Origin of the sequence: Exiguobacterium sp. s168 (assembly GCF_018619035.1) — a bacterium.
In the GTDB taxonomy this organism is placed as follows: Bacteria; Bacillota; Bacilli; order Exiguobacteriales; family Exiguobacteriaceae; genus Exiguobacterium_A; species Exiguobacterium_A acetylicum.
This window is the reverse complement of record NZ_JACSNE010000015.1, coordinates 1-57,671: the sequence shown is the minus strand read 5'-3', so window position 1 is coordinate 57,671 and position 57,671 is coordinate 1. Positions and strand designations below refer to the sequence as shown.

Here is a 57,671-nt window from a genome sequence, read left to right as displayed (position 1 = left end):
TGCCATCGGTGTCCGTTCGACCTGCATTTTCAGCATGGCATCTTGAAGCGGAGAATACTCGGATACAATTGGCAAGTTATGAATGTAATAGCTTAACGCTTTTCCTTTGTTAGCCATATGATCCGTAAATAATTGTTTCGCATTGATGAAGCCAAGGATTTTATCCTTATCTCCTTCTTCTGCTACTGGGTAACGTGTGAACTGATACTCTTCAACGAGGCGAATGATGTCCTCCATCGATGCATCGTTCGAGATCGTGATTAAGTCCGTCCGCGGCAACATGATGTCTTTCGCGATCCGCTCATCGAACGAGAAGATGTTCTGCATGTAGGAAAGCTCAGTCTGGTTGATCTCTCCACTCTTATAACTCTGTGTCATGATGATCTTAATCTCTTCTTCAGAATGAACTTCTTCGTGCCCTACCGGCTCAACACCAAACAAACGAAGAATAATCCGTGCTGATCCATTCAATGTCCAGATGAAAGGTTTCATGATTTTACCGAACCAATAAAGTGGTGGCGCGAGTAGCATCGTGATGGCTTCCGTTTTTTGAATCGCCAAAGATTTTGGAGCAAGTTCTCCGAGCACGACATGGAGAAACGTTACAATCGAGAATGCAAGAACAAACGAAATGATCGTCGAGACGGAGTTCGGAATATCAATTTCTTCGAACAACATACCGAGAATCGCACCTACCGTTGATTCTCCTAACCACCCGAGACCAAGCGCTGTCACGGTAATCCCGAGTTGACAGGCCGATAAATAATAATCCAAATTCTCAAGTAGCCGCTTCGCCACTTTCGCAGTCTTACTTCCTTCTGTAATCAACTGATCGATTCGAGACATTCGCATTTTGACGACCGAAAATTCGGCAGCTACAAAAAAAGCGGTTAAGACGATGAGTAGTGCAATGACGAGTAGTCGAATGATGATCGTCGTCGTATCGAATGTCTCCATTGAGTGTGTACTGTCCAATCGTTTCCCCGAAGAAAGGGGATTCACCTCCATTAATATAAAGCCAGATGCCGAGGCATCTGGTGGTTTACAGCAAAAAGAAGCTTCAAACTTTCAAAGCTTCCCTACTTTTTCATATTCATACTATAACGGAACTTTCATAAAATGTGTACTTGAAGACATCATTTCAAATCGTCAGACGACATAGAGAATAAAGATTACAATCATGAGTAACATCGCGATTCCCTTTAACAAGGCACTTGATAAGATACCAAGGACTGTTCCAATCCCGACTGAAACCGAGGTTTGCCATGTCTTTTTACTAATGATTTTTTCCGTCAAGATGGCAAAGACGAACGGGAAAATTAATAATCCGATTCCTGGCAAAATAAATGGTCCCGCAATCAATCCAACTGTCGTTGCAATCTTAGCTGCTTGTGAGCCTCCCCGTCGATCGACGGTGTACGCACTGACGAGGTAGTCGAGTGTAAATAAGAGAATGATGAAAATCGCTTGAATCACCCAAAAACTAATCGATAACTCAGAGAACCCGAATCCAAATCCATAAATCAAGAAGCCCACAACTAAAATCGGTGCACTTGGGATGATCGGATATACGAGGCCTGCAAAAGCGACGAGAAAACACACGACGATCAGACTCCATAACAAAATGGTCACTTTCTATCCCTCCCTTCCTTTTTGAATCTCTTGCCATTATTACGTCGAAGATGAGACAAAGGTTTCATTCAACACTCGATCTATTTGTTTTTGTAAAAAATCACGATCCCAGTCGTTCATTTTTTCAAAACGTACTTCCGAACAAATATAGGGGATGAATCGTTGAATGGTTTCATAGTGAGCAGGTAGAGCTTGCCGCTTCATCGTTCCAAGCGATTCGAGCATCGTTGCAAGAACTGATACGTCTTCCTCTCCATAATGCCTTAATTGGTAAAATGTTTTATACAGCAGTTCCTGAAATGTAATCCGTTCTGTTATATGCCGGTGGTGCTCACCAGATAGCAATGCTCCGTCTGGCAAAACAGCATAACACCGCATCAAATCCCCGATGATCCGGATAGCCTGACGTGCCGTATTCGGATCGTTGATTCCGGGTGAAATGGCGCGTAATGCGACTTCACTTAGTTTTTCGATGACGAATGAAAAATCCTGTTCCGATGACTTCGTTGGTCCAATCAACATGTATTTTCCCATGCCTTTCCCGGTTGACCACCCTACTACCTGACCTTCCGTCACGAACGATCCGATACATGTTGAAATATATACAACTTCTTCATTCGAGATTCCCTCATAGTCAATTGCTTGGACATATCCCGTACAAGATGCTTGAATCGGGATCGGATAAGTAGGTTTTGACTGTTCTACTAAAATCACATGTTCTCCTGTCTCAATATGATCGATTTGTCGTTTTAATAGTTCGTTCCCTTCTTCGTGTAGTCGATCCAGTAATGTCGTTACGCGGATCGACTGGCTGACGATATGAATGAATGCAACGAATGCCACAATCGACAGCAACACGACGAGAACGGCTACTGCCGAAGCAACGACACTCGTTTTTAGAGCCGGACGAAGGAAAAAGAGCATCGTCATCGAGTAACTGACTGCTCCAATGAAGATGCCGAAGATGTGTTGCACCTGTCGATTCTCGATGAAGTTAGGCAGTGTCCGTGGTGAGAATTGTGAGGAATATGTCGTCAATACGACAAGAATGGTCGAGAATGTAAAAGTCATCATGGCGAGCAGTCCGGTAAAGACTGAACTATGGATCGTCTGCGCTAAACCGAGTGTCGTTTGCCACTCTTTCGGAAACCAGTCTGATACATATACATCTAACCACGTTACAATCCCCGTCAACCCGATACCAATGAGACCATATAATAACGGCCACCACCAATTGATTTCTTGTGACAGGACTTTCAGCCTCTTCAAAATAAAATTCCTCCTTTTTATAGTACTATATTGATTAAATTCCTGATTTGAAGCGCTTTAAAACCCTGTTTCTTGCATGAGTTTGAGCAATATGTTTGGTCGAAGTGCACGGATGTGTTTTACTTCTTTTCATAACGTGAATAACTTAATTGTTATGAAAACGAATGGGAGATGAAATGATATGGCTCAACAAAACGAAGCTACATTGCATACAGATTTCACGAAAATTTATATTGACGGTCAGTGGCGCACAGGCGCAAGTGACAGCAACATGACGAACACGAATCCATTCACAGGTGAAGAACTCTTCACGATCTCTGCCGCGAACCAACAGGACTTAGATGATGCGTATGAAGCGGCTCAAGTTGCTCAAAAAGATTGGGCAAAAGTGCCTGCCTTAAAACGCCAAGGTCTCATCGAAAACTTCTTGAAAGTCTTATACGAAGAAAAAGAAACGATCATCGAATGGTTGATCAAGGAGTCCGGAAGCACACGAATCAAAGCAGAAGGTGAATTCCTCGCTTCAGTTTTGATCGTCAAGGAAGCTGCTACATTCCCACTACGGATGCATGGTGAAATTCGTCCATCGGTCGTACCAGGTAAAGAAAACCGAATCTACCGTAAAGCACTTGGCGTCATCGGCGTCATCAGTCCATGGAACTTCCCGTTCCACTTAGCTGTACGTTCGATCGCTACTGCTATCGCAATTGGGAACGCAGTCGTTGTTAAACCGGCTACGGACACACCTGTCTCAGGCGGTTTGATTTTTGCAAGCCTGTTCGAAAAAGCCGGATTACCTAAGGGTGTCTTAAATGTCATCGTCGGTCGCGGATCAGAAATCGGCGACGCTATTGTCGAACATCCTGTACCACGCTTGATTTCATTCACAGGATCAACTGAAGTCGGTCGCCATATCGGTGAACTTGCTGGTAAACACCTGAAGAAAACAGCGCTTGAGCTTGGCGGAAACAACGTCTTCGTCGTACTGGATGATGCTGATCTCGATCGTGCGGTCGAATCTGCTGTCTACAGCAAGTTCTATCACCAAGGTCAGATTTGTATGTCAACGAACCGGATCCTCGTCGCTTCTTCGATTCATGATGAATTCGTCGAGAAATATGTTGCTCGTGTAAAAGAGCTACAATACGGTGATCCATCACACGATCGGACACAGGTCGGACCGCTCATCAACCAATCACAAGTTGAACGGATTCTTGAAGATCTCGAGAAAACAAAAGCTGCGGGTGCAACCGTTCGGGTCGGTGGAGAAGCAAAAGATAATGTCATCGCACCAACTGTCGTCACTGGTGTTACGAACGATATGCCGCTTGCTAAAAATGAAATCTTTGGACCGGTCGCTGTTATCATCCCGTTCGATACAGATGAAGAGGCACTCGAAATCGCAAACTCGCTTCCATACGGATTGAGTGGCGCTGTTCACGGTTCTTCTATCGAACGTGCGACTGCTTTTGCACTTGAAGTCGAGACTGGTATGATTCACATCAATGACCAATCAGTCAATGATGAGCCGCATATGCCATTCGGTGGTGAAAAAGATTCAGGACTTGGTCGCTTCAATGGTGAGTGGGTACTCGAAGAATTCTCTACTGTCCAATGGTTGTCTGTCATGCATGATCGTCGTCAATACAAACCATTCTTCGAATAAAAAAAGAGTAGGGTTCTTCCCTACTTTACATACTTTTGTTAAGGAGTGATTTCATATGCCGTTATTACGATTCGACGTCATTGAAGGACGTTCAGAAGAAGAGTTAAAAACATTACTCGACACTGCACACGATGCGATGGTCGAAGCCTTCGATGTTCCGGAGCGTGATCGCTATCAGATCGTGCACACGCACAAAGCGCATGAGATGGTCATTCAGGATACAGGACTTGGTTTTGAACGAAGTAAAGATATCGTCCTCATCAGTGTGACGAGTAAAACGCGGACAGAAGAGAAGAAACAACGCCTCTACCAATTGCTCGCAGAACGATTAGAAGCAAACTGTGGACTTGCACCGACTGATTTGATGGTGTCGATCGTCGAAAACGATGTTGCAGACTGGAGCTTTGGTCTTGGCGAAGCACAATTTTTGACAGGGAAACTATGATTGCTGATAAATAGAACGAAAAAAGGAAGGGTGTTACCGATAAGTTTCGGTAGTACACTTCCTTTTTTTGCTCACACTTCATTGAATGAGCAATGAACATCTATATGACTCATTCCTCAGTCTTTTCCACCTTCTCACGTGGATTTTCCCGTTGCAACGGTGCTTTCCAACTAAACTGATCAGGTTCTGGGACGAAGTCAAGCCCTCCTGGATGAAATGGTTGGCAACGAAGCAGGCGACGCGTCGTCAAATAACTGCCTTTTACTGCACCATGACGTTCAATCGCCTCCATCCCGTAATGGGAACACGTTGGATAAAATCGACAAGTGGCTGGTTTCATGGGAGAGATGACTTTTTGATAAAAACGAATTCCTCCCATTAAGACACGTTTCATACTGTCCCTTCTTTCGTCTTTTTTTTAAGTGTAACGCATCTGTCCATCATTTTCAGATGTTCTGTCTTATACTAAAAGCAGAATTAGAAGAAGGATGTGTTGAAATGAAGGCATTAACATTCCATGAATTCGGAACGTCCGATGTACTACGGTTCGAAGATCTGCCAACACCAACAATCACTGAACATGAAGTTCTGATTGAAATGAAAGCGATTGGTCTGAATTTTGCAGATATCTATCGTCGAAAAGGAAACTATCATTTAGAAGGTCAGCCTCCTTATATATTAGGTTACGAAGGGGCAGGTATCATCACAGCGGTCGGTACAGCTGTTTCGACGTTCCACGTAGGCCAACGGGTTGCGTTTGCAGATGTCCCGCTTGCGAACGCTCAGTACGTAGCAGCACCTATCGATAAATTGATCCCCCTTCCTGACGGTATAACTTATGAAACAGCCGCATCCGTCTTATTACAAGGGTTGACGGCGCATTATTTGACTCGCGATAGTTATCGTATCCAACCAGGAGACACCGTCTTAGTTCATGCTGCTGCCGGTGGCGTGGGGCAATTACTGACACAACTTATTCGTTTACTTGGCGCAACCCCGATTGGATTAACTTCTTCCCCTAACAAGGCACAGATCGCAAAAACTGCCGGCTGTGAGTCTGTCTATTTGTACTCAGAGGACTGGATTGACCACGTGCTCGCGCAAACTTCTGGTAGAGGGGTCGATGTCGTCTATGAATCCATTGGTTCTACCTTAATGGATAGTTTTCATGTAACGAAAGTTCATGGAACTGTCGTCTTCTATGGTATGGCAGGCGGTGATCCCGTACCTGTCGATCCCCGCTTTTTAATGGATACATCTAAAACATTAACAGGTGGCGACCTTTGGAATGTGTTAACGTCTTCTGAAGAACGCATCCGTAGATCGGGTGAGCTGTTTGATTGGATTCTGTCTGGTCACCTTACTCTGTCTTCCCCGACAACGTTTGCTTTATCTGATGGAAAAGCAGCGCATGATTTTTTAGAAAGCCGACGCAGTACAGGAAAGTTACTGTTGCTTCCCTAATTATTTTTTAAAGACGACTCCCCTCGAGTCGTCTTTTTTATGTGAAATTGGAATTATCGATTGCTTTTTTATAAGGAAGAGAGTAAAGTAAATTTCATCAAAACCTAAAACTTAAATTAGTTTTGAGTTTTAGAAAGGGGATTTGTATTTATGTTTCGCTCAGAATGGAAGAAATTGAAGAGTCCGATGATGATTGTCGTCATTCTCGCCCTCATCCTCGTACCGTTTCTTTACAACTCCATCTTCTTATCTGCATTCTGGGACCCATACGGTCAAACAGAAGATATCAAGGTCGCTATCGTCAACGAAGACAAGGCGACGAAGTTTAAAGGAGAGAAAGTCGACATCGGGGATCAATTCGTTGACAAACTCAAAAAAAATGATGATTTTGATTGGCAGTTCTTATCTAAGGACAAAGCCGAAAAAGAACTACGTGACGGTAAAATCTATATGACGGTCGTCATCCCGAAGAACTTCTCTAAAAATGCAACAACACTACTCGATGATCATCCGAAGAAGATTGAGTTGGAGTATTACTTGAATCCAGCCAAAAACTACTCGGGGACACAAATTTCGAGTACGGCTGCAAAACAATTAAACGAAAAGATTCGAAAATCCGTGACGAAACAATACAGTAGTGCGATCTTCGGTGCGTTGAAGAAAATCGCAAACGGTATGGAAAAGGCATCGGACGGTTCTTCTAAACTAGAAGATGGCAACCATAAAACAGCGGATGGTGCCAAAACACTGGCAACGAATCTTGGAAAGCTCGCAGACGGCAGTCTGACACTGTCCGAAAAACTCGGAGAAGCAAATCAAGGTTCTAAAAAACTCAGTGACGGGGCAACGACACTCGACGAAAAAACTGCCCTCTTCGCTCAAAAAACGGGTGAGTTATCTTCTGGGTTGAACACACTTGATGAAAACGGCGGAAAATTACAGGCAGGTGCCGCGCAACTAGAAGACGGGGCAACAAAACTCAGCGGTGGCTCCACACAGGTACGCCAAGGGGCAGAACAACTCGCTGCAGGTACGGCTCAGCTCAACGAAAAAATCCCTCAATTGACGGACGGATTAAATCAACTGGATGAAAAAGCACAAGCTGCGAACGCTTTTTTAACACAACTCAATCAAGATGCTGAAAAGGCGAAACAGGACTTACGCGCCCGTCGCGAAGCTCTTGAGGCGAACGTCGCTCAACTAAAAGAAGTCATCTCTACTTCTGAACAGTTATCAGACGAAGAAAAACAAACATTGCTCGGCTCTATCAGTTCATTAGAAGAAAATGTCCAAAATCTTGCTGCCCAAGAAGGCGCGATTGATCAAAGTCTTGCTCAAGCAACGGACGCGACGAAGAAGATTGGTCAACTCGCTGCAGGGGGTCAACAAGTCGAGTCAGCTGTCTCGCAACTGAACGCTGGACAATTGAAGCTCGTCGATGGTGCGAAACAAGTTGAGTCTGGCGCACAACAATTAGCAAGCGGTCAACAGACATTCAATGAAAAACTCGGTCAGTACACTGCCGGTGTGCACAAAGCCGCAACCGGTGGCGCCCAACTAGCTGACGGTGCGAACCAACTGTCAGATGGCACACATCAACTTCAAGCTGGGGCTAGCGCGTTGACTAGCGGGTTAGGACAATTGGCATCTGGTTCAACTACGATTACAGATGGAATCGGCAAAACGACCGATGGGGCTTCAAAAATCGCGGATGCCAATACCAAACTTGAAGACGGGGCTAAAACATTGAAGGACGAGCTCAGTAAAGGGGCTAAGGATGCAACCGTCAAGCCGACGAAAGAGCGGGATAATATGCTAGCAGAACCCGTTGTCTTAAAAGAACATGACTATTCGACGGTCAACAACTACGGTTCTGGTTTATCAGCTTATATCCTTAGTATCGCCTTATTCGCAGGTGCCTTGATGTTCTCGTCTGTCTATCAGATCCGTCCGGAACATGGTGAAAGTCTGACATGGCGCTTCCTTGTCGGTAAATTATCACTCATCTTACCGATTGGAGCGTTACAAGGTGTCGCAGCGGCTACAGCCATCGTTTATGTCCTCGATGCTGATGTCGCGAGTGTTCCTGCGCTCTACGGATTTGCTGCCTTAACAGGTATGACGTTCATTACGATTCTGTTCACGCTCGCGATGCTACTCGGTCGCGTCGGACAATTCCTTGCCTTCCTACTACTTCTGCTTCAAATCGGTGGTAGTGGTGGTACGTTCCCAGTCGAGATGACGCCAAGCTTCTTCCAAGCCATCCATACGTTCTTACCAATGACGTATTCAGTCGGCGGATTCCGTGAAGCTCTTGGACTTGGTGTGACAGACGCCCTCATCTCAAACAGTCAAGTCCTTGCGACTATCTTAGTCGTCGCGTTGATCATCAGCTTCGTTGGAGGGCTCGGAGCCAAACGGATTCTACTCTCAACGAAAGTGAGACGAAAACAACATGACACAGTCTGATAAAGAAACACTGATACTAGACTCAGCGATGGCTTGCTTTTCTGAACTTGGTTATAAAGGTACGACGATTGAGCGTGTCGCCCGGCGCGCTCACGTCGGAAAACCGACTGTCTACCAACTGTTTGAAAGTAAGCTCAACCTGTTCGAATCGCTCGTAACACGTGTGCTGCAAGAAATGAAAGAAGAAGCAGAACGCGCTTACGTCGAACATGCGACGGTAGAAGAAAATAAACAAGCAATGATCGACGCCATCGTCTATCATCAGCAACAACATTTGTTCATTCTTCAAATCATCGAAGAAACACGCAACTTAAAATTACAAGAGATGCAGGAACTACGGACACGTATCGAACGACATGTCGTCGAATATCTTAAAACGCTACTTGAGACTCGCCTTGGACAAGATGATCGTGATGTACCAGTCGATGTCACAGCCTTTCTGATTTTCCGGACGTACATTGCGCTAATTGCCGAATGGCCATTGATTGCTCGACCTTTAGAATTAGATACGATTCGTCGTGCCATGCTACGCATTTTGTGAATTGAAAAACCGCCGGTCAGCTGATCGACGGTTTTTCATATTCTCGATTCTTTTCTAAATTTCGTGCTGTTTGACTAGAAGTAACTGTTTTTTCATCCTTCAAAGTGCCAAACAACCAATCTCCCACCGGATTGGATACACCAAACCAATAGTGTTCATTTTTGAAATGATGTAATAGATGCGTCTTTTTCATCCATTTTCCAAAACGTGTTCTCGGTTTCAGTGGAACGTGTGCCACGTAATGTTTCCACTCGTAAACGAGTAACATGACGATCAATCCACTTGCAGCTGCGGCTGTCGAGACGACCGATTGCGTCAGAAGATAGGTCAGAGCCGCAAAGAAACTAAGATTCGGCAAGGAATACCAGACGGGCAAAAACAACAGATGCAGTTCATTCGGATGCGCATGATGATCGTAGTGAAGTCGCTTCAACAGCTTTCGTCCGAACGCATTCTTAGGTGGTGGTAAATGAAACAAAAAGCGATGGGTCAGGTATTCACTGAAACTAAAGATGATCAGTCCAAGACAAAAGAACAGTAAAATCGACCAATGAAATGGCTGAGCAAAGACATAACTACTGATCGCAATCAGTAATACGAGCATGATCAAAATATCCGGAAACAGAAAAAACGACGATAGATATTTGACATAGGTGCCTTCCCCTTCCTCTTTCGTTACAGCATATCATCGTACGTTCATCGATTCGTCACGTTTTTTACTTCAAGTCGTATAATCATTCTCGCTCCCTCCTTTATACTAAATAGAGAATGGAGTGATGATTACTTTGAGTTTATCGACCGGAATCATCTTTGTGTTGCTCGCTTATACACTCATGTCGCTTTACGACATGTGGCAGGTATACCGGATAACGAGCAAACTTTGGATATTTGTATTATTTCTTGCAACATTAATTAGTCTCATCGTTGCCTTTTTTGTGGCCCCTGTCCTTGCGCTATTCTTTTACTGGTCACGCCATCCATTGAAACGAAACATTGGTATCGTGTTACTGATTGTCGTGTGTCTTATCTCGGTCATGACAAAACTATCGTCTTGATTGAATTCCTTCATGAACATTTCATGAAGGTTTTTTCATGTCCTACTACCGAAGAAGAGGCGGCGCATCAACTCACGTTCCGGCATTTCCGTCGTATTGAGCACATCTAGAAATGGTCGATCATCATATGAAATCTTCAGGATTTCTGAACGGACTTGGTCCTTCTCCCAATCGATAATTGCTACTGGAGCAACAGCTGTTTCCTGACATCCAAGTGCACCTGGATTAATAAAGAGCGTTTGCTCTGTCTTGACTTGTTGCGCTGGATGATGATGACCGAAACCAATGATCCGTGCCTCACTTCCAGCAAACAGGACGGATAAGCTTTCTTTCGTTCCATCCACTGCTTGCTTTAATGGCTCTTCACCAATCTTCTTCGTCTGGTCGGCGTAAGCATAGTGCGTCAGGTGCATCGTTTGTTCCTGATGCGTAACATTTAAGATACGTGGTAAGTGCTCCAAATACTTTTGATTCTCTTGCGTCAACGTATCCGCGATCCATTGATGGTGCTCTTTAGCATGTCGGTAACTATCGGGATAGGTCTCCCCATGGATTAAAGCAAGGACACATTCATCATGATTTCCAGAAATCGTCTGGATATCAGACCGTTGTCTTAATAAATCGATGACCTCATTATGCTCTGGTCCAATACCGACAAGATCACCGAGACAATAAGCGGCATCGATATCTGTTTGTTGATCAAGATGGGACAATACAGCACGCAAAGCTGATGTATTGCCGTGAATATCTGTAAAAAGCATAACTTTCATGTAAACGCCTCCATTGTTGGTACATTAGGATTTCCCGATGATATCGTGAATTCCTGTCAGATTTCAGGAAAAATAAATTGTCAGAAAATATTGATTATTGACCAAGAGCATGTTAGGCTTAGAAAAATTCACAGAGAGGGGCACGATCGAATGATTCCGACGCAACAGCCATTTAACCAAGCCGGACGACTGATTATTCTATACATGAGGGACTGAAAACTTTTCCGATGATGAAGCGGAAATGATTTTTGGGCCCTTCTTTCGATGCATCGAATGAGGCGCCCGCACAGAATGAGTGGCGCCTATCCCAAAAACGGATAGGCTTTTTTCATGGCAAAAAATAGAGATAGATAGAGAGAGGATGACAACGTTGAAAGAATATGCGATGGATCGAATGGTAAAAGTATCAGCTGGAATGGCAAATGCCGTTCTTGTAACACTTGGTGTCGGACTTCTGATTGAGACACTCGGAAATCTTCTACATATCCAAATGTTACTGACGATTGGTGGTGTCGCAAAAGTACTACTCGCTCCCGCGCTTGGTGCCGGTATTGCCTTTCAGCTCGGAGGAAACACACTTGTGCTGTTCAGCGCGATGATCGCAGCGACGATCGGTGGTGCCGCCCTTCAATCGACTGCTTCTGGACTCGTTCTTGTACCTGGTCAGCCGATCAGTGCATTACTCGCGGCTGCTGTCGCTGTATACGTCGGAAAACGCATGACTGGAAAAACGAAATTTGACATGATGGTCATCCCAATGAGCGCTGTCCTTGCTGGCGGTGTGACCGGAATCGGTGCTGCTGCCGTCACGACACCACTCCTTACAAAATTCAGTGCCATGATCACAGCTTCAGTCGAGTCTTCTCCTATTGCTACATCTCTTGTTATTGCACTCATCTTTAGTGTCTTATTGATGTCTCCTGCTTCGTCCGCTGCACTCGCTATCGCTTTGCAACTTGATCCTGTAGCGAGTGCCGCTGCACTCATTGGCTGTTCCGCTCAATTCGTCGGCTTTACGTTGATGGCATATCGTCAGACGGATCCAGGTGGTTTGATTGCTTCATTCTTTGTAACACCTAAAGTACAATTCCCGAATATCGTTAAAAATCCACGTCTTGTCGTTGCACCGTTTCTCGCAGCGATGATTTCAGCTCCTGTCGCGACGCTTCTTCTCTCTTTGAAAGTACCGTATGAACTCGCAGGACTTGGACTCAATTCGATGATTGCCCCACTCAATATCTTCGTCAATCAAGGTCCTCAAGCGTTCCTTGTCTTCTTCTTGACTGGTGTCGTTCTACCTGGTGTCTTAACGCTCGTCTTCTATCGATTGACGACTGTCGCAGGGTGGACGAAGCGCGGAGATCTTCATCTCGAAATTCAATAAAACATTTTACCACCCTTCCAACTATTCCTGATTGATTTCGGGAATAGTTTTTTTAACGCAAAAAAATCGTTCCTTCGAAAAGGAACGATTTCGGTATGATTCTGACTGGGCTCGAACCAGCGACCTCTACCCTGTCAAGGTAGCGCTCTCCCAGCTGAGCTACAGAATCATGCTGTGTTGTTACTGGGTATGTTTTTATTATAGCAGCATATCGAAAAGTGTAAAGCCTTTTTAACAAAAAAAATTATCTTTTTTCAAAATGATCTTTTTAAATAAAAACAGTTTTAAAGTTGCGGGTTCTATGAGTGTCCTCTACTATGTAAATAAGCACATATAAAAAGAAAGGAGCGTTCATATGAACTTCTTAACCCGATTTAGTTTGAAGAACTCGGTTGCTGTCTTCATCATTGCAATCCTATTGATTTTAGGAGGCGTCTATTCCTTCTCACAATTAAAAGTTGATCAGTTCCCGGAAATCGAGTTTCCTCAGATTTCAATCGAAGCGGTTTACCCTGGTGCATCACCTGACGATGTCGATAAACAAGTCGTCTCAAAGCTTGAAACTTCCCTTAAAGGAATTGAAGGGGCTACCAAGCTAACGAGTTCTTCTTATGAAAGTATCGGTATCTTAAACATCGAATTCCCGTTCGATACCGATATGGATAAGGTGGAACAACAAATCGATGCTGCCATCCAAGATGCGAATCTACCGGAGGAAGCAACGACGAAATTAAATCGTCTGTCCTTTGGATCGTTCCCGATCTATAATATCTCCTTCTTTAGCAAGGATGGTAAAGACATCGAGAAAATTCTAAAGGAAGATATCGAACCTGAACTTAATAAGATTCCAGGCATCAACAGCGTGTCGGTTGGTGGCTATAAGGATGATCTCGTTCAAATCACCGTCGATAAGGAAAAAGCGACGGAAGCGGGTCTCTCGCTCTCAAGCATCAAGGAACAAATTAATGGAAAGTATGTCTCGTTCCCATCAGGTCAGCTATCAGAAAACGATTCGAAAATTCCGATTCGCGTTGAAGAAAAACTAGAAAATCTAGATAAACTAAAAAATCTCCAATTGACACCTGCTGCAGGTGCGGCTAGTTCAGCAAATAACGGTCAGTCATCTGCAGGCGGTCCACCACAAGATGCAACACAAGGACCACCAAGTACAACAGGTGGAGCAGCTGTAGATCAGACGGCTGAACCTGCAGAGCCGATTCGCCTAGAGGATATTGCAAAAATCGAAGCAGTCTCGCAACAAAGTGAAAAAACACGTTACGACTTAAAAGATTCCTTATCGATGGCAATCACGAAAAAACAAGATGCCAATACGGTCGAAATCGCAGATGAAGTCACGAAGATCCTCAATAAATATGATGATCAAGTCGACTATACGATTGGGATTGATTCAGCGAAGGATATCGAGGAATCCGTTGCGACACTCGTCAAAGAAGGATTACTGGGTGCACTCTTCGCATCACTCGCTGTACTCTTATTCTTACGGAACCTCCGTGCGACGATCATCGCCATCGTCTCGATTCCATTATCATTACTCATCGCAGCGATCTTCTTGAACTGGCAAGATATCTCCCTGAACATCATGACACTTGGTGGGATGGCTGTTGCAGTCGGTCGTGTCGTCGATGATAGTATCGTTGTCATCGAGAACATCTTCCGGCGCGTCCGAAAATCCGAATCCGGTATGACGGATGAGATCATCGAACAATCGACAAAAGAGATTTTAAAAGCAATCACGTCATCGACGCTGACGACCGTCGTCGTCTTCCTACCGATTGGATTTGTCGGTGGGATTACTGGTAAGTTCTTCTTACCGTTCGCTTTGACGATTATTTTCTCATTACTTGCTTCACTACTTGTGGCAATCACGATCGTACCGATTCTCGCGAAGTTTGCATTCAAGAAGGTACCAGCGGAAGAAAAAGAAGGTGCTCTTCAACGTTGGTATGGCAAGCTGATTGAAAAATCACTCTCGCACAAGGCAATCATCTTGGTCGTATCGTTTGTCCTTCTCGGTGGTTCTTTGGCGATCGTACCGCGTCTCGGCTTTACGTTCATTCCGAACGAAGCATCGAAGACCTTGACGGCATCGCTTGAACTTCCTGCTGCTACATCACTTGAAAAAACAAGTGACGTTTCGTTTGAGATGGAAAAAATGTTCGACAAAGAACAAGCCATTGCTGACGTGACGACTTCTGTTGGAGCGCGTGACTTCACGACAGGCTTACGTCTCGATAATAAAGCAAGTTATTTCTTGAATCTAAAAGACGGCGTAAACGTCGAGAAAACGATCAAATCACTTGAGACACAGATGGAAGACATCGCTCAAGATGAAAACGTCGATGTTAAAATCAGTGTGGCTGAACTATCAACAGGTGGTCCTCCATCGAATAACAACGTCGATGTCGACTTGTTCTCGAACGACCTCGAAGCTCTTCAAGAGGCGGCAAAACTCGTCGAGGATAACATGTCGAAAAATAATGATTTGAAATATATCACGAACAACTTCAGCGAAAAACAAAAGCAGTATCTCGTAGAAATCGATCCTGAGAAAGCAAGTGATCGCGGACTATCTGGTTTCCAGATTCTTGGTACCGTCAACGATCAAACGAAGCCTGTCACGGTTGGAACACTCAATCTCGACAATAAGGATCAAGACGTACAATTATCTTATGAAGAAGGTCTCGTCTCGAAAGAAGATCTCGAAGATGTCCAACTCTTCTCAGCAAACGGTCCTGTCGCTTTGAAAGATGTCGCGAACGTCAATGAAGTCGAGACATTCACATCGATTCAGAAGCTCGATGGAAAAGTATATGCTCGCGTATCTGGACAGGTTAAAGGAGACGACGTTCAAAACGTTTCGAACGCTGTAAAAGCTGACGTCGAAAAAATCGATTTACCAGACGGTGTCTCACTGACAAGTGGTGGTGGAAATGATGATACGGTCGAAATCTTCCAATCACTCGGAATCGCAATCGTCGTTGCGATCGGACTTGTGTACCTGACAATGTTGATTACGTTCGGAAAAGCTCGGATTCCGTTCATCATCTTGTCATCTCTGATCTTTGTTCCGATTGGTTCACTCGTCACACTTTTCCTTGCGAATGAACCATTGTCTGTTAGTGTCATGATCGGCTTCCTGATGTTGATCGGAATCGTCACCACGAACGCAATCGTTCTCGTCGACCGCATCGGTCAAAACGTCGGACGCGGTATGCCGATTCGCGAATCATTGATTGAAGCTGGTAAAACGCGATTACGTCCAATCCTGATGACCGCATTTGCAACAATCATGGCATTGGTACCACTCACATTAACGACTTCTTCCGGAACATTGATCTCAAAAGGTCTTGCCTTGACGGTCATTGGTGGATTAACGACCTCTACGTTGTTAACACTTATCATCGTTCCTGTCGTCTATGAATTGTTCTTCTTTAAAAAAGCAAAAAAAGAACGTACGACTAAGTAAATGAACATGAAAGGAGCCTATCGCGATCAAAGCGATAGGCTCCTTTTCATTCTATAAGACCTTACGACTCTAACTGTTCATCCGTTCGTTCCAAAGTACCATCATGTTGCGCCACTAATCCATCGAGGACGGATGGTTCAAACTCTTCACCAATCGCGATGATTCCTGTTTGTCCAGGTGGAATGACACCGAGTGTCCGTTTGAATGTCTCTTGGATTTCTTGATTTTCCTTCATGTCTTTCGATCCACCGATCAGCATACCCGTCATCGAACCAAGCAAGATGCCGAACGGTCCACCTAAGATACCAACGGCCATTCCGATCAATGAACCTTTGACGGCTCGATTCGATCCACTTAGGTCTACAGCATCTTCAAACGAAAAAGCACCATTTTCATTTCGCTTGATGACAGCAATCTGTTCGAAATCGACTTGACCTCGCGCATGATACTTTTTCAATTCACTGAACACTTGATAGGATGTCGCTTCTTCTTCGAACGTAAACGTCATGATGTGATGTTTCGCATCTTTTTTGCCATTCGTTCCACCTCTTTCACCTGAGACGAATAACCGACTAAGTCAACATCCTCTATTTACCATATTTTTAAGAAGTCGAAACCTTTACTGGTTTCCATGGTGCGAGATGGAAATACTCTTCCATTGTTAGTCCACTGACTTTTAGGCGAGCGGCAAGCGTTGCTCCGACATACCGATAGTGCCAGCTCTCATACGTATAACCCGTCCAAGATTCTTTGCCCGATGGATAGCGGAGATGGAAGCCATAGCGGTGAGCATTCGCAAACAACCATTTTGCCTCTTTTGTTTTTGAAAAGCTAAACGTGGCGTATTTTGTTGAATCAGCGCCTCCGATATCAAACGCAAGACCAGTCTGGTGTTCACTTTTTCCAGGTTCCGCACTATACGTACTCGCCTTCTCATATCCATCACGCGCAACATATTTATCAAATAACGTTTTTTGATAGGCATAAGAGCGATATGTACTAAATGCAACGAGCGTAATTCCTTCTTTTTTAGCCGCTATACGCATTTTCTCAAACGCTGCTCTTGCTTGTTGATTCTCACCAGGAGCGTACGTCGAGCGGAGCGCTAAGTTCTTATTCGCGATGAGGGTCTTACCAATCCGTTTTCCACCGATTTGTTCATCCGTCAGTAGATACTTCGTACTCGCATACCCAATCTTCGTACCATATTGTACTTTTGACCACGTACCGACTTTCGACAGTTCCGTCACATAGATCCCCGTCGGAATGACGGCAAGACTCGGTTGATCAATCGATGCTCCTTTACGCAAATGAAGGGATGTCTTTGCTTGTCGATAAGTAGAAGTCGATGCTTCGACCGTTGGTATATACACTGATGTACAGACCGCTGTTAATGTCAACGTCGTGATGAGTGTCGTGATGTATTTCATGAATCATTTATCTCCTTTATGCATGTTCTAATCTGCATCCATATTTTAGATTAGAATACCATTCTTTTTTTCAAACAGGGTTCTTTCGGAATGCTTGTCATGAAAATGAAGTATTTCTGAAGTTTTCTAAATGTAGCTTAAGGACGAATTACAATGGGTAAATAATGATGTATGCGTTTTCGAAACATGATTCTGATGTAGAAAGGAGTAGCGTACGTGTCACTTTGGGAATGGATTTTCAGTATTGGTAGTATCTGCTGGATTGGTGAGATGATTCGTTTCCAGAATCGCTCCGAGTCTAAGTCAGGCGCAGCAGAACAAGTTAGTTTTTATTTGATTTTCCTTGTCCTAAGCGGAACGATCGTCTGCGCTTTCCTCTTTGCGAATGAAACCGTTTCTTCTGTCATGCGCATCTCTTCATGCATTTTGTTATGGTGTGGTGTTTCCTTACGTCTATGGGGAATTCTCCACTTAAAGCAACAGTTCACTCGCCATGTCATCGTGGCGTCTGGTGATCAGCTCGTCAGTAGCGGTCCCTATCGCTTTTTACGTCACCCGTTATATAGTGGATTGTTGTTGATTACGATGAGCTTCCCCCTGTTCACCGGTCAGTTCGGACTTTTCATTCTCTCTGGACTTCTGATGTTCATTTTCTTGCTCTACCGGATTCGAATCGAGGAAGCGATGTTAACGAAAGGTTTTGGACCTGCCTATACGGTATGGGCTGCGAAACGAAAACGATTGATTCCATTCATCTACTAAAGGAGAAGTGATTCATTTGAAGAAACGCGCAATTGTCATTGGAGCAGGTCTTGCTGGTATGTCTGCCGCCATTCGTTTGGCTGGAGATGGTTATGCAGTCACGATGCTTGAAAAGAATGCAAACGTCGGCGGGAAACTGAATCAACGTAGTGGAAAGGGATTTACTTTCGATACCGGTCCTTCCATCTTAACGATGCCTTGGGTACTCGAACAACTCTTCTCAAGCGTTCATCGTAACTTGGATGATTACTTAGAAATCGAGCGCATTGAACCGCAATGGCGTACATTCTTTGAGGATGGAACAAAAATCGATGTCAAAGGTGACTTACCTGGAATGCTTGAAGAAGTCGAACAAGTCTCGTCACGAGCTGATTTCGTTGAATTGTTCCGGTATTCCAAACAAATGTACGACTTATGCCTCGACAGTTTTTATAAATACAGTCTTGAAGATTTAAAGGACTTAAAAAAATACCATACAATGTCTGATTTATTAAAGATGGACCCGATGAATACCGTCGCGACCGGAACAAAGAAATACCTCAATGATCCGTATCTCGAACAGCTGTTCAACTACATGGTCATGTATGTCGGTTCCAACCCTTATCAGGCACCTGCTGTCTTCAATCAAATGATTTATGTTCAAATGGGACTTGGCATCTATTATGTCAAAGGTGGGATGTACCAAATCGCGCGTGCCATGAAACGTTTGCTTGATGAGCTCCGTGTCACGGTTCATCTCAACTCACCCGTTGAACAAATCGTCCTTGAAAATAAAAAAGCGGTTGGCGTTCTATCGAACGGAACCTTTCATGCAGCCGACATCGTCGTCTCAAACCTTGAGGTCATTCCGACTTACGAACGGATTGTTCCTGAGAAGAAAGCCCGGAAACAGGCTAAAAAATTACAGGCATCGTTCGCCCCGTCCGTCTCTGGACTCGTATTACTACTCGGTGTAAATCGTGAATACAGTGGACTCGCGCATCATAATTTCTTTTTCTCGGAAAATCCGGAGCGTGAATTCGCCCAAATGTTTAAAGAAGGAACACCTCCTGAGGATCCGACGATTTACGTCGGTGTCTCCTCAAAATCCGACGCTTCCCAAGCTCCTGAAGGGAAGGATAACTTATTCGTCTTGACACACGTTCCACCGCTCACACTTCAAAAAGGTGAGGTCGACTGGGATGCGTATCGTGAAGTCGTTCTCGATAAATTGGAGCGGATGGGACTTCACGGTTTGCGTGAATCGATCGAGTTCGAATATCGCTTCACTCCAGAAGATTTAAAAGAATTATACGGTCCAAACGGCGGATCGATTTATGGTGTCGCAGCCGATCGGAAGAAAAATGGTGGATTCAAGATTCCATCGAAGAGCGACTTGTACGAAGGACTTTATTTCGTCGGTGGTTCGACACACCCAGGCGGCGGTGTACCAATGGTCACCTTGTCCGGTCAATTAACAGCAGACTTGATTCGAAAACATGAAGGTGCTGTTCCTACGCCTTAAGATTTCTTTAATTACAAAAGAGACGGAAGCTGATGCACTCATCAGTTCCGTCTCTTTTTTACTTTGTATTCGTCAAAAGTGGTACGACATGAATGTCCGCCTGTTCTCCTGCTCTCACATCCATTCGACATACGGCTGGCATCGGTAAGGATTTCCAAAATGCGTGATTAAACGTCGGATCAAATGTTTCTAAGAGTAACACCATGATGTTTCCGTGTGTTCCAAGAACGACTGTTTCGTCAGGATGCTTCTCCACTAGTTCGTCGATGAATTGCCGAATGCGTTGCGACGCTTCTTTGTTCGTTTCGCCTCCGTACGGATTTTCGTTCGGATGTTGCCATACATACGTGACAGCTGCTTGAAAATCGTCAAGCGCTTCCGGTGCTAACAATCGCTCTCGTAGTTCCTCTACCTCAATGATTGGTTTTCGACGTGCCTCTGCGAGCGGTGCAACCGTCTCAATCGCCCGTCGATACGGGCTACTGTAGAATCTGTCGATTGGAATTCCTTGAAATGTTTCAAGTAAACGTCTCGCATCTGCCTGTCCTGCACCGGAGAGTGGACGTGCTCGTTCATCTGGCGAGTATGTCGAATGTGCGTGCCGTACGAAATAGAGTGTCGTCATGGCTTGAATTTCCCCTTTATTGGTGTGTCCAGCGGTATCCGATTCCGCGAACTGTTTCCAAATGCTGTTCAATCGGAAAACCGCAAACACGTAGTTTTTCTCTTAAATGTCTGATATGCGAGTCGATCGTCCGCTCGTCTACAGCCGCTTCCGCTCCCCATAACATCGTCGTTAGCTGATCACGTGTCCAAACACGTCGTGGAGAATCTAACAATACACCTAATAACTCAAACTCCGTCTTCGTTAACGAAATCTTTTGTTGGAGGTAACTACAACGATAGCTTTCCCGGTCATAGAATAGTCCATCATACCGTCGCTGTAATAAAACTTCCATTCGCCCGATCAGTTCCCCTTCTTGAATCGGTTTTGATACGTAATCATTCGCCCCCACTTCCCGTGTCCGAATGATGTCTTCCCGCTGATTCCGAGCCGTAACCATCAAGATTGGGGTATTAGAGTGTTCTCGAATGAGACGACAACATGTCCAGCCATCCATATCCGGCATCATGACATCTAGTAAAATCAGGTCGAATACGTGCTGACGGCAGAGATCAAGAGCTTGCTGCGCAGAATCCACAAGCTGACACGTGTACCCATACGGCTGAATATACAGTTTGAGCAGTTCAAGCATTCTCGGTTCATCATCTACGATCAATACATGCGGCATTTTATTTCTCCTTCCACTGCAGTGTCACTTGTGTTCCATGTCCAAGTTGACTCTTGATGTTCAATTCTGCTCCATGTGTCCGTGCAATTGCTTCAACGATGGAGAGTCCGATTCCAGTTCCTCCATGTTTTCGAGAACGAGATGCTTCCGTTCGGTAGAGCCGTTTCGTTACATGAGGTAAAGATTCTGCAGCGATCCCTTCTCCTGTATCTTCGATTTGAATGAAAGCCCCTACTGCGTTGACACCATAACGAACGATGATTTTTCCCGACGTCGTATGTCGACGTGCATTTTCAATGATATTCACGATCATCTGACGGAGCTGCTGAGCGTCACCCATCACTTCTAATCGCTCACCTTCTATCTCGAACGAAACATTTTCTTGTTCGATGTCTGGACGCATCAATCGTATCACTTGATGAATCAAGTCTTCGACATCAACAGGTTTTCGTTCCATCATAAAAGCATTGGCATCAATACGTGCTAGCCAAAATAATTGCTCAATCCATTCATTCATTTGCTGACTTTCTTCTCGAATGATCGTAATGTAGCGTTGTTGCTCATCCGGCGTCAACGTTTGGCGTTCGAGAATATCCGCGTATCCCTTTATATATGTCAATGGTGTGCGTAGTTCATGAGATACGCTTGCTAAAAATTCAGATCGATCCCGATTCAAAAAATCGAGATCCTGTTTTAATTGCTGAATTGAACGCGCCAATTGTCCCAGTTCGTCTTGTCGATCAATCGGCAACTCTCCACCTTCCCCATCCAATAGACGTGCCGTCGCTTTTTCCATTTGAATCAACGGACGAGAGATGAGTCGGGTCGCCCAAATGCTTGCCGCACCTGCCAATAAAAGTGCGAGCAGACCCACTTGAAAAAATTGCTGTTTCAACGGATCAAGTACGTGATCCACAATTGCTTTAGAAGCGAACATGAAGACATGACCACGATGTTCCCCATCGATGGTGATGGGGCTGTCCGTCATTAAAAAGTCACGCATCGTCACGATTTTTCCTTGTTGACGGTAATCAAAATCCGTATGCTCTAGCACACTTTTCATCTCATTCGACAAAGGTCGTGACGCTTCGAGTTGTTTTCCATCTGCATCAGTGATCACCACAGTAAACGATGAATCTGCTTCCATCATGCTGACATGGCGCATCGTCGTTTGGTCATAGGAATCGACAAGGACATCACGATGGGTATTTCCTCGGTTCAGTAAACCGTCCACTACTTCCTGCGTTCGTGTTTGAGACAACTGATAATACAACGTCGCAAACAACACACTGCCACAAATTAAAAATGCCGCAAGCACGATTCCTCCGACCGAGTATGAAATACGACGCATGACGTTTCCTCCTTTTCTCTCCACTTTAGTATAGCGAAAAAAACGCGATAGACGCAGGCAAACGAAACTGTCACCTCATCTGCACACGATTTGCACATACGCTGGGTATAGTAAAGAAGACTAGCGACTTCAGGAGGGATTTAATATGAAAAAATCATTGACGTTAACCGTACTTGCTCTTAGTTCTACGCTTTGGCTCGGTGCATGTGGATCCGCCAATAACGCCAATAACGATGGAAGTAATAGTGACTCACATGATATGTCTCATGGAGATATGATGCATTCGAGCGACGGAAAGCTACCATCCGGTTTAAAGGAAGCCAGTGATCCGACTTATCCGAAAGGAAGCAACGTCACGTTGACGACGGATCATATGGACGGTATGGACGGAGCTAAAGCAACGATTGCGGGTGCTTATGATACCGTCGTCTATGCGATCAGTTACAAACCGACTACTGGTGGAAAGATGGTGAAAAATCATAAATGGGTCATTCAAGAAGAACTCGATCCAGTTCCAACTAAGCCACTGCAAGTTGGTGATGAAACGACTGTCAAAGCGGATCATATGAAAGGTATGGATGGAGCTAAAGCGACGATTGATGAAGTAAAAGAAACGACTGTCTATATGGTGAACTATGAACCAACGGACGGTGGAGAGATGGTGAAAAATCATAAATGGGTCACAGAGGATGAGATAAAGAAATAATAAAAAAAGCCCGCTTTTCCTATAAAGGAGAAGCGGGCTTTCGGTATGATTCTGACTGGGCTCGAACCAGCGACCTCTACCCTGTCAAGGTAGCGCTCTCCCAGCTGAGCTACAGAATCATGTTTGCAGTACGTTATGTACTTGCTAGGACATGTATTAATATATCAAGAAACTAAAAGGCTGACAAGTCTTTTTCCGAAAAAAATAAAAAAAATTAAAATGGAGGAATTGAACCCCACTTCCTCCATTTTGAATGACTTACAGGAATGTTGATACTTGATCGATCGGTAAACGTAGTGCGGGACGTTTTTTCGCATCTTCGACCGCTTTACCAACAGCAATTAACATGACCGGTACATACCGTGACTCGGTGATGAACGTTTCCGCAAAACGTTGATGATCAAATCCGCCCATTGCGAGTGTTGATAATCCACGTGCTTCTGCCGCAAGCATCAATTGCATCGCAGCAAGACTCGCATTCGACATTGCCGCGTCGCGACCGTATGCTTCACTTTGATAAGCGCCCTCTACTTGTGCCTTGATCGAATCGAACAAATCCTCTGTCATGCCACCTGCTTCTACTGCCGGACCATAAACCGGATTGTAGTTTCGATTAGCTTGAACATCACCTAAGATTGCAATGACTGCTGAAGCCGAAGTGATGGCCGGCTGATTATAAGCAATCGGTGCAAGTTGCTGCTTCGCTTCTTCCGAATGAAAGACCGTGAAATGCCAGTGTTGCAGATTCCAAGCACTCGGCGCCGCTGTCGTCCATTCTAATAGTTCTTCCACTTCCTGTTTTGAAAGCTTGAACGTTTCGTCGTAATGGCGAACGGAACGTCTTTCTGTTAAGACACGCATTGTATCAAGTGTTGCCTGTGTCATGTATAAATCCCCCTTATCATTATCAGATTACTTAGATATCGTAGCATGTCTCTTTTTCATTGTCCTCTATCAGTACTTCAAACGCCTTTACTGTTATAAAACAATTGTTGACTTTACACTTCTGTACTAATACAATGAAAACAAGATAAAAATCATTGCGTTTACTTTGAAGGAGGAAAAACACATGGAACAACCCCTTTACCAAGAAGCATCTGCTGCATTCTATCGTGAACTTCCCGTCAAGACGTGTGCCCATTGCGGAAAAGAGATGGATGAACAATGTGAATCCTATCAAACGGAATGCGATGAGTGTGCTGTAACAGAACACTAATAACACATGAAACAATCACTTAATTAGTGGTTGTTTTTTTATTTCTTGCAAACTCTTTCTAAATAAACCGATATTTTTTAGAAAAATCGATTTATCGTCATCTTTTTGTCATCTGTTTGTTACAAAAGAAACAGTCAGAATGTTACATTATCTGTATATGATATTTTTTGACAAAAGGAGCGACAGACAACGATGGATCCATTCACCTCAAGCCACGCTAGCGAACTCGGTCCACGACCGCGTACAAAAAAAAGAAAGTTTTTCCCACGTTTTTTCTTACTTCTCACACTTGTTTTTCTCGGAGTTGGAGGATATGTCGCTTACCGATACGTTTTTACTCCTGAGCAACAATCCATTACGACAGGTAAATCCATTACTGAAGTACCTGTCGTCAATATGGAAAAAGCACGCGTGGAAAAATGGAATGGTGTAACAAAAAAAGTCGCCTATTTAACATTCGAAGATGGTCCATCTGCATTAACACCGGACTTACTTCGAACATTGGATCAACTTCAGACTCGTGCCACTTTCTTTTATCTCGGATCACAAGTAGAGGCTTTTCCGCAAGAAGTCAAAGCTGCTGCTAAAGCTGGACACTATATCGGATTACACGGGGAAACGCATGATTACGATACATTGTACGAAAAAGGAAAGTATGTCTCAGAGATGCAAAGTGTTCAGAAGAAAATCCATGAGTTGACGAAGCTAACACCACATTTGACACGACCACCTTATGGCTCTGATCCAGGCATCACGAAAAAAATGGCATCTGCCATTCATTCAGCAGACTTTCGTGTGTGGGACTGGTCGATCGATTCAATGGACTGGTATTACAAAGATAGTGCAAAAGAAGTAGCAAATACGGTCATTCGACGAGCAGAACGTCCGTTTGAAATCATACTCTTACATGAACAACCACAAGCCATCAAAGCACTTCCAGCCATTGTTGCCGGACTTCAGAAAAAAGGCTATCAATTCGCGATTTATGATGAAGATTTCCATATTCCGTACAATTTCGCGCAATACTCGAATTTATAAGGAGTTACTATTCAGATGAAAAAATCATTCGTAGCAGTATTATTCCTGTCGAGCTTCGGACTCGCTGCCTGCTCCAACGATTCACCAGCTTCTCTTCATGAACAGCTAGAGCAACAAGTCGAAGGTGAAGAGAAGGCATTCACGCTAGCTGATCAACGTGCTCGTCAGGACGAAATTTCAGTTAATACGTACCAAGCCGTTCTTGATGCAGGTGCTGAAGAAATCAAACGCTCTCAAAATGAACGAGAGGAATTAGAAGCCTTAAATGACGAACGGCTTGCTCTATTAAAACAAGAAGACACGTTACGTAAAGAAATGTACGCTACACTCGATCTTGAAGAATTGAAGGATGCTGTCAACAAGCTTGATGGTAAAGCAAAAACAGAAGGAACTGCCTTAGTGGCAATCATCAAGGAACGCCAGCAGACGTTTCAAACGTTCTCGAAAACGTATCGACAAGCGATGGACGCTGAAAAGAAAATGCTTTCACGCTTGACGAAAAAACCGGATTTCGTTAAGATTGATGAGTCAACAGCGGATTTAAATCGTTTAACACGGAAAGCTACCGCGTCATTAAAGAAGTGGAATGCGCTGACCGTTCAATATAATCAAACGAAAACCCGGCTGTATCGTTTGCTCGACACATCAACTCAATAAATCACACAGGTTGCAACCAAACCCTGTCCAAAAAACCTGGACAAGGCCCCGTTGCAACCTTTTTTGCGTGGTTTTTACTAAAAATGGAGGGAATTTATTCATGCATCGCTCAAAAGCAACTTTATTCGTTCTCATCGGCGCTATCAGTTATGGTGTCCTCTCAACGATCGTCAAACTCGCTTATGCCGCTGGATTCAACTCAGCAGCCGTTTCAGGTAGTCAATTTTTCTTCGGCTGGCTCATGATTTTCGGACTTGCCTTATTTACGAAAAACCTTCGTCTCGATCTCAAAACAGCTGCTCTTCTCATGCTGATTGGTATCTCAAGCGGTACAACCGGTTATCTCTATTACCAAAGTCTTCAGACCGTATCGGCATCCGTTGCGATCATTCTCTTATTCCAATTCACTTGGATTGGTGTCATCATTGATGCTCTCGCATTCAAACGTTTACCATCTCGCGCGCACTTCCTGTCTGCGATTCTACTGATTGGTGGAGCCATTCTCGCGAGTGCTGCTTACTCGAGCCCACTCGACCTGCGTGGAACATTATTCGGTCTTGGAGCGGCTGTTAGTTTCTCGATTTTCCTACTGGCTAGTGGACGCGTTGCCAATCATCTACCCGTCATAAAGAAAAGCTTCTATATGATGACAGGTGGTCTTGCTTTTGTCATGATCATGTATCCACCGACGACGTTCTTGTCTTCTGCGAATTTCGAAAACGGTCTTCTTCTGTATGCAATTCCACTCGGTCTATTCGCGTTGATTTTGCCACCACTCTTATTTGCTGCGGGTGCGCCTCATTTGTCTCCAGCCAGCGTCTCTCTGCTTGGAGCGGCTGAACTACCGACAGCTGTCATCTGTTCCGTTTTAATTTTGGATGAACATCTGATGAGTTCTCAATGGATTGGAATCGTCATCATCTTGATTGGAATCTTTTATCCGATCTATCGGTCAAGCAAAACAGCACCTGTTGCGAACGTACAGCAAAACGACCTTTCCTAAGCTCAGGAAAGGTCGTTTTTTCTTTACTTCTGTCGCTTCATCGCATCCGCAACGAATTCAACATCTGTGCCAATGATGATTTGAACACTTGTCGCACCCATCTTCATGACACCTTTTGCTCCAGCCGCTTTAATCGCTGCTTCATCAATGATACTTGGATCCTTGACTTGGAGACGTAAGCGTGTCGCACAGTTATCAATCGACGTGACGTTGTCTGTTCCTTTCAATCCGGCAAAAATTTGAGCTGCTTGTTGTTCATATTTATTGTCTGAGTCTGTCAGAACGACTCCCGTGTCTGTGACGAGCGATTCATCTTCGCGACCTGGTGTCTTCAGATCAAATTTCGTGATCATGAAGTAGAATAGGAAGTAATAGACGACCGCGAACGCGAGACCAACCGGGATGAGAAGTAATGGTTTTGTGGCAATCCCGAAGTTCAAGGCATAATCAATGAAACCAGCCGAGAAGGAGAAGCCATGTAAAATACCGAGTAAGTTAACGATGGCCATCGATAGACCTGTTAAAACTGCATGAATGACATATAAAACAGGTGATAAGAACATAAACGAGAACTCGATTGGTTCCGTGATCCCTGTCAAGAAGGACGTCAGTCCAAGACCAATCATCGCTCCAGCAACTGCTTTTCGATTTTCTTTACGCGCAGCCATGACAATCGCAAAAGCTGCAGCCGGTAAGGCAAACATCATAATTGGGAAGAAGCCCGCTTGATAAATCCCAGCTGTCGGATCTCCAGCGAAGAAGCGTGCGATGTCGCCATTCGCGACTGTACCATCTGCTTTTTCATATGAACCGAAGACGAACCAGAAAATATTATTCAAGACGTGGTGTAAGCCGACAGGAATCAAGAGACGGTTAAAGAATCCAAACAGAGCAGCGCCTCCTGCACCAAGACCAACCATCCATTCACCAGCACCGTTAATGCCTTGCTCGATGAACGGCCAGACATAACCAAAGATGAAAGCAAGTACGAGCATAACCGCTGATGTAATGATTGGAACGAAACGACGACCACCGAAGAATGCTAACCAATCCGGTAACTTAATGTTGTAGAACCGATTGTATAGAAGTCCTGCGACGATACCCGCGATGATTCCACCGAATACCGCCATATTAACGGTCGATCCGAGTGTCGCCTGATTCGCGATCGAACCAAGTGTCGCTCCGTCGACCTTGGTCGAGGAATCATTGACGATTGCGGCAATCGCATCATATTTTGCTTGAATCTGTGCACTGGAATACTCCTTGTTCATCGAGTCAACGCCGTTCTTTAAGACGAGATACCCAATGGCTCCGGCAAGACCCGCTGCCCCACTTGCATCGATCGATAGACCAATGGCGACACCGATGGCAAATATTAATGGAAGGTTATCAAAAATAGCCCCTCCTGCTGCTACCATCAACGGAATATCTAGCATATCCGCCGAACCTAATCGGAGCACGATTCCGGCAGCTGGTAATACTGCGATTGGTAACATCAAAGCTTTACCAATGCGTTGTAGAAACTGCAACATACCTTTCACCCTTTCTTGAATAAACGATAATGACAGAACAATGTAAACGCTTTTACGTTTTTTATTATTCCATATAAACATCTAAATGACTAGACCTTTATACAAATTATTCATTATCTTTCTTTAGTGATATAAAAATTTATTATAGCAGACACTAAAAACCGGACTAGAGTTATCCTCCAGTCCGGTTTTTCTATTAAGTTGCAACCGTCTTAGCGACGATTCGTATCTTCGAAATTTTGTTGGACGTTACCGACTGTTTTCTTAGCCTCGCCTTTTACTTGATCTTTTTTACCTTCGCGTTCTGTTGATTTATCGCCTGTTGCTTTCCCGAGCGCTTCTTTCGCTTTACCTGCTACTTTATCGACGAGACCATCTGCTTTTTTATTGAGACCACTGTTGTTTGACATAATCATTACCCCCATTTAAAAGTTTTTTTGCGATAGTTGTCTGTTCCCTTGTCACTGATTTTCAAACTTTTCTTTAATCAAAATCGACACTTTCCTAAACAAAAACAACAGTGAACATCTTGTCCACTGTTGTTCGATGAATCTATTCATTTACCGGGCGACAGAAACACCTAACACTTGTTCAATCCGTTCGAACGCCCAATCCAACTCTTCTTTTGTGATGACGAGCGGTGGTGCAAAGCGAATGACTGTCTCGTGTGTTTCTTTACAGAGCAAGCCTTTTTCTTTCAACGCTTCGCAATATGGTCGTGCTGCTTCTGTGAGTTCAACACCAATGAACAATCCACGACCACGTACTTCTTTAATCATCGGGTTGTTGATTTGTTTTAATTTCTCCATGAAATACGTACCGAGTTCGAGTGAACGTTCCGGTAACTTTTCGTCTTCTAATACTTCAAGTGAAGCAATCGAGACGGCACACGCAAGTGGATTACCACCAAACGTCGAGCCGTGTGAACCTGGATTAAAGACAGAAAGGACATCTTTATTCGCAGCAACACATGAGATTGGGAATACACCACCCCCCAGTGCTTTACCGAGGATATACATGTCTGGCGTCACTTCATCCCAATCAGAAGCAAACCATTTACCGGAACGACCGAGTCCAGATTGAATCTCATCCGATACGAGCAGAACATTCTGCGCACGACAGACTTCTTGTGCGTCCTTTAAGAAACCATCGTAAGGAATTAAGATGCCTGCTTCGCCTTGAATCGGTTCCAAGATGAATGCCGCTGTATTTTCAGTGATCGCCTGTTTTAATGCCTCAAGATCGCCGTAAGGAATCGTCTTGATTCCAGGAAGAAGCGGTCCAAATCCCCGCTGGTATTCTGCTTCCGTCGACATCGAGACGGCTGTCATCGTCCGACCATGGAAGTTTCCTTCACAAACGATGATTTCAGCGTTACCTGGGATTTGTTTGACTTCATATGCCCAACGTCGTGCTGCTTTCACTGCTGTCTCGACCGCTTCCGCACCCGTGTTCATCGGTAACACCATATCTTTTCCCGTCAATTGTGCGACTTTTTCATAAAAGAAGCCCAGTTGATCATTATGGAAGGCGCGTGACGTCAAAGTAATCTTATCTGCCTGACGTTTGAGAGCGTCAATGATTTTGGGATGACGATGTCCTTGGTTGACTGCTGAATAGGCACTAAGCATATCCATATACCGACGTCCTTCAGGATCCGTAACGAAGACACCCTCCGCCTCTGAGATGACGATCGGGAGTGGATGGTAGTTATGTGCTCCGAACTGTTCTGTCTGTTGAATGATTTTCTCTGTTTGATTCATCGAAATTCCCCCTCATAACTCTTTAGAAAACGCTTTCAATGTTATTATAGCAGATTTTTTCATAGAATCTTCACTTAAAAAGTATCCAAGCGAAAGGATTCTAGTGCGTAAGAATTGAATATATTGGGAAAAGACAAGACAAGTGAACCGTCATCTCTTTTCATTATAAAGGAGCGTGCGCACGTAATGGACCGTTCGACCATTGATTCCTATGAAGTCGTCATTCAAGAATTCCCTTTACCCGCTTTCATATTGAATACTGATTTGACCATCCGCTCTTGGAATAATCTAGCCGAACAGCAATGGGGCTGGACACAACAGGAAGTCGTGGGTCAGACTGTTCCACTTCTTGAACGGGAAGACATGGCATTCAGTCAACAGATTTGGCATGCCTTCTTGGAGCGCCGTCAATCCGTCCAATTACCGAATGCCTCCTTGTTGCATAAGACGGGCACTTCTGTAACATCAACTCTCCTTCTGTCTCCTTTACTTGATCATACAGGAACCGTTATTGCCGCTTTTGCTTGCTGTATCCCTTCAGCTGAGCAACAAACGAACATGAAACCACTCTTCCAAGGATTGATGGATTTGCGTCATGCATTCGATCAGATTGCTTCTGTCGCCGTCTTCGATGCACGGGGAACGATCACGTACGTGAATGATCAACTCATCGATGTGACAGGATATTGCTCTGAGATGCTTCTCAACCAGCCTTGGTCACTCATCTTAGATCCATCCAGTTCTGTCGTTTCGGAGATTCGTGCACAACTTCGTGAACGAAAAGCCTGGTCTGGTCGCCTTAGCCTCACTTCGCAAACGGGTGAACGAAAACATCTCCAAGCGACGCTCATTCCAACCTATGATGCGAACGGCGTTCGTTTTCAGCACCTGTTCATCGGGAACGACATCACGGAAACAACAGCACTTGAAGAAGAACTCGATTTTTTAGTGCATCATCATGAGATGACGCATTTATTAAATAAACGTGGATTTTTACGCGAAGGTGAAGCATTATTCCGCTCTGCTGCGTCGCATGATCCGATTGCCCTCATCTTGTTCGATATCGATCGTTTCAAAGTGATCAACGACTCGTTTGGAACACACGTCGGTGATCAACTACTTCAAGCAATGGCAACGCGCCTTTTGCAACATACGACAGGTATACTCGCTTTTCATCCGACGAGTGATCTATTCGGCGTCTTGTTACCTGCACCGTCGAGCAATCTGCTTTTCCAATATGCTCGGAAATTACAACAAGCACTGCAGCGCCCTTATTACATCAATGGTCACTCACTGATCGTTTCTTGTACGTTCGGGATCACCGTCTATCCGTCCGAAGCCAAAACACTGGAGGATTTATATCGCCGATCGGAAACAGCTCTATACGCAGGAAAATCAATTGGTACCGGAACGATTCAGTACTTAACACACGAGATGGACACACAATTCACACGTAAAATCCAACTCGAACGATCCCTCTTCACGGCACTCGAAGATCAATCCCTATATCTTGCTTATCAACCAATCATTGAACTTCAGACACAAGCCGTTAAAGGCTTCGAAGCGTTATTACGCTGGAATCACACGGCACTCGGGAGTATTCCACCAGATGAATTCATTCCACTCGCTGAAGAAGCTTCACTGATCACACCAATCAACAACTGGGTCATCATTGAAGCATGTGAACAGCTCGCGAAGTGGCAACAGACAATTGACCCTAAACTGACGATGGCAATCAACATTTCACCGCATCAGTTCCAAAGCGACTCCTTTATTCGAACGCTGCAACATATCGTAACGGATCGACTCGTTTCACCATCTTCCGTTACGTTGGAGATGACAGAGAATATTGCGATCTTACAGACACAACGAACGGTCGAACGCATGCACCTCATCAAGTCGCTCGGCTTCCGTTTATCAATCGATGATTTCGGTACCGGTTATTCTTCTTTGCAGTATCTCAGTGCTTTTCCAATCGACGAATTAAAAATCGATAAAGTATTCATTGATGGTCTGGCGACAAATGAACACGCCTTGCTCGATTCCATCATTCAACTTGGTCACAACTTAGAGTTGAATCTTGTCGCTGAAGGTGTTGAGACAGAACACGCGTTAGATTATCTAAAAACGACATCGTGTCAGCATATGCAAGGGTTCATTTTCTCTGAACCTCTATCTGTACAGGATGTCGAAAAACGATTCTTAGCACCTTAATCAAAAAAGAAGTCACGGTGTATGAAAATCACCATGACTTCTTTTGCATATCGTTTCTTACAATTGAATTTCTCCTACAACCATTCCGTAAACGGCTACTCCTGCTAAGACAACAAGAACCATACTGGCAATCCACTCATAACGTGACATGCCCGTCCGTTGCTGTTCTCGCTCTGCTAAAGCATATGCGAGAATCCCTGGAGCATAGACTAATGCCGCGATGACGATGTACCAGATACCCGACGCATAGACGAGCCAAATCGAATACGCTGATGCGATGATGGAGAAAAGTAACATTTTCTGATTACGCTCTTCTCGCGATGTCCGAATGCTATACAATGCTGATAACAAATACGGTAATAACGCACAAATCCCAGCGATACTCGACAGGACAAGATAGGTTTGCGCTGAGAAAAGCGCGATTCCTGCGACAACTTGTGTAGCGATTTGTGTAATCAACAGCGCGCCGACTGGAGCACCTTTCCGATTCGTTTTTGCGAATGCTTTCGGAAATGCACCGTCTTTTGCCACAAGATACGAAATCTCCGATGCGAGAATCGTCCATCCGAGAAGTGCACCGGATAGTGAGATAATCAAACCGATCATGATGATCGTCGCACCGATTGGTCCAATCGCTGCCTCTAATACATATGCCATCGTCGGTTCTTTTAATCCAGCTAGTTGTTCTTGACTGAGCACTCCTAGTGATAGAACGGAAATTAAGATATAGATGACTAGAACGCCAACAAGTCCCGTCACTGTCGCTTTCCCGACATCACTTCGATTTTTAGCACGACTTGATAAAACGACCGCCCCTTCAATTCCAACGAACGCCCAAAGTGTGACGAGCATCGTTCCTTTTACTTGATCGAAGATCGAACCGAGTTCTGTTCCCTCTCCCCAAATATCCAAATTAAACGTTTTGATATTAAAGGCGATTCCTACTAGAAGAATGAAAATCAAGATCGGAACGAGCTTTGCGATCGTCGTAATCAGATTGACGAGTGTCGCTTCCTTAATTCCGCTCGAGACGAGCCAGAACAATCCCCAAATGACGACTACACTCATGAAGAGAAGGAATATTCGATTTTCTGCTGCGAAAATCGGGAAGAAATAACTAATCGCATTAAACACGAGCGTGATATTCGCAACTGTTCCAATCCACGCCGATACCCAGTATCCCCAAGCACTGTTAAAGCCGACGAAACGTCCGAACCCTTCACGCGCATAGGCATAGATACCGCCTTCGAGCTCTGGTTTACTATTTGCGAGATGTTGGAATACTAACGCGAGCATGATCATCCCAATCCCCGTAATACTCCAGCCGATGAGGATAGGTCCTGCACTTGCACTTTGAGCCATTGCACCAGGAAGGTTAAAAGCTCCTCCACCGACCATGGAACCGATGACCATTGCAGCGAGAGCAAAGAACCCGATTTTTTGTTGATTCATGATGAGACACTTCCTTTTTCGTATATCTATTACATCTTACGTATATTCATTCGAAAGACACAAAAGTCATTATAACAAATCACCTTTTAAAGTAAAGAAAGGATTTGAGACGAATGAACTGGATTCATGTATTTCAGCTCGAAGACCTTCTAAAACTCCTATTAGCCGCTACACTTGGAATTTTCATCGGATTCGAGCGTGAAATCAAAAATAAACCGGTTGGTATACGCACTAGCCTCGTAATTACCCTGATCAGTTGCCTGTTAACCATCGTTTCCATCAAATCGGTCTTACTCTACCATGACATGGCGACGAATGTTCAGATGGATCCGATGCGTCTCGTCGCCCAAATCATTACTGGAATTGGTTTTATCGGCGCTGGTGTCATCTTACGTCGACCGCATGATATCGTCAGCGGATTAACGACTGCCGCTATTATTTGGAGTGCAAGCGGGATTGGAATCGCTGTCGGTGCAGGTTTCATCTGGGAGTCGATTTTTCTCGTTCTCTTTCTCTTCCTCTTACTGGAAGGTTTGACTCGGATGATGGGGCGTATCAACAATAGTCGGTTCGAAGCAAATGTCCTCGTTGCACATCTCTTACTTCCTTCCGGACTTGATCCGACGGACATTGTTCTTGCTCTTGAGCGTAAAGGTGTACGTATTACGAATATGCGTTTACGTGGTAATCCCGTTCGATTGACGTTACGAATGTATTCCCCACATACGTTGACCTTATTCCTACTTTATGACTATTTGAAATCGCTTGGAATTGAGGAGATAGACCTTGATCAGTGAGAATTATCTGAAAATTTATGTTGCATTTTTAATCACTTTCACTTAAATTAACAATATGTTCACATTTTTCTGAAATATTTAACACTAACTCTCGGGGGGGTCATCGTTCCATGAATAAACCATCGAAAATCGCTTTTGCTGGACTTTCCAGCATCGCGCTTCTTGCTGTCGCTGCATGCGGGCAAGGAAATGACGAAAACACAAGCGGATCTGATTCGAAAAACAAAAAAAAGGAAGTCACACTCGTTTCGACGACGGATGTACCTCAGCTAGATCCGACGAAAACGACGGACTCGACTTCCATCATCGTCACGAACAACGTCTTCGAAGGGCTATATCGTCTTGATGGTGATAACAAACCAACACCTGGAATCGCGGAAAGCGTCGAAGTGTCGGAAGATAAAAAAACATATACATTCAAACTGCGTAAAGATGCGAAGTGGTCAGATGGATCAGCCGTCACAGCAGATGATTTCATCTATGCTTGGAAACGCGCACTTGATCCGAAGACAGCAGCAGAATACGCGTACATTCTACAAGATTTAAAGAACGCCAACAAAATCATGTCTGGCGACGCTGAACTTGATGAGCTCGGTGTCAAGAAAGTCGACGAGCAGACACTTGAAGTCCAACTTGAAGCTCCAGCACCTTACTTCCTTGGTTTGACAAGTTTCCCAACTTACTTACCATTAAAACAATCATTCGTCGAAGATAAAGGTGATAAGTTCGCGACAAGTGTTGATACGATGGTCTTCAACGGACCTTTCGTCCTCGATAAGTGGCAAGCGAATGCTGGCTGGACATACAAGAAAAATCCAGATTACTGGGATAAAGCGAATGTCAAGATGGATAAAATCGATGTCAAGGTCGTCAAAGAAATCTCAACTGGCGTCAACCTGTTCGAAGCGAAAGAAGTCGATTTCGCACCAATTACGTCTGAATTCGTTTCGCAGTATGAAAAATCAGATGATTACAAGACGCGTCCAGATGCTCGGATCAACTTCCTTCGCTTTAACCAAAAGAATAAAGCATTGAAGAATAAAAACATTCGAAAAGCACTCGCGCTTGGCTTTGAGAAACAAGGGATTACAGATGTCATCCTAAATGATGGATCAAAACCTGCAAACTTCATCGTCGCGAAAGACTTCACGTTTACACCAGATGGGGAAGACTTCCGCGCGAAATATCCAGATCTTCAAAGCTACGATGCTGACGCCGCGAAAAAAGCTTGGGACGCTGGCTTGAAGGAACTTGGTGTGAAAACAGTTGAACTCAGCATGCTCTCACGAGATGAAGATGCCTTCAAGAAGGTTTCTGAGTACTTAAAAGGAGATCTTGAGAAACACCTGCCTGGTTTGACGATCAAAATCAAACAACAACCATTCAAAAACTTCCTCGAACTCGAATCGAAGGGAGATTACGATATCTCTGCGGCTGGTTGGGGACCTGACTACCAGGATCCAATGACGTTCCTTGATATGTGGTTAACGGATGGAAGCTTCAACCGGATGGAATACTCGAACAAAAAGTTCGATGATCTCATCAAGGGAGCAAAACAACAAGCAGATGAAGCGAAACGTTGGTCGGACATGCAAGAAGCTGAAAAAATGCTGTTGACAGAAGACTACGCCATCGCACCAATCTACCAAAAAGGGGAAGCTTACTTACAACGGACAAACATTGATAAATTGTACCGTCACCCATTCGGTGCCGATATGAGCTTTAAATGGATGGAAGTAAAATAACCCTTTAAAACATTGATGAACAAGTAGCGGACCTCGTTCCCTACTTGTTTTTTTATTTCCAGACGACATTCTCAAAAAACAACAAAGACCCCTTCTGACGGAGCCATCGGGGGTCTTTACTGTGCAATTTGTTTGTAAAAAGCAATCTCTTCATCCTGTCCTTCCTCAACTGCTCGGAAGAATTCAGCGAAGTAAGCATAAAGAACGGTGCGTTCCTCATATGTCGGTCGAGCTTGACGAATGACGGAGAATGCAAGATTTCGCAACTGACGTTTCGTTCTTCGATGTGTCGGTAGGGCATGAAATTGACGCGTGAATGAACGGTAGACATCGGCAATCAAGGCTTCATGTCCTTCAAAATAGGTCTTATCCATAATGATGATCTCCTTTCTAATCTTGTTGTCCTACTGTTTTCTACGACCCTTCTAGATAAAAGTTTCATAGAAAGTGAGATTTCTCACAAACGATATAGAACTTACTATAACAAGCTTTCCAAAATGATTCAACATCCAAACTATTAAGTTTCATTAAGGATTTTTAGCCGTTTTGTAAAGTGGCTTTTTTTTGATTTTATCGTACCTCGATTGATAGAAAAACGGTCTGAGTCCCGGAATGAGACTCAGACTCGCGACGGACATCAGTCTGCTTGTACTGAAATATGCTGAAAGTGTTTTACGTCGAATAATCCACTGTCGGTCAGCTTTAACTCCGGAATGACCGGTAAGCAAAGAAATGACATCGTTAAATAGGGATTAAAGGACCGATCCGCCTCTAATACATCGAGTGCATCATTCAATGCTTCGAGTGTATCTCCAACTTCTTGGAAGGGACGATTCGTCATCAGTCCAGCGATTTCAAGCGGTAACTCAGCAAGTACCTCTTGCCCATTGACAGCAATGACTCCCCCACCCGCTTGGACGAGACGTTCTGCGGCCAGTTGCATCTCTTCGTCTGACGCGCCTACGATGACGAGGTTGTGTGAATCATGGGCAACAGTCGCTGCAATCGCTCCGCGTTTCATCTTAAAGCCTTTGACGATACCGACTGCCGAGAAGGCTGTCCCGTGATGACGTTCAATGACAGCAATCTTTAAGAGATCCTGTTCCGGCACAGGCACGAAATGTCTGTCTTGAAGTGGAACGTCGAGAATCAAGTGCTCGGTGACGATGCTTTTCGGAATGACTCCAATGACATGCGCACGCGCTGATTCAAGTGGAAGGGCGAATACTTCCGGTGTAATCGGTTTTGTATTCAAGGTTCCGCGTAATGACTCTGGCACATGCGCGCGGCGAACCGGACGAATCGTTTTCCCTGCTCGCGCAACACAATCACCTTGAATATAGACCTCGTCAATCACGACGTTATCAGCATCGGATAACAAGACGAAGTCCGCCCGACGTCCTGGTACGATGGCTCCCCGATCGTCTAAACGATACGCGTTCGTCGCGTGCAACGATGCCATCGCATACGCTGTCTCACGTTTAATCCCATGACGGATCGCATAGCGGATATTATAGTCGATCGTTCCCTCTCGTAACGTATCATCCAAATGTTTATCATCCGTACAGAAGAGGAAACGGCTCGCATTGCTTTCCGTTACAGCATCGAGTACTTCTTTTAAGTTTCGAGCTGCCGAACCTTCACGTATTTCAACATACAGACCACGACGCGCTCGGGCGATGGCATCTTCCTTACTGACGGATTCATGATCCGTTCGAATTCCAGCGACACCATAAATGTTGATTTCGCGTGGTCCGAGTCCTGCAGCATGACCATCGATTAGTTTTCCTGCGTCTTCGATCTGTTTAATTTTTTGGAGCATATCGTGATCGGCTCGTTCGACCGCTGGATAATCCATGACTTCTCCTAAACCATGGACACCAGGATGATCGACGAACGGTGCAAGTGCCGCGGCGTCAAGAGATGCTCCCGCGTGTTCAAACGAAGTCGCTGGTACACAACTCGGTAACATCATGCGTACATCAAGGGCAAGACCTTCAGCATCGTCTAGCATGAAGGATAATCCTTCCGCTCCTTTGACATTCGCGATCTCATGCGGATCGGCAATGATCGTCGTGACCCCTAATGGTAGAATCGCTTGCTCATACTCACTCGGTGGGACCATCGATGATTCAATATGGACGTGGGCATCGACGAAACTTGGTGCGATGAAGAGCCCCTCTCCCGGACGATTATCGATTCCTTCGTATCCTTCCCCGACAGCCGCGATATAGCCTGAATCAATCGCTACATCTGCTGTATAGGTTTCTCGTGTCATGACATCAATGACTGAAATATTCTGATAGACGACGGCTGCTTTCTCTTTTTTTGCAGCAATCGCGATCAATCGTTCACGCACTGTTTGTTCCATCCTGTCTCCTCCTGTTGTAAGCGTATTTTTACCATCTTACAATTAGTTTGGAAGCTGTTGCAATTTATTTTTTGTAACGTCAAGATGAAAGAGTATCGATTTAATGTCTGAGGGGGAAAAACGCATGAAATATCGTGTTGGTTCACTTGTTCCAAACATCGATCCATCCGTTTATTTAGCGGACGGATCAAAAGTCATTGGGGAAGTTTCAATCGGAAAAGACTCATCCGTCTGGTTCAATACAGTCATTCGGGGAGATGAAGGTCCGATTCACATTGGGGAACGTGTCAACATTCAAGATGGTTCGATGATTCATCAGTATGAAGGGTATCCGACCATCATTGAAGATGAGGTGACAATTGGTCATATGGCCATGATTCATGGCGGAATCATTCGAAAAGGAGCGTTGATTGGAATGTCAGCGACGATTCTCGATGAAGCTGAAATTGGAGAAAATGCATTCGTCGCTGCAGGAAGTCTTGTTCCGCCAAAAATGAAGGTGCCTGCAGGCGCGATGGTCATGGGTGTCCCCGCCAAAATCGTCCGGGATATCAGTGACCATGATCGATTCATCATGGAACGAACAGTACAAAAATATGTCAAACGGGGTCAACAATACACGGCAAGTTGCGAAGCCATTGAAGATGATTTGACAAGTTTGTGAAAACGTTTACAAAGTTCACGACTTCTTAACACCTCCCCTCTTCCGTCTTTACAATCCTTTCGTACACTAGAGGTGTAAGAGATGAATCAAGACACAGAGAGGGGATTTTACATGATTCCAGTATACGAAGAACGCATTATGTCTGATTTATTTTCATCTACGAATAATCCAAGTTACGGTTTGCCGACGTTACCTGAAACGGAAACAGATTGGTTGACAGTCGAGATTCAAGCACGTATCGTTAAGGATGCCGAGCACCGCCTTGGAACATTAAACCGAGAGGAAGAACGTGTATGATTCAGCAACGCACTGTTCGCGCTTGGCTCGCTAGTCGCATCAAAAAATAATTTAATCACTTGATTACGTATTTTCCAAAACGATATAGCGCGTCAGCGCGCATAAAAAAGAGCCGAAGCGGATTCCCGCCTCGGCTCTACCTGTTTATTTGGAAATCAATCCTTCTTCAATCAAGAAATCACGCGCGACTTTTTCAGGACGCTGTTTCTCGACATCTGCTTTGTAGTTCAATTCTTGCATCTTTTCATCCGTGATTTTATCCTTCAATGTGTTGAGGACTTTTTTCAGTTCTGGATGTTCTTCGAGTGTTTCTTGACGAACAAGCGGTACTGCATAGTATGGTGGGAAGAATTTCTTATCGTCCTCTAGTACCGTCAAATCGAATTTTTGTAACAAACCGTCTGTCGAGAAGCTGTCGATGACGTTCGTCCGACCATTCGTCAGCGCTGTATAACGGAGTCCTCCATCGACGGGTTGTACATCTTGGAATTTCATGTCCGGATACTTTTTCTTCAAACCAAGATAACCATCTTCCCGGTTCGCGAATTCGATTGTTGATCCGAGAATCAAACGATCACTGACTTTTGACATATCGGATACCGTCTTCAAGTCATATTTTTCGATATCTTCTTTCGTCATGGCAAGCGCATACGTATTGTTGAAACCGATTGGATCAAGGACATCGACTTGACTTTTCTCAGGAATCATCTTCCCGACTTTGGCATAAACTGTTTCTGGATCCGTCTCGACGTCTTGCTTGAGCACGTCGATCAACAAAGTACCTGTGTACTCGACATACGCGTCGATTTCCCCTTTTTCAAGCGCCCCGTAAGCGACTTTCGTTCCACCGAGGTTCAATTGACGTTCGACTTCTAAATCTGTCTTATCTTCGATTAAATCCGCTAACATATTTCCGAGAATCAATTGTTCCGTAAAGTTCTTCGATCCGATGACGATCTTATCTTCCTTGAGGAAAGAGTAAGCGACCGTTCCACCGATTAATAAGAAGACGATACTTGCGATTGCAATCTTACGTCCGGCTGGCATCGCCTTACGACGCTTCCGCGCCTTATTCTTGATTCGACCATCTGCAAGTGGAATCCCGTTCGGCGCTACCGAATATTCAATCCGACTAACGACGAAGTCGATGACAAGGGCTAAAATCCCGGCTGGAATTGCTCCGGCGAGAATCTGGTTATTATCAACCGTTTGAATACCCGAGAAGACGAGGTAACCAAGACCGCCGGCACCGATGAACGCTGAAATCGTCATTAAACCAACGGCTGTAACAGCAGAAATCCGAATCCCTGCCATCATGATTGGTAAGGCAAGTGGAATCTGAACCTTACTGAGGATTTGCCGATCTGTTAAACCAATTCCTTTGGCTGCTTCGAGCGTATCCCCTGGAATACTCGACAGACCTGTGTAGGTATTTTTAACGATTGGCAAGAGTGAATAGAGTACGACCATGATAATCGCTGGAGTCGATCCGATACCGATGAACGGAATCAAGAAACCGAGTAAAGCAAGACTCGGAACGGCTTGAACGACACTTGTCAGCGCAAGGACCGGCTTCGCGAATTTTTGATAACGGGTGATCAGAATCCCGATTGGAATCCCGAGAACGACAGCGATGACGACGGCAAAGACTGTCAACTGCAAGTGCTCAAGTAACAAGTCACCAATCTGATCGGTATTATTTTTTACATAATCAAAGAATCCGTTCATTGGACTTCCTCCTCATGAATGAATTGCTCACTCAAGACGGAAAGTAAGCTACTACGTGTGATCAATCCTCTGAGTTTTCCAGTTGCATCCGTTACCGGCAGATAACCTGTCTCTTCCTGGTTCATGACCTCAAGGACATCAAGCAACGAATCATATTCATTGACGGCGATGATCTCGCCCTCCATGACTTCTTCGATCCGTTGGCTCTTATCCGGAATCGTCTGGATGTTCTTCAACTTAATCAGCCCTTGTAAGACACGGTCACGATCGGTGATTAACAGGCTGTCGACTTTGCGTCCACGCATGATTTCAATTCCCTGCAGCAACGTCCGTTTGCCACTGATTGAAACCGGGTCCTCGATCATGATGTCTTCTGCCTTAATAAATTCTGGACTACTCCAGATCTTATTTTTTCCGATGAACGATTCGACATATTCATCTTTTGGATGACGTAAGATTTCTTCTGGAGTATCGAACTGAACGATCTCCCCATCACGCATGATACATATCCGATCCGCTAACTTGATCGCTTCATCCATATCATGGGTGACGAAAACAATCGTCTTTTTCACTTCTTCTTGCAAGTTAAAGAGCTCTTCCTGTAGATCGTTACGAGTAACGGGATCAAGTGCACTGAACGGCTCATCCATCAAGATAACATCAGGATCATTCATCAGAGCACGCGCGAAACCGACACGCTGTTGTTGTCCACCACTGAGTTCGCTCGGATAACGATCGATGAATTGTTTTGGATCAAGCCCGACCATCGTCAACAGTTGTTCTGTCCGTTGATCCATCTCATCGTGGTTCTTGCCCTCAAGCCCAGCAATCAATTGAATGTTTTCCCGGACCGTCATGTGAGGGAACAAGCCGGTTTGCTGAATGACATATCCCATATGACGTCTTAATTCGATCGTGTCCGTCTTCATGATGTCCTTCCCGTTGACCAAAATCGTGCCTGAAGAAGGTTCGATCAGTCGATTGATCATCTTAAGTGACGTCGTTTTCCCACAGCCGCTTGGTCCGATGAAAACAACGAGTTCACCCTTTTGAATCTCGAGCGATAAGCCTTTCAAGACGACATTGTCCTTAAACTGCTTACCGACGTTTTTGAATTCGATCATTCCTTCTCACTCCTTTTTACTATTTCCATATATTATGGTTTCCCAAAAAGATTACGGTTTAAACAAATTTTCTGTAATTTAGTTTTATTTCTTTGCAAAACGGGAATTTCTTAGTTCTTTTTTTTAAAATAAAGGGAATACCTTAATAAAGAGTACTTGTAAAGCATGTTTTTGATGAAGGAGGTACTAGACGATGAACATCAAGAAACCTACCATCATGATGATCGGATTACTTCTCCTTAGTCCACTTTCGATTCCTTCACAGGTTAATGCGGCGAGCTCTACGTTTGTGACGAAAGGAACGACGACACAAAAAGTCGTCGCATTGACGTTTGATGACGGTTCAGATGGGACGAACATTGCAAAAATCTTAAGTATCTTGAAAAGTAACCAAGTGAAAGCGACTTTCTTTTTGACAGGCAGTGGTGCAAACAATCATCCTCAATCGATCAAGAACATCACAACCGCCTCTCCTACACACCAAATCGGCAATCACTCGTATTCGCATCCGGATTTTACGACCTTAACAGCAAGCCAGATGACGAGTGAATTATCCCGAACAGAATCCCTCATCCGGTCCTTGACAGGAAAAACGACGAAACCAATTTTCCGGGCGCCGTTTGGTGCAAGTAACAGTAACGTGTTGAGTGCAGTTGGGGCTGCAGGTTACACGAAAACGATTCAATGGAATATTGATACGACGGATTGGAAAGGCATCTCTTCAACAGCCATCTTGGATCGTGTAATACCAAAAGTCGTTCCCGGATCAATCATCCTGATGCACACTGGGGCTGGTGCGAAAGGAACACCAACCGCTTTGCCAACGATGATTTCAAAACTAAAAGCAAAAGGCTATTCGTTCGTCACGATTTCAGAACTGTTACGGTCACCGACTTCAACCGGTACGACGTATACCGTCAAAGCTGGCGATACACTCTATTCCATCGCCCGCAAATACAACGTCTCGGTCTCTGCCCTCGCGAGTGCGAATAACATCACGAACTGGAATCTGTTGAACGTCGGTCAAGTCTTGAAAATTCCAACAACGACTTATACGGTTAAAGCCGGTGATACACTTTACTCGATTGCGACACGATATGGTGTCACCGTCACAGCATTGATGCAGGCAAACAACATTACGAATCCGAACCTCTTGCTCGTTGGACAAGTCTTAAAAATTCCAAAATGAATATGCTAATCGCAACACAAAAAAACGACCCTCTCTATTCAAGAGAAGAATCGCTTTAGATCGTATGCATGAAACCGGCGCGATAGCGTCGGTTTTTTTGTGCTCTAGTTTGACCCCGCACCTCTTACGACTCTGATCGGACCCCATTGATTCCAAGATCACACTGAATCAAATCCGCATACGTTTGTCGACGGACGACTTCACGGGATTCCCCGTCCCGAACGAAAACAAGTGCCGGACGTAAGAACTGGTTGTAGTTGCTTGCCATCGAAAAATTATACGCTCCTGTCCCAAAGACAGCAAGTGTATCGCCACCGTTCGGTGTAACCAACTGTGCTTTTTCAGCGACGAGATCCCCTGATTCACAAGCTGCTCCAACGACCGTCACTTCGGTCGTTTCGCCACTCATCCGGTTAGCGATGACCGTTTCATACACCGCACCGTAAAGTGCTGGGCGAATGTTATCTGTCATTCCGCCATCGACCGAAAGATATGTTCGGACGCCTTCGATCTCTTTGATTGCCCCGACCGTATACAGTGTCGTTCCTGCATTCGCAACGACCCAGCGCCCTGGCTCGATCCCGATGCGCGGACGTTCGATGCCGAGTCGCTCCGTTTCCGTCTCGATGACATCCATGACGCGTGCAATCGTCGCTTCAAAATCAAGCGGATGATCGTCCTGTGTATAGGCAATACCGAAGCCACCGCCAACATTAACTTCGCTGACTGTGAAGCCATGATGCGCACGAATCGTTTCGACGAAGCCCATCATCGTCCGAGCCGTCTGTTCGAACAGTGACGGATCTTGGATTTGCGAACCGACATGACAATGGATGCCGAGTAACGACAGATGTTCCGATGCTAAAATAGCTTCGATTGCGTCCAAGTAATCTGACGCATGCGTCGAGAAACCGAATTTCGTATCGACACCACCTGTCTGAATTTTCGCATGCGCTCCCCCGATGACTTGTGGCACGATCCGGATCAGGACATGAACCGTTTGACCGGCTTGTGCCGCAATCGATTCCAGTTGTGCAATCTCTGCAAAGTGATCGATGACAATCCGTCCGACTCCTTCCTCAACGGCATACTGAAGATCAGCCGTTGATTTATTCGAACCATGGAAATAGATTCGTTCTGCTGGAACCCCGGATTGACGGGCGATGAAGAGTTCCCCGCCTGTGACGACATCGATTCCAAGACCATGACGAACGACTTGTTCATATACGGCACTGACAGTCAGTGCTTTTGAGGCGAAGGAAGCATACGTGTTCGGATACTTATCAAGGAAGTGTTCCCGGACGGTCGCTAATCGATCCGTCAGCTCCCGCTCTGCCATCACATACAACGGTGTTCCGTACTGTGCTGCAAGATCGGTCGCTGCGACACCATCGATGTGCAACGTATTGTTTTCTTCTGTCAGGTATTGACTTCCATACATAATAAGTTCCTCCTTATAGATACTGATGCGTCAAACGCCAAGACCGGGCACACATCTGCTCTGAATTGTTCGCTGCTCCTGTCCGGGTAATGTCGTCAATTTCAACGCCATCCCCGTATAACACGACCTCGTCTCCGACCTCAACCGTCCTATCGACAGCAACGAACGTATGACTCATGAATAATTTATTGATGACCGGATAAGGTTTTTCTTTAATATGAACAGGTAAAGCGGCACGCCCACGGACGACACCGTCACCATAGCCGACGGGTAAAATGGCGATTCGCATCGGTTCTGTACTCGTAAAGTTCGTCCCATATCCCACATGCTCACCTGGTCCGATTTCGCGAATTTCGACGACCTCTGTCGTCATCCGGAGTGAAGGCACGAGCCAGTCCATCTTCTCGATCGGCGAATAACCGAACAAGAAAATGCCAGGGCGGACATAATTACAAAACGCGAGACGCGGATCGTGTTTGACGATCGTCGCACTGTTTTCCGAATGGATATACGTAAACGTATGGCACTTTCGTAACACATCGGCAATGGCGACGAAACGTTCGACTTGTCCATCGTGATCCGCATCCGGTTCATCGGCAAGCGGAAAGTGTGTATATAAACCTGTTAAATCAAGCGAATCTGCTTGCGCAAGCGCAAGGACAGCTTCCGCCTCTTGAAGCGAACTGACACCAAAACGGTTCATCCCGACGTTGATCTTCAAATGTAACTCGACTCCCTGCAGCTGTTTACTGTGTAGGGCGAGCCATTCTAGCGATGAGACACCGAGTGCGATTCCGAAACGTCGTGCTGTTTCAAAATCCTCCGTCGGATTCATCACCAGTACATAACTGTCTGGAAAATTCGTTTTGATTTCAATGGCTTCATACAACTCAGCGACAGCAAAGTGATGCACATCAGATGCCATCAGCGTCTCGACCATCTCGAGCATACCTAAGTTATATGCATTGTTCTTGACCACGGCAAAAATACGTTTACGTGACCGAGCGAAGACCGATGCGACATTTTGTCGCACCGCCTTCCGATCGATCGTGACGAGTGTACGCGTCGTCATTCTGCGACAGCTGGTGTCACGTACGTCAACCAATCCGCATATTGCGGCAATTGACCTGTGACGGCTTGACGGTAAAGACCGAGCAACTCATCTGCGACGTTCCGTGTTCCGCCGTTGATTGAGATGTGATCGATTTCACCGACACTCGTGATTTCAGCAGCTGTTCCTGTTAAGAAGATCTCATCTGCGACATACAACTCATCGCGTCCGATGTGACGTTCAACAACAGGATAGCCTTGATCTTGTGCCAAACGGATGATGACTTGGCGTGTGATACCGTCGAGTACTGAACAATCAAGTGACGGTGTATGAATCGTTCCGTTTTTAAGAAGGAAGAGGTTCGCAACACTCGCTTCACTAACGTTTCCGTTCATGTCGAGCGCGATTGCTTCGTCAAATCCATCACGAATCGCTTCACCTTTTAAGAGTTGTGAGTTCATATAGTTCGCAGCCGCTTTCGCTTGCATCGGCATCATCGTTGATGAGACGCGGCGGTATGACGCGACTTTGGCACGGATGCCGGCACCTTTATCGAAGTATTCCCCAAGCTCCCAGCAAGAGATCCCGACATGAACCGTCGTATCTTTCGCCATCAATGCTTGCCATGGCGTACCGAGGAACACGAATGGACGGATATAACAAGATTCGAATCCGTTTTTCGCAACTAGATCAATCGTCGCCTGGACGAGTTCATCAACCGTATACGGAATCGTGACGTGGTAATACGCACAACTGCGGAAGAGACGTTCGATATGTTCCTTCAATTGGAAAATCGCCGGTCCGTCCGGTGTCGCGTATGCACGAATTCCTTCAAAGAATCCACTACCGTAGTGAATCGCATGTGACATGACGCTCGTGTTCGCATCTTTCGGATCATGAAAGACTCCATCTAACCAAATTGCTTCTCCATACTGTGTATCCACTGCCATGTGTTTTCCTCCTCTTCGACGTCAATCAGAGTGAACGTAAATCATCCACCAATTGCGTCTTCTCTTCTGTTTTCGCATCTTTCTGTTTGATGACACGTGCAGGTGTTCCAGCAACGACGCTTCCAGCAGGTACGTCTTCTGTGACGACACTACCAGCAGCGACGACGGCATCTTTGCCGACTTTGACGCCTTCAAGAATGACTGCATTTGCACCAATCAAGACACCGTCTTCAATGATGACAGGTGTTTTTGAAGGTGGTTCGAGGACACCCGCGACCACGGCACCTGCGCCGACATGAACGTTTTTCCCGATCGTCCCACGTGCACCGACGACAGCGTTCATATCAATCATTGTACCATCTCCGATTGATGCACCGATATTGATGATGGCACCCATCATGACGACCGCGTTATCACCGATGACAACATGATCACGAATCCATGAACCTGGTTCGATGCGCGCATTCAAGTGACGTGTATCAAGCATTGGTACCGCACTGTTGCGACGGTCATACTCCACGTGAACATCTGTGATGCGATTTGAATACTTTTCTAAGAAAGTAGCCGCAAGTCCTGCATCCGCGAAGAAAATCTTTGATTCATCTGATCCGAACGCTGTAGCGCCTTCGATCGTCAAGCCCGCCAAATCGCCATTGACGTAAAGTTTTACCGGTGTTTGTTTTTTAGCATCTTTAATGAATTTAGCAATTTCGTAAGCATCAGTGAGTAACATGTGAATCCTCCTGTGTGTAGAGCGTCTCTAATGTATAGAGTCCCGCTGTTTTTTGAATGAGTGCCTCAGCTGCTTTGATCGCACCAGAAGCAAATACTTTTTTCGATAACGCCGTATGTTTGATTTCAATCAGTTCATCGACACCGGCGAATAAGACTTCGTGTTCACCGAAGATCGTTCCACCGCGCATCGCATGCATCCCGATCTCGTTCGTCTCTCGCTTTTGCCGCGTCTGTGATCGGTCATACACCGGTGTCACGTCACGTGCCGTCTGAATCGTTTGCAATAACAACTCAGCCGTTCCGCTTGGAGCATCGACTTTTTGGTTATGATGTTTCTCGAGCAATTCGATGTCATACGCCCCTGCTAGTGGGACGAGTGTCTTCAGCAGTTGCTGCACCATCGCGATGCCGTACGACATATTGTACGACTGGAAGATTGGAATTTCTTTCGCAGCGTCCTTGATCGATGTCAGTTCCGCTTCTGAAAAACCAGTCGTTGCAATGACGAGTGGTGTTTTTGTCGCCAGCCCGTATGCGAGCAGATCCGGTAGCAAACTCGGATGCGAGAAGTCGATGATCGCATCGACCGTCTCTGACATCTCCGTTAGCTCCGCATATGAAGCGATCGTATCGGATGACTTCGTCCGGTCAACAATCGCCACGACACTTTGTGGTGCGAGTTCGACGACGTATTGTCCTGTCGCCCCATAACCGTGTAACGCGAGTTTCATCGAACCACTCCTTTGTAAGCCCGCATCGTTTCGAGTAAGTGGGCGTGTCCCGCTTCCGATTGACGGACGAGCGGCAAGCGTGGCGCACCGACAGCAAAGCCGAGTTCTTCAAGCGATGCTTTGACTGGGATCGGATTGACGTCACTGAACAAAGCACCGATGACCGGTAACAAGTCTGCCTGAATCCGGCGAGCCGTGACGAGATCTTGCCCTAGTAACGCCTCAGCAAGTGCTTGTGTCTCTGCTGGGTACGGGTTAGAGAGAACTGAAATAACACCCTGTGCGCCCCATGCCATGTACGGAAGGATTTGATCATCATTTCCACAGAAGACCGCGAAGTCTTCCGGAATCGCCGCCATCAGTTCACCCATAAAGCTGACATCTCCACTCGCTTCCTTAAAGGCTTGGATGCGTGGATGACGTGCTAACGTCACTGCTGTTTCGACTGCGATCGCAACGCCTGTCCGGGATGGAACGTTGTACAGCATGATCGGTAACTCTGTTGCATCAGCGACCGCTGTGAAGTGTGCGACGAGACCGGCCTGTGATGTTTTATTGTAGTACGGTGTGACGAGCATCGCTGCGTCCGCACCGAGACGTTCTGCGAGTAATGTTTTCTCGATTGTCGCTGCGGTGTTGTTCGAACCTGTTCCAGCAATGACGGGTACTCGTCCTGCCGTGACCTGAACGGCAGTCGTCAGGAGTTGTTCGAATTCATTATTCGTTAGTGTCGATCCTTCTCCTGTCGTCCCTCCGACGACAAGTGCCTGAATCCCTGCTGCGAGTTGTTGCTCGATTAAGCGTTCGAATACGTGTAAATCCAACTCGCCTGCTTCATTAAATGGTGTGACGAGTGCTGTACCTGCTCCTTTGAACATGAAGAACTCCTCCTTTTTTATGAATGAATCGACTGTTCGATCGCTTGGCGTGCAACTTGCACGGCGTTTGACGCGGCACCTTTTCGGATGTTGTCAGCTACACACCAAAGATGGAACGTGTTTGCGAGACTATCATCTTGTCGAATTCGTCCGACGTAGACATCGTCCGTCCCACTCGCGTCGAGTGGCATCGGATAGCGCGTATTCGCGACATCATCGACGAGGACGACGCCGGGTGCCCCATCTAACGCTTCACGGATTGCTGTAACCGTCGTCGGTTGTGTAAACGTGACGTTGATTGCAACCGAGTGAGAGTTCGTGACCGGAACTCGGACACATGTCGCACTGACGGGTAATGCTGGAAGATTGAAGATTTTCCGTGTTTCGTCAATCATCTTCTGCTCTTCTTTCGTATAACCGTTCTCAAGGAATACATCGATATGCGGCAAGATGTTATCGTGAATCGGATGCGGGTAATTGACGGGTTCTTCTCCGCGCGCCCCACGCGCCAAATCCTCGATCCCTTTTTGACCAGAACCGGATACGGCCTGATACGTCGTATAGTTGACACGCTCGAATCCCAGTGACTGGAGCGGTGCTAAGGCGACGACGGATTGAATCGTCGAACAGTTCGGATTTGCGATCAAGCGGTCCGTCGCTTGAATCGCTTGTGGATTGACTTCTGGCACGACAAGCGGAATCGTCTCCTGCATCCGGAAAGCACTTGAATTATCAACGACGAGTGTTCCGTTTTCAGCTAGTAACGGGGCATATTGTTCACTGATCGTTCCGCCCGCTGCGAACAACGCGACATCGATCCCGTCTTCCGTGATATTTGGTGTCAGTGCTTGGATCGTGATGGCTTCTTCCTTGAACTGTACCGTGTTCCCTGCTGAACGAGCAGAAGCGTAAGCGGACAGGCGGCTGACCGGGAAGTCCAGTTCGGCTAGTACTTGTAACATTTTTTGACCGACGGCGCCGGTTGCTCCAATGACTGCTACATGATACATCCTGTTTTCCTCCTTATAACTCGAACGCGTTTGCAATCGCTGCAACCGTCCGTTCAATATCTGCTTGTGCAATCGTGTATGAGATGCTGATTTCTGAAGTCGTAACTTGATAGAACGGAATGTTCTCTGCTCGGAAGATTGCGAACAATTTCGAAGCGACACCTGTTGCATCCCGCATCCCGATTCCGACGACAGATAATTTCGCGTGTTGATTATGGCGGTCGACCTTGACTGTCGTGAAACGATCCATGATGTCTTTCAATGCTTCATCGAGGAACTCTTCCTCATCGAGTGGACAAGAGAACGATAAGAAGATGTCACTGTCGAACGTCGTTTGACTGATCATATCGATGTTGACGTGGCGGTTCGATAAGAGTTCGAAGATATCGGCTACTGCTGCGTTCGTTTGCGGTACGTGTTTGATTGATACCGTCAAGACGTTCTTCGTCACACTGACACTCGTCACCGCTTTTTGTTCCATTGTTTCCGTCGCTTCCATGATCCATGTTCCCCTTTTCGATTCAAGTGTTTTCCCGACGAAGATGTGTACGCCGTATTTTTTTCCTAGTTCGACACTCCGCATTTCCATGACCTTCGACCCGAGGGCGCTCATCTCCATCATCTCATCATATGAGATGTGCGGAATCGGTTGAGCAGCAGCATGGATTCGTGGATCAGCTGTATAGACACCGTCGACATCCGTGTAGATTTCACACCGTTTATCAAGGACTGCCGCAAGCGCAACAGCCGTCGTATCCGATCCACCACGTCCGAGCGTCGTGACATCACCGAGTTCGTTGACCCCTTGGAATCCGGCGACGATGACGACATCGTACGTTTCAAGTTTTTGCCGTAACAGATTTCCATCAATCTGTTTGATCTTGCTTTTCGTATGCAATCCCATCGTACTGATTCCCGCTTGTGCGCCTGTTTGCGATAACGCTTTGACGCCGAGTGAGTTGAGGGCGATGCTGAGTAATGAAATCGTCTGTTCTTCTCCGATGGCAAGCAGACGATCGAGTTCTCGGCGCTCGGGGCGATCCGTGATGGCTTGCGCCTGAGCGATTAAAGAATCTGTCATCTTGCCCATCGCTGAAACGACGACGACAAGTTTTTCACCTTCGGCTGCGCGACTCTTCAAATAATTCGCAATAGACTGAATCTGTTCGACAGTCGCAACCGAGCTTCCACCAAATTTAAGTACAGTTGTCACAATCCTATCTCCTTTGTCCCGATACAGAAAAAAACGACGGGCCGGTAGGAGCGTTCCTACGGCCCGTCGTTATCACGATCGGACAAACGAAGACAAAGTCATTCGTTCTTTTACGTAAGATAGCGCTCCGAAACATCGGTTTCGGCAGTACAACGGATCTTAACCGTTGTACCAGCAAATGAGAAGAAGCATCTTCTCGTTCACTTCGGCGGACTTCCCCTTTCACATCATTCGGCATGCTTGCCTTCAAGAATGATGCTACTCATGTCATCCGCGCCTCTATCTGTCGGTTGTTAGTTACAGTTATAGCAGACATCTTTTGTTAAATCCAGTCATTTGACTGATTTTTTTCAAAATCCGTCAATTCGCAAGATGCTGTTTCGCGAGTTCAAGTTGCTCCGACACGGCAACAAACCCTGTTCCGCCGTAGCTTGTCCGGCGTGCCACTGCTTGAACCGGATCGAGGAGCGGATAGACATCTTCCGTGATGTCAGGATGGAACATTTGATACGTCTCGAGGTTCAAATCCTTCAGGAAACAACCGTTCTGCACACAGTAAAGGACGGCCTTGCCGACAATTTCATGCGCTTCCCGGAATGGTATGCCTTTCGTTACAAGGTAGTCGGCGAGTTCCGTTGCGTTCGAGAAGTCTTGCATTGTCGCCTTCTTGAGCGCTTCGGTCTTAAACGTCGCAGATTCAATCATTCCGGTGAAGATTTGAACGGATTGGAGAACGGTATCGGCTGTATCGAAGACCCCTTCCTTATCCTCTTGCATGTCTTTATTGTAAGCGAGTGGTAATGCCTTCATCGTCGTCAAGAAGCCCATCAGATTGCCGTAGACGCGCCCCGTTTTCCCACGAATCAATTCAGCGAAATCAGGATTTTTCTTCTGTGGCATCATACTCGACCCTGTCGAAAAAGCATCCGACAACTCGATGAAGCTGAATTCCTGCGATGCCCAAATGATGATTTCCTCACAAAAACGCGAGAGATGCATCATGACGGTCGAAGCGATCCCGAGGTATTCGATGACAAAGTCACGGTCCGAGACAGCGTCTAGACTGTTCGGATAGACCGACTCAAAACCGAGCAACTCGGCAGACCGGAAACGATCAATCGGGAACGTCGTCCCCGCGAGCGCCCCTGCCCCGAGCGGTGATTTCCGGATCCGCTTTTGATTATCCGTCAACCGTTCGACATCGCGTTCGAACATCCAGAAATAAGCGAGCAAATGATGCGCAAGCGAGATCGGTTGTGCTCGTTGCAAATGCGTATACCCTGGCATGACCGTCTCGATATGTTGCTCCGCTTGTTCCGTGATGACCGATTGGAGCTCGCGTAATGCCGTCGTCAACGCTACGACATGTTGCTCCATCCATAGATGTAAATCGGTTGCGACTTGGTCGTTTCGACTCCGTGCCGTATGCAGTTTTCCTGCGACCGGACCGATCTGTTCCGTCAACAAACGCTCAAGGTTCATATGAATGTCCTCGTCCGCTAACGTGTAGGAATGGTCTGCTAACGTCGTTTCCAGTTGCTTCAGTCCTTGCTCGATTTGTGTCCACTCGTCTTGAGCGAGGATCCCTTGTTCAAATAGCATCTGCGCGTGTGCGAGACTGCCTTTTAAATCAACGCTCGCTAATTTTTGATCGAACGTGATCGATGCTCCGAAGGCTTCCGCTTGAGCGGAAGCACTTTCCGTAAAACGTCCACCCCAGAGTTTGGTCATTTCGTTACACCCGCCTGACGATGTACGCTCGCATGCGTCGAAACGGCAAGTCCGTGTAATTTGATGAAGCCTTTTGCTGCTTCATGATCGAACGCGTCTTCTTTCGTGTACGTCGCAAGTTTCTCATCGTAGAGTGAGACAGCGGACTGACGACCTGTCACGGTTGCGTTTCCTTTGAACAGTTTAACGCGAACTTCTCCTGTGACGTCCTGTTGTGTTGCCGTCAAGAAAGCTTTTAAGCCTTTCGTTAATGGTGCGTGGAAGAGACCGTTGTAGATCGTTTCTGCATATTGTTTACTGAGTAGTGGTTTGAAATGCGCGACGTCCTTCGTCAACGTAATCGTCTCGAGTGCAGCGTGCGCTTTGAGTAAAACCGTTGCTCCTGGGCACTCATAGACTTCCCGCGATTTGATACCGACGAGACGGTTCTCGACGTGGTCGATCCGTCCGACCCCATGTGCACCAGCGATGATGTTCAGTTCCGTGATCAGTTTCGCCAGTGGATATGTCGTTCCGTTGATCGAGACCGGAACACCTGCTTCAAAGCCAATGATGACTTCTTCTGCCTGATCCGGAGCGTCTTCTGGCGCTACTGTCAACGCGTAAGCGTCTTGCGGTGGCTCTGTCCAAGGGTTTTCTAGGACGCCACACTCGTTACTCCGTCCCCAGAGGTTCATGTCGATTGAGTATGGGCTATCGAGGTTGATCGGAATCGGCACATTGTTTTCTTTCGCATAGGCGATTTCTTCTTCCCGTGACCATTTCCACTCCCGAACCGGTGCAATGACTTCGAGTGACGGATCAAGCGCTGCGACAGAAACCTCAAACCGGACTTGGTCGTTCCCTTTTCCGGTACATCCGTGCGCGACAGCCGTTGCACCGTGTTGATGCGCGACTTCGACGAGCTTTTCTGCGATCAACGGACGTGAAAGCGCTGAAATCAATGGATAGGCATTTTCGTAATGAGCGCCATATTGAAGTGCTGGCAAGACGAAGTCTTGTGCGAATTCTTCTTTAACATCGAGGACGATCGATTCGATCGCACCGACGAGGAGTGCTTTTTCTTTAATGACGGATAAATCTTTTCCTTCTCCGACATCCATGCATAAGGCAATGACGTCATAGTCCTTGCTCAACCATTTGATGGCTACCGATGTATCAAGTCCCCCAGAGTACGCTAAGATCAATTTTTGTTTCGACATGTATAATTCCCTCCTGGTTTTAAATTCATCTGTCTGTATAAAAATTCATTATGAATTATATATATACATAGAAAACAAAAAAAAGAAACCCTTTTTGCAGGATTTCTTTCAAAATGACTTACATTTTCTTTTCCATCGTCCGGTGCGGGATGCCCGCATCGTCGAATTCATCGGAGACGATCGTATATCCAAGTCCTTGATAAAACGGGATGGCTTGAACTTGTGCACCGAGTGTCAGCAGTTGTTTCCCTTCACGCCGTGCGACTCGCTCCATCGCCTGCATCAGCTCGCCACCGTATCCTTTTCCTCGCGCTGTTGCTAGCGTCGCCACACGTTCAACTTTCATCCGTTGGTCGTCATATGGACGTGTGCGCCCTGTTGCGACCGGGCGATTCTGCTCATCGAGAACAAGCAGATGAATCGCTGTCTCATCATGTGTATCGTATTCAAGATGACGTGGTACGCCTTGCTCCTCGACGAAGACACGCTCCCGAATCATCCGGACGGCTTGATGTTGTTCTGCTGTACGTACTTGAATGACTGTCATGACTGATATTCCTCCCGTAATCGATCGACATATGCCATCGCATCATCCCGATTCGTAAATTGTGCCTGTGCCTGAACCGCACTTCCTCCGCCTCGCCCATTGAATGCTTGGACATGTGCTTTAGCGAATTTCCCGAGATGGGGTTCACCTGAACTACTCATCAGCAGCTTGTTCGTTGTCGCATTCCAAACGACGCCGACGCGCCCTGCTTCTTGAATCGCTTTAGCGAGTTGCTCGGAAACCTTGATCTCTTCCTCCAGATGTTCAAATACAAGAATGCCTTCTTGTTGTTCTAAAGCGTGAGCGAGTGTAAATGTTGCGAGTTGTCCCTGAACGTGTTCGACTTGTTTCGTTAAGCGCTTCTGCTCTTCTTGTAACGTTTGGACGGCTTCTAGGATTTGAACTGGTTTGACTGATAAAGCTTGCGCCGCTTCCCGTAAGGCTCGTCGTTCTGCCTGAACGAGTTGGTATGCCCGTTCCTTCGCGACATAAGAAAGACGAATATTTCCACGAATCCGCTCGACTCCGGTAAAGAGAATCGACTCGAGCTGTGCCGTCGAATCAAGATGCGTCCCACCACAGGCACTATAATCGAGTGTGCCGATTTGAACGACACGAATTCGTCCTTCGACTTGTGGTGTTTTTCGTAATGGTAAGCGTAGCGCTTCCGCCTCGTCATATTCGGTTGCCGTAATCGGTAATCCTTGTTCAATCACCTGCCGTAATCGTCGATTCAACTGTTCTTGTTGCATAGTTGTCCATTCAGGTGTCTCGATATCAAGCGTCGAGACCTCACTTCCCGTCCGAAAACTGAGTGTCTTGATATTTGATTCATCTTGTAGAATCGCAGAGATGACATGTTGTGCCGTATGTTGCGCCGCATGATCGATCCGGACTGCGTCATCTACGATACCGGTGACATCACCTGTGAGCGGCGTCGCCAGTTGGTGCCAGACGACACCGTCTTCGATTTGAACGTCAAGGACCGGTTGGTCGTTCAATGTTCCACGATCCGCTGGCTGTCCACCGCTCTCCGGATAGAAATAACTTTTCTCTAAAGCAACCCAATAGCCGTCTACTTGTTTTGTCGCACGAATGGATGTCTGAAAGGTTCGGACATCGGATTCTATTTGTTCGGGGCGCATGCCTCGACCACCTCTCTCTGTCAGTTTCACTCTGTATTATGCCATATTTCATCCAGAATCGTTTGTCGGCTTGCCTTTTTCCTAGTACACTAGACGAAAGACTACCGATCGCGAAGGGACGAAATGCCGTGATTCAGCATATCAATAAAAATTCACCACTCCCCATCTACTATCAAATCGAAGCTGCCTTAAAACAACAAATCGAAAGCGGTGTTCTTCAACCTGGCGATCTGATTCCGTCCGAGCGCGAATTTGCGGAAGCGCATCAAATCAGCCGAATGACGGTCCGCCAAGCCATTTCAAACTTGGTCAACGCCGGTTACTTGATTCGTCAAAAAGGACGTGGAACATTCGTCGCGAACAAAAAAATCGTCATGCAACTGTCTGGATTGACGAGTTTCTCGGAAGAGATGGAACATCTTGGGCTAGAACCGACGAGTGCGCTACTTTCCTATCAAATCATCGACGCCTCGATGACGATCGCGAATAAGCTCCGGATTCGCGAAGGGGCATCGGTATATGAACTGAAACGCTTACGTATTGCTGATGAGCAAGCGCTTGCTCTTGAGACCGTCTACATCCCGGAACAACTCCTACCCGGACTTGATCAAGACGTCGCGACCGCATCGCTTTATGCATTTGCTGAAGCAAGCGGATTAAATCTTGGACGTGCGAGTCAAACGTTCGAATCACGTCTTGCAACGAAGGAAGAGGCGAGTCATCTTGGTCTATCGACCGCTTCGCCCGTCCTATCCGTCGAGCAACTGACATATCTCGCGACGGAGCAACCGTTTGAATATGTCATCTCCGCTTACCGTGGAGACCGCTATACCTTCACCGTCGAAATGGAACGCCAACATTAAAAATCCCCTTGTATCGTCGTACAGTGTGAACTGAGCCCTACAGTTTGGACAGTTTAATAAAAGCACCATTAACGTTTTAAGCTGCTATGAGATGGCTTCGGTATTGTACCGGAGTCATCTTTTGTAGTTTCCATTGTCTTCGTTCGCTATTGTAATA

The 57,671-nt window shown here is 45.8% G+C and carries 55 protein-coding genes, 2 tRNA genes and 1 riboswitch (1 of these 58 running past the window's edge); of the genes, 22 read left to right on the top strand and 35 right to left on the bottom strand.

Annotation, left to right across the window (positions count from 1 at the left end):
* The 3 genes from KNQ15_RS10120 to KNQ15_RS10110 all read right to left on the bottom strand — a co-directional run.
* A protein-coding gene (locus KNQ15_RS10120; RefSeq protein ID WP_214729218.1) for a hemolysin family protein crosses the window boundary here: on the bottom strand, positions 1-957 show its 5' portion. The gene continues 381 nt to the left of window position 1, outside the view; 957 of the gene's 1,338 nt are visible here — the first part of the coding sequence; it begins with the start codon at positions 955-957; its stop codon lies off the left edge, out of view.
* Between the two features lie 192 nt (positions 958-1,149).
* A complete protein-coding gene (locus tag KNQ15_RS10115) occupies positions 1,150-1,632 on the bottom strand; it encodes a DUF456 domain-containing protein (RefSeq protein WP_023467174.1) in 483 nt (160 codons plus the stop codon).
* A 39-nt stretch (positions 1,633-1,671) separates the two neighbouring features.
* Positions 1,672-2,901 carry a DUF2254 domain-containing protein gene (locus KNQ15_RS10110; protein ID WP_214729184.1) on the bottom strand — a complete coding sequence of 410 codons (1,230 nt, stop codon included), beginning with the start codon at positions 2,899-2,901 and terminating at the stop codon, positions 1,672-1,674.
* A 181-nt stretch (positions 2,902-3,082) separates the two neighbouring features.
* Between KNQ15_RS10110 and KNQ15_RS10105 the strand changes: the two genes are divergently transcribed.
* Together KNQ15_RS10105 and KNQ15_RS10100 are read left to right on the top strand one after the other, a co-directional pair.
* Positions 3,083-4,567, top strand: a complete 1,485-nt coding sequence (locus KNQ15_RS10105; RefSeq protein ID WP_023467170.1) for an aldehyde dehydrogenase family protein — start codon at positions 3,083-3,085, stop codon at positions 4,565-4,567.
* Positions 4,568-4,622: 55 nt separating this feature from the next.
* Positions 4,623-5,012 carry a tautomerase family protein gene (locus tag KNQ15_RS10100; RefSeq protein ID WP_214729182.1) on the top strand — a complete coding sequence of 130 codons (390 nt, stop codon included), beginning with the start codon at positions 4,623-4,625 and terminating at the stop codon, positions 5,010-5,012.
* 109 nt (positions 5,013-5,121) lie between these two features.
* On the opposite strand, the gene yidD is transcribed toward KNQ15_RS10100, so the two are convergent.
* The gene (yidD, locus tag KNQ15_RS10095; protein ID WP_214729180.1) at positions 5,122-5,406 is read right to left on the bottom strand and encodes a membrane protein insertion efficiency factor YidD; all 285 of its coding nucleotides are present in this window, start codon (positions 5,404-5,406) and stop codon (positions 5,122-5,124) included.
* Positions 5,407-5,510: 104 nt separating this feature from the next.
* On the opposite strand from yidD, the gene KNQ15_RS10090 reads away from it, so the two are divergent.
* The 3 genes from KNQ15_RS10090 to KNQ15_RS10080 all read left to right on the top strand — a co-directional run bounded on the left by KNQ15_RS10090 (position 5,511) and on the right by KNQ15_RS10080 (position 9,486).
* Entirely contained in the window at positions 5,511-6,476 is a 966-nt protein-coding gene (locus tag KNQ15_RS10090) for a quinone oxidoreductase family protein (RefSeq protein ID WP_214729178.1), read from the top strand.
* Between the two features lie 150 nt (positions 6,477-6,626).
* The gene (locus tag KNQ15_RS10085; protein WP_214729177.1) at positions 6,627-8,945 is read left to right on the top strand and encodes a YhgE/Pip domain-containing protein; all 2,319 of its coding nucleotides are present in this window, start codon (positions 6,627-6,629) and stop codon (positions 8,943-8,945) included.
* Positions 8,932-9,486 carry a TetR/AcrR family transcriptional regulator gene (locus tag KNQ15_RS10080; RefSeq protein WP_029340803.1) on the top strand — a complete coding sequence of 185 codons (555 nt, stop codon included), beginning with the start codon at positions 8,932-8,934 and terminating at the stop codon, positions 9,484-9,486. Before KNQ15_RS10085 ends, KNQ15_RS10080 begins: the two co-directional genes overlap by 14 nt.
* A gap of 16 nt (positions 9,487-9,502) precedes the next feature.
* Here the strand turns inward: KNQ15_RS10080 and KNQ15_RS10075 are convergent, their stop codons facing one another.
* Positions 9,503-10,090 (bottom strand): sterol desaturase family protein, encoded by a 588-nt coding sequence (locus KNQ15_RS10075; protein ID WP_214729175.1) that lies wholly within the window; start codon positions 10,088-10,090, stop codon positions 9,503-9,505.
* A gap of 172 nt (positions 10,091-10,262) precedes the next feature.
* Between KNQ15_RS10075 and KNQ15_RS10070 the strand changes: the two genes are divergently transcribed.
* On the top strand, positions 10,263-10,541 hold the full coding sequence (locus KNQ15_RS10070) for a hypothetical protein (RefSeq protein ID WP_156772490.1): 279 nt from the start codon (positions 10,263-10,265) through the stop codon (positions 10,539-10,541).
* 35 nt (positions 10,542-10,576) lie between these two features.
* Here the strand turns inward: KNQ15_RS10070 and KNQ15_RS10065 are convergent, their stop codons facing one another.
* A complete protein-coding gene (locus KNQ15_RS10065) occupies positions 10,577-11,311 on the bottom strand; it encodes a metallophosphoesterase family protein (protein ID WP_214729173.1) in 735 nt (244 codons plus the stop codon).
* A gap of 361 nt (positions 11,312-11,672) precedes the next feature.
* On the opposite strand from KNQ15_RS10065, the gene KNQ15_RS10060 reads away from it, so the two are divergent.
* Entirely contained in the window at positions 11,673-12,695 is a 1,023-nt protein-coding gene (locus KNQ15_RS10060) for a PTS sugar transporter subunit IIC (protein WP_029340800.1), read from the top strand.
* A 96-nt stretch (positions 12,696-12,791) separates the two neighbouring features.
* Here the strand turns inward: KNQ15_RS10060 and KNQ15_RS10055 are convergent.
* Positions 12,792-12,864 (bottom strand) — tRNA-Val (locus KNQ15_RS10055).
* Between the two features lie 186 nt (positions 12,865-13,050).
* Between KNQ15_RS10055 and KNQ15_RS10050 the strand changes: the two genes are divergently transcribed.
* The gene (locus tag KNQ15_RS10050; protein ID WP_214729171.1) at positions 13,051-16,182 is read left to right on the top strand and encodes an efflux RND transporter permease subunit; all 3,132 of its coding nucleotides are present in this window, start codon (positions 13,051-13,053) and stop codon (positions 16,180-16,182) included.
* Positions 16,183-16,243: 61 nt separating this feature from the next.
* Here KNQ15_RS10050 and KNQ15_RS10045 read toward each other — a convergent pair whose 3' ends face one another.
* Positions 16,244-16,690 (bottom strand): hypothetical protein, encoded by a 447-nt coding sequence (locus tag KNQ15_RS10045; protein WP_214729169.1) that lies wholly within the window; start codon positions 16,688-16,690, stop codon positions 16,244-16,246.
* A 94-nt stretch (positions 16,691-16,784) separates the two neighbouring features.
* Entirely contained in the window at positions 16,785-17,612 is an 828-nt protein-coding gene (locus KNQ15_RS10040) for a M15 family metallopeptidase (protein ID WP_069940310.1), read from the bottom strand.
* A gap of 216 nt (positions 17,613-17,828) precedes the next feature.
* On the opposite strand from KNQ15_RS10040, the gene KNQ15_RS10035 reads away from it, so the two are divergent.
* Both KNQ15_RS10035 and KNQ15_RS10030 read left to right on the top strand, forming a co-directional pair.
* Positions 17,829-18,374, top strand: coding sequence for a methyltransferase family protein (locus KNQ15_RS10035; protein WP_353048910.1), 546 nt, complete (start codon positions 17,829-17,831; stop codon positions 18,372-18,374).
* Between the two features lie 16 nt (positions 18,375-18,390).
* Complete coding sequence (locus KNQ15_RS10030; RefSeq protein WP_214729167.1) at positions 18,391-19,878, top strand: phytoene desaturase family protein; 1,488 nt, start codon at positions 18,391-18,393, stop codon at positions 19,876-19,878.
* 58 nt (positions 19,879-19,936) lie between these two features.
* Here KNQ15_RS10030 and KNQ15_RS10025 read toward each other — a convergent pair whose 3' ends face one another.
* Genes KNQ15_RS10025 through KNQ15_RS10015 form a run of 3 tightly spaced genes read right to left on the bottom strand, consistent with a single transcriptional unit; the run spans position 19,937 to position 22,521 of the window.
* Positions 19,937-20,503 (bottom strand): histidine phosphatase family protein, encoded by a 567-nt coding sequence (locus tag KNQ15_RS10025; protein ID WP_214729165.1) that lies wholly within the window; start codon positions 20,501-20,503, stop codon positions 19,937-19,939.
* 16 nt (positions 20,504-20,519) lie between these two features.
* Positions 20,520-21,170 carry a response regulator transcription factor gene (locus KNQ15_RS10020; RefSeq protein WP_214729163.1) on the bottom strand — a complete coding sequence of 217 codons (651 nt, stop codon included), beginning with the start codon at positions 21,168-21,170 and terminating at the stop codon, positions 20,520-20,522.
* A gap of 1 nt (position 21,171) precedes the next feature.
* Entirely contained in the window at positions 21,172-22,521 is a 1,350-nt protein-coding gene (locus KNQ15_RS10015; RefSeq protein ID WP_069940306.1) for a sensor histidine kinase, read from the bottom strand.
* Positions 22,522-22,666: 145 nt separating this feature from the next.
* Between KNQ15_RS10015 and KNQ15_RS10010 the strand changes: the two genes are divergently transcribed.
* Complete coding sequence (locus tag KNQ15_RS10010) at positions 22,667-23,227, top strand: YdhK family protein (protein WP_069940305.1); 561 nt, start codon at positions 22,667-22,669, stop codon at positions 23,225-23,227.
* Between the two features lie 46 nt (positions 23,228-23,273).
* On the opposite strand, the gene KNQ15_RS10005 is transcribed toward KNQ15_RS10010, so the two are convergent.
* Positions 23,274-23,346 (bottom strand) — tRNA-Val (locus KNQ15_RS10005).
* A gap of 139 nt (positions 23,347-23,485) precedes the next feature.
* The gene (locus KNQ15_RS10000; RefSeq protein ID WP_050678080.1) at positions 23,486-24,112 is read right to left on the bottom strand and encodes a nitroreductase family protein; all 627 of its coding nucleotides are present in this window, start codon (positions 24,110-24,112) and stop codon (positions 23,486-23,488) included.
* A 184-nt stretch (positions 24,113-24,296) separates the two neighbouring features.
* Here KNQ15_RS10000 and yhfH point away from each other — a divergent pair, with 184 nt between their 5' ends.
* From yhfH to KNQ15_RS09980, 4 genes are all read left to right on the top strand, one after another.
* Positions 24,297-24,443, top strand: coding sequence for a protein YhfH (yhfH, locus tag KNQ15_RS09995; RefSeq protein WP_064505459.1), 147 nt, complete (start codon positions 24,297-24,299; stop codon positions 24,441-24,443).
* 192 nt (positions 24,444-24,635) lie between these two features.
* Positions 24,636-25,481 (top strand): polysaccharide deacetylase family protein, encoded by an 846-nt coding sequence (locus tag KNQ15_RS09990; protein ID WP_214729161.1) that lies wholly within the window; start codon positions 24,636-24,638, stop codon positions 25,479-25,481.
* Between the two features lie 15 nt (positions 25,482-25,496).
* A complete protein-coding gene (locus tag KNQ15_RS09985; protein ID WP_214729159.1) occupies positions 25,497-26,138 on the top strand; it encodes a YkyA family protein in 642 nt (213 codons plus the stop codon).
* A gap of 100 nt (positions 26,139-26,238) precedes the next feature.
* A complete protein-coding gene (locus KNQ15_RS09980; protein WP_214729157.1) occupies positions 26,239-27,141 on the top strand; it encodes an EamA family transporter in 903 nt (300 codons plus the stop codon).
* Between the two features lie 23 nt (positions 27,142-27,164).
* Here the strand turns inward: KNQ15_RS09980 and nagE are convergent, their stop codons facing one another.
* The 3 genes from nagE to KNQ15_RS09965 form a co-directional block, all read right to left on the bottom strand.
* On the bottom strand, positions 27,165-28,673 hold the full coding sequence (gene nagE / locus KNQ15_RS09975) for an N-acetylglucosamine-specific PTS transporter subunit IIBC (RefSeq protein ID WP_214729155.1): 1,509 nt from the start codon (positions 28,671-28,673) through the stop codon (positions 27,165-27,167).
* Between the two features lie 212 nt (positions 28,674-28,885).
* Positions 28,886-29,083 carry a CsbD family protein gene (locus KNQ15_RS09970; protein WP_149426819.1) on the bottom strand — a complete coding sequence of 66 codons (198 nt, stop codon included), beginning with the start codon at positions 29,081-29,083 and terminating at the stop codon, positions 28,886-28,888.
* A gap of 150 nt (positions 29,084-29,233) precedes the next feature.
* Complete coding sequence (locus KNQ15_RS09965; RefSeq protein WP_214729153.1) at positions 29,234-30,436, bottom strand: ornithine--oxo-acid transaminase; 1,203 nt, start codon at positions 30,434-30,436, stop codon at positions 29,234-29,236.
* 186 nt (positions 30,437-30,622) lie between these two features.
* Between KNQ15_RS09965 and KNQ15_RS09960 the strand changes: the two genes are divergently transcribed.
* Entirely contained in the window at positions 30,623-32,650 is a 2,028-nt protein-coding gene (locus KNQ15_RS09960) for a sensor domain-containing protein (RefSeq protein WP_214729151.1), read from the top strand.
* A 57-nt stretch (positions 32,651-32,707) separates the two neighbouring features.
* Here KNQ15_RS09960 and KNQ15_RS09955 read toward each other — a convergent pair whose 3' ends face one another.
* Positions 32,708-34,105 carry a basic amino acid/polyamine antiporter gene (locus tag KNQ15_RS09955; protein ID WP_214729212.1) on the bottom strand — a complete coding sequence of 466 codons (1,398 nt, stop codon included), beginning with the start codon at positions 34,103-34,105 and terminating at the stop codon, positions 32,708-32,710.
* Between the two features lie 110 nt (positions 34,106-34,215).
* Between KNQ15_RS09955 and KNQ15_RS09950 the strand changes: the two genes are divergently transcribed.
* On the top strand, positions 34,216-34,899 hold the full coding sequence (locus KNQ15_RS09950; RefSeq protein WP_214729148.1) for an MgtC/SapB family protein: 684 nt from the start codon (positions 34,216-34,218) through the stop codon (positions 34,897-34,899).
* Positions 34,900-35,009: 110 nt separating this feature from the next.
* Positions 35,010-36,644 carry a peptide ABC transporter substrate-binding protein gene (locus KNQ15_RS09945; RefSeq protein ID WP_195865865.1) on the top strand — a complete coding sequence of 545 codons (1,635 nt, stop codon included), beginning with the start codon at positions 35,010-35,012 and terminating at the stop codon, positions 36,642-36,644.
* Between the two features lie 116 nt (positions 36,645-36,760).
* Here the strand turns inward: KNQ15_RS09945 and KNQ15_RS09940 are convergent, their stop codons facing one another.
* Together KNQ15_RS09940 and ade are read right to left on the bottom strand one after the other, a co-directional pair.
* Positions 36,761-37,018, bottom strand: coding sequence for a hypothetical protein (locus tag KNQ15_RS09940; protein ID WP_023467133.1), 258 nt, complete (start codon positions 37,016-37,018; stop codon positions 36,761-36,763).
* A gap of 263 nt (positions 37,019-37,281) precedes the next feature.
* Positions 37,282-39,015 (bottom strand): adenine deaminase, encoded by a 1,734-nt coding sequence (gene ade, locus KNQ15_RS09935; RefSeq protein WP_214729146.1) that lies wholly within the window; start codon positions 39,013-39,015, stop codon positions 37,282-37,284.
* Between the two features lie 124 nt (positions 39,016-39,139).
* Here ade and KNQ15_RS09930 point away from each other — a divergent pair, with 124 nt between their 5' ends.
* Together KNQ15_RS09930 and KNQ15_RS09925 are read left to right on the top strand one after the other, a co-directional pair.
* Positions 39,140-39,679, top strand: a complete 540-nt coding sequence (locus KNQ15_RS09930) for a gamma carbonic anhydrase family protein (RefSeq protein ID WP_214729144.1) — start codon at positions 39,140-39,142, stop codon at positions 39,677-39,679.
* Between the two features lie 111 nt (positions 39,680-39,790).
* Positions 39,791-39,976, top strand: coding sequence for a hypothetical protein (locus KNQ15_RS09925; RefSeq protein ID WP_029340780.1), 186 nt, complete (start codon positions 39,791-39,793; stop codon positions 39,974-39,976).
* A 144-nt stretch (positions 39,977-40,120) separates the two neighbouring features.
* Here the strand turns inward: KNQ15_RS09925 and KNQ15_RS09920 are convergent, their stop codons facing one another.
* Together KNQ15_RS09920 and KNQ15_RS09915 are read right to left on the bottom strand one after the other, a co-directional pair.
* Positions 40,121-41,704: an ABC transporter permease/substrate-binding protein gene (locus KNQ15_RS09920; protein ID WP_029340779.1), complete on the bottom strand. Its 1,584-nt coding sequence runs from the start codon at positions 41,702-41,704 to the stop codon at positions 40,121-40,123.
* Positions 41,701-42,828, bottom strand: a complete 1,128-nt coding sequence (locus KNQ15_RS09915; RefSeq protein WP_214729142.1) for an ABC transporter ATP-binding protein — start codon at positions 42,826-42,828, stop codon at positions 41,701-41,703. The genes KNQ15_RS09920 and KNQ15_RS09915 overlap by 4 nt, the downstream gene beginning before the upstream one ends.
* A gap of 193 nt (positions 42,829-43,021) precedes the next feature.
* On the opposite strand from KNQ15_RS09915, the gene KNQ15_RS09910 reads away from it, so the two are divergent.
* Positions 43,022-44,017, top strand: coding sequence for a LysM peptidoglycan-binding domain-containing protein (locus KNQ15_RS09910; RefSeq protein ID WP_029340777.1), 996 nt, complete (start codon positions 43,022-43,024; stop codon positions 44,015-44,017).
* 124 nt (positions 44,018-44,141) lie between these two features.
* Here the strand turns inward: KNQ15_RS09910 and lysA are convergent, their stop codons facing one another.
* From lysA to KNQ15_RS09850, 12 genes are all read right to left on the bottom strand, one after another.
* Positions 44,142-45,458 carry a diaminopimelate decarboxylase gene (gene lysA, locus KNQ15_RS09905; protein ID WP_069940298.1) on the bottom strand — a complete coding sequence of 439 codons (1,317 nt, stop codon included), beginning with the start codon at positions 45,456-45,458 and terminating at the stop codon, positions 44,142-44,144.
* A 13-nt stretch (positions 45,459-45,471) separates the two neighbouring features.
* On the bottom strand, positions 45,472-46,530 hold the full coding sequence (gene alr / locus KNQ15_RS09900) for an alanine racemase (RefSeq protein WP_214729140.1): 1,059 nt from the start codon (positions 46,528-46,530) through the stop codon (positions 45,472-45,474).
* A complete protein-coding gene (locus KNQ15_RS09895) occupies positions 46,527-47,459 on the bottom strand; it encodes a branched-chain amino acid transaminase (protein WP_029340775.1) in 933 nt (310 codons plus the stop codon). The genes alr and KNQ15_RS09895 overlap by 4 nt, the downstream gene beginning before the upstream one ends.
* Positions 47,460-47,484: 25 nt before the next feature.
* Positions 47,485-48,192, bottom strand: a complete 708-nt coding sequence (dapD, locus tag KNQ15_RS09890) for a 2,3,4,5-tetrahydropyridine-2,6-dicarboxylate N-acetyltransferase (protein WP_214729138.1) — start codon at positions 48,190-48,192, stop codon at positions 47,485-47,487.
* Positions 48,179-48,925, bottom strand: coding sequence for a 4-hydroxy-tetrahydrodipicolinate reductase (gene dapB, locus KNQ15_RS09885; protein WP_047395015.1), 747 nt, complete (start codon positions 48,923-48,925; stop codon positions 48,179-48,181). The genes dapD and dapB overlap by 14 nt, the downstream gene beginning before the upstream one ends.
* Positions 48,922-49,803 (bottom strand): 4-hydroxy-tetrahydrodipicolinate synthase, encoded by an 882-nt coding sequence (dapA, locus tag KNQ15_RS09880; protein WP_214729136.1) that lies wholly within the window; start codon positions 49,801-49,803, stop codon positions 48,922-48,924. The genes dapB and dapA overlap by 4 nt, the downstream gene beginning before the upstream one ends.
* 17 nt (positions 49,804-49,820) lie before the next feature.
* Positions 49,821-50,813: an aspartate-semialdehyde dehydrogenase gene (locus tag KNQ15_RS09875; protein WP_214729133.1), complete on the bottom strand. Its 993-nt coding sequence runs from the start codon at positions 50,811-50,813 to the stop codon at positions 49,821-49,823.
* A gap of 13 nt (positions 50,814-50,826) precedes the next feature.
* A complete protein-coding gene (locus KNQ15_RS09870; RefSeq protein ID WP_023467116.1) occupies positions 50,827-52,026 on the bottom strand; it encodes an aspartate kinase in 1,200 nt (399 codons plus the stop codon).
* Between the two features lie 112 nt (positions 52,027-52,138).
* Positions 52,139-52,316, bottom strand: a riboswitch (Lysine riboswitch).
* A gap of 70 nt (positions 52,317-52,386) precedes the next feature.
* The gene (argH, locus tag KNQ15_RS09865; RefSeq protein ID WP_214729125.1) at positions 52,387-53,757 is read right to left on the bottom strand and encodes an argininosuccinate lyase; all 1,371 of its coding nucleotides are present in this window, start codon (positions 53,755-53,757) and stop codon (positions 52,387-52,389) included.
* Complete coding sequence (locus KNQ15_RS09860) at positions 53,754-54,959, bottom strand: argininosuccinate synthase (protein WP_050678063.1); 1,206 nt, start codon at positions 54,957-54,959, stop codon at positions 53,754-53,756. Before KNQ15_RS09860 ends, argH begins: the two co-directional genes overlap by 4 nt.
* A 118-nt stretch (positions 54,960-55,077) precedes the next feature.
* Positions 55,078-55,506, bottom strand: coding sequence for a GNAT family N-acetyltransferase (locus KNQ15_RS09855; protein WP_047394996.1), 429 nt, complete (start codon positions 55,504-55,506; stop codon positions 55,078-55,080).
* Entirely contained in the window at positions 55,503-56,651 is a 1,149-nt protein-coding gene (locus KNQ15_RS09850; protein ID WP_214729123.1) for an alanyl-tRNA editing protein, read from the bottom strand. The genes KNQ15_RS09855 and KNQ15_RS09850 overlap by 4 nt, the downstream gene beginning before the upstream one ends.
* Positions 56,652-56,779: 128 nt before the next feature.
* Here KNQ15_RS09850 and phnF point away from each other — a divergent pair, with 128 nt between their 5' ends.
* Positions 56,780-57,514 carry a phosphonate metabolism transcriptional regulator PhnF gene (gene phnF / locus KNQ15_RS09845; RefSeq protein ID WP_214729121.1) on the top strand — a complete coding sequence of 245 codons (735 nt, stop codon included), beginning with the start codon at positions 56,780-56,782 and terminating at the stop codon, positions 57,512-57,514.
* Between the two features lie 76 nt (positions 57,515-57,590).
* Here the strand turns inward: phnF and KNQ15_RS09840 are convergent.
* Positions 57,591-57,671 (bottom strand): IS3 family transposase (locus KNQ15_RS09840; RefSeq protein WP_214729210.1); only part of this gene is annotated, 81 nt, incomplete at its 5' end.

Coding starts and splice junctions, on each gene's coding strand:
- KNQ15_RS10105 (WP_023467170.1), top strand. CDS start 3,083: ATGGCTCAACAAAACGAAGCTACATTGCATACAGATTTCACGAAAATT.
- KNQ15_RS10100 (WP_214729182.1), top strand. CDS start 4,623: ATGCCGTTATTACGATTCGACGTCATTGAAGGACGTTCAGAAGAAGAG.
- yidD (WP_214729180.1), bottom strand. CDS start 5,406: ATGAAACGTGTCTTAATGGGAGGAATTCGTTTTTATCAAAAAGTCATC.
- KNQ15_RS10090 (WP_214729178.1), top strand. CDS start 5,511: ATGAAGGCATTAACATTCCATGAATTCGGAACGTCCGATGTACTACGG.
- KNQ15_RS10085 (WP_214729177.1), top strand. CDS start 6,627: ATGTTTCGCTCAGAATGGAAGAAATTGAAGAGTCCGATGATGATTGTC.
- KNQ15_RS10080 (WP_029340803.1), top strand. CDS start 8,932: ATGACACAGTCTGATAAAGAAACACTGATACTAGACTCAGCGATGGCT.
- KNQ15_RS10075 (WP_214729175.1), bottom strand. CDS start 10,090: ATGCTCGTATTACTGATTGCGATCAGTAGTTATGTCTTTGCTCAGCCA.
- KNQ15_RS10070 (WP_156772490.1), top strand. CDS start 10,263: ATGATTACTTTGAGTTTATCGACCGGAATCATCTTTGTGTTGCTCGCT.
- KNQ15_RS10065 (WP_214729173.1), bottom strand. CDS start 11,311: ATGAAAGTTATGCTTTTTACAGATATTCACGGCAATACATCAGCTTTG.
- KNQ15_RS10060 (WP_029340800.1), top strand. CDS start 11,673: ATGACAACGTTGAAAGAATATGCGATGGATCGAATGGTAAAAGTATCA.
- KNQ15_RS10050 (WP_214729171.1), top strand. CDS start 13,051: ATGAACTTCTTAACCCGATTTAGTTTGAAGAACTCGGTTGCTGTCTTC.
- KNQ15_RS10045 (WP_214729169.1), bottom strand. CDS start 16,690: ATGACGTTTACGTTCGAAGAAGAAGCGACATCCTATCAAGTGTTCAGT.
- KNQ15_RS10040 (WP_069940310.1), bottom strand. CDS start 17,612: ATGAAATACATCACGACACTCATCACGACGTTGACATTAACAGCGGTC.
- KNQ15_RS10025 (WP_214729165.1), bottom strand. CDS start 20,503: ATGACGACACTCTATTTCGTACGGCACGCACATTCGACATACTCGCCA.
- KNQ15_RS10020 (WP_214729163.1), bottom strand. CDS start 21,170: ATGCCGCATGTATTGATCGTAGATGATGAACCGAGAATGCTTGAACTG.
- KNQ15_RS10015 (WP_069940306.1), bottom strand. CDS start 22,521: ATGCGTCGTATTTCATACTCGGTCGGAGGAATCGTGCTTGCGGCATTT.
- KNQ15_RS10010 (WP_069940305.1), top strand. CDS start 22,667: ATGAAAAAATCATTGACGTTAACCGTACTTGCTCTTAGTTCTACGCTT.
- KNQ15_RS10000 (WP_050678080.1), bottom strand. CDS start 24,112: ATGACACAGGCAACACTTGATACAATGCGTGTCTTAACAGAAAGACGT.
- yhfH (WP_064505459.1), top strand. CDS start 24,297: ATGGAACAACCCCTTTACCAAGAAGCATCTGCTGCATTCTATCGTGAA.
- KNQ15_RS09990 (WP_214729161.1), top strand. CDS start 24,636: ATGGATCCATTCACCTCAAGCCACGCTAGCGAACTCGGTCCACGACCG.
- KNQ15_RS09985 (WP_214729159.1), top strand. CDS start 25,497: ATGAAAAAATCATTCGTAGCAGTATTATTCCTGTCGAGCTTCGGACTC.
- KNQ15_RS09980 (WP_214729157.1), top strand. CDS start 26,239: ATGCATCGCTCAAAAGCAACTTTATTCGTTCTCATCGGCGCTATCAGT.
- nagE (WP_214729155.1), bottom strand. CDS start 28,673: ATGTTGCAGTTTCTACAACGCATTGGTAAAGCTTTGATGTTACCAATC.
- KNQ15_RS09970 (WP_149426819.1), bottom strand. CDS start 29,083: ATGTCAAACAACAGTGGTCTCAATAAAAAAGCAGATGGTCTCGTCGAT.
- KNQ15_RS09965 (WP_214729153.1), bottom strand. CDS start 30,436: ATGAATCAAACAGAGAAAATCATTCAACAGACAGAACAGTTCGGAGCA.
- KNQ15_RS09960 (WP_214729151.1), top strand. CDS start 30,623: ATGGACCGTTCGACCATTGATTCCTATGAAGTCGTCATTCAAGAATTC.
- KNQ15_RS09950 (WP_214729148.1), top strand. CDS start 34,216: ATGAACTGGATTCATGTATTTCAGCTCGAAGACCTTCTAAAACTCCTA.
- KNQ15_RS09945 (WP_195865865.1), top strand. CDS start 35,010: ATGAATAAACCATCGAAAATCGCTTTTGCTGGACTTTCCAGCATCGCG.
- KNQ15_RS09940 (WP_023467133.1), bottom strand. CDS start 37,018: ATGGATAAGACCTATTTTGAAGGACATGAAGCCTTGATTGCCGATGTC.
- ade (WP_214729146.1), bottom strand. CDS start 39,015: ATGGAACAAACAGTGCGTGAACGATTGATCGCGATTGCTGCAAAAAAA.
- KNQ15_RS09930 (WP_214729144.1), top strand. CDS start 39,140: ATGAAATATCGTGTTGGTTCACTTGTTCCAAACATCGATCCATCCGTT.
- KNQ15_RS09925 (WP_029340780.1), top strand. CDS start 39,791: ATGATTCCAGTATACGAAGAACGCATTATGTCTGATTTATTTTCATCT.
- KNQ15_RS09920 (WP_029340779.1), bottom strand. CDS start 41,704: ATGAACGGATTCTTTGATTATGTAAAAAATAATACCGATCAGATTGGT.
- KNQ15_RS09915 (WP_214729142.1), bottom strand. CDS start 42,828: ATGATCGAATTCAAAAACGTCGGTAAGCAGTTTAAGGACAATGTCGTC.
- KNQ15_RS09910 (WP_029340777.1), top strand. CDS start 43,022: ATGAACATCAAGAAACCTACCATCATGATGATCGGATTACTTCTCCTT.
- lysA (WP_069940298.1), bottom strand. CDS start 45,458: ATGTATGGAAGTCAATACCTGACAGAAGAAAACAATACGTTGCACATC.
- alr (WP_214729140.1), bottom strand. CDS start 46,530: ATGACGACGCGTACACTCGTCACGATCGATCGGAAGGCGGTGCGACAA.
- KNQ15_RS09895 (WP_029340775.1), bottom strand. CDS start 47,459: ATGGCAGTGGATACACAGTATGGAGAAGCAATTTGGTTAGATGGAGTC.
- dapD (WP_214729138.1), bottom strand. CDS start 48,192: ATGTTACTCACTGATGCTTACGAAATTGCTAAATTCATTAAAGATGCT.
- dapB (WP_047395015.1), bottom strand. CDS start 48,925: ATGAAACTCGCGTTACACGGTTATGGGGCGACAGGACAATACGTCGTC.
- dapA (WP_214729136.1), bottom strand. CDS start 49,803: ATGTTCAAAGGAGCAGGTACAGCACTCGTCACACCATTTAATGAAGCA.
- KNQ15_RS09875 (WP_214729133.1), bottom strand. CDS start 50,813: ATGTATCATGTAGCAGTCATTGGAGCAACCGGCGCCGTCGGTCAAAAA.
- argH (WP_214729125.1), bottom strand. CDS start 53,757: ATGACCAAACTCTGGGGTGGACGTTTTACGGAAAGTGCTTCCGCTCAA.
- KNQ15_RS09860 (WP_050678063.1), bottom strand. CDS start 54,959: ATGTCGAAACAAAAATTGATCTTAGCGTACTCTGGGGGACTTGATACA.
- KNQ15_RS09855 (WP_047394996.1), bottom strand. CDS start 55,506: ATGACAGTCATTCAAGTACGTACAGCAGAACAACATCAAGCCGTCCGG.
- KNQ15_RS09850 (WP_214729123.1), bottom strand. CDS start 56,651: ATGCGCCCCGAACAAATAGAATCCGATGTCCGAACCTTTCAGACATCC.